We start from the raw sequence: 57,671 nt of genomic DNA on the forward strand, positions 1-57,671 counted from the left end.
TGTTTCTACCGATATGAAGACTTTGCAAGCCAAGGTAGATTCATTGAATGAATTACTGGCATTCACCAAGGATAGCGCTAACAGCAAGACCGATAATAGTAATCAACTTTATACTCAGCTCGCAGACGTCAAGAAGAAGCTAGATGAACTGACCAAAAATCTGGATGTGTTGAAATAATGACAGTGAATTCGATTCAGCAAATCAATCGTGTTATGTTGCTGGCCTGCGCACCTTTTCTAGGTATGCTGATTTGGCTGCTCTTCGTCTCCCTTCATATTTCCATCCCAGTGAAATCGCCAGTTGTTTCGACACCGATCAATCTTGCACAAGAAACGGCCAGTTTAAACAGCCTGTTAACACAGGCGAACAATGACGCCGTCCAAACGAAAACGATTATTCAGCAGTATTTCCAACTGTACGAGAAGAGCACGGCAGAAGTGACCGCTATGCTCCAAAGCGCAGCTTCCCAAATCGCTAAACCCGGACTTATCTATGACGCACGGATTACAGCTAAGCTTGGCAGTCCGATCCGCCAGGCCACATCTGGCAATATCGATATTCAGCTATTCGCTTTGAATGAAAAACATTATTCAGGTTATGCTCTTAAAGTGAACCTCAAAAGCGATAAAGCGATCAAGCTCGTATTGGGTAATGATAAGCTCGGCTCCAGTGAAACGACATTAGCCGCAGCTTCGCGCTACGGCGCCGTTGTTGGCATTAACGCTGGCGGCTTCGCGGATGATAACCGCGGAAAACGCTATCCGCTCGACACGACGGTGATGAACGGGAAATATGTGAACGGCTTCTTCCCCACCAACAATGACACAGCCTTCATCGGCTTGAACAAAGATCGCAAGCTGATCGGCGGCAAGTTCAGCTCGCAGTCGGAGCTCGATAAGCTGAACCCACTGATGGGTTCGACCTTCGTCCCTGTGCTGATGAAAAATGGCAGCAAGACATCCATTCCGTATCAATGGCAAAGCTCACCAGCAAGAGCAGCGCGAACCGTGATGGCCAACTATAAGCATGACCAGCTCTTATTCCTTGTCACAGATGGCTACGATGAGAGCGGCAATTCAGGCGCTACGCTTGCTGAGCTGCAGGATAAAATGCAGCAACTAGGCGTGGTGGATGCTTATAACTTAGATGGCGGCGGCTCGACCACGCTTGTCTGGGGTGGCAGCGTGATCAATCGCCCGTCGGATGGCAGGCTCCGACCGCTTGCTACGAACTTCTTGTTTTTCAAATGACCCAAATTATTCACACAATATTCGTTTCTTTTTTGGGGATGGTTGGGTATAATAAGCTTTAACTATGTGCAAAAATGTTCTTTAACCCTATAGGAGGTGCAGCAATGTTCGGTTTATCCACAACATTTTGGCTCGTTAATTCCGTTTTCCTATTATTTATCGTCGCTATGTTGACGGCTTCCTATAACGAGGACAAAACAAAAGGCCTTTAAGACAAGAAAAAAAGCATCGTCTTCTCCAGTTGGGGAAGCGATGCTTTTTCTTTTTTTAACTACTAGGCTCTCGCCTTAAGCAGGTTCATTTCAGTTACGCAAACGCCGCAGATATAACGTTCTTTGAATTCACTGACATTTTCCATGCTTCCGCAGAACACACATTTCGGACGATATCTCTCGAGAATGATATGGTCACCCTGTACAAGAATTTCTACAGGATCTCCCTCGTTCATTTGGTATCGCTTTCGTAACGATTTAGGTAATACGATTCGTCCCAATTGATCGACTTTACGTACGACTCCAGCTGGCTTCATCATAGGACTTCACCTCTCTTTTCCCAGACGTTTTCTACACTTCCGGCAATTTCACATCGACCAACATTTCCATATCGAGCTTACCGATACTATTCGCCGTCAATCATGAAATTCCTTCTGCTAAAGCCCCAAAAACTTTCTTTTCTTGCCAGAAATGTCGGTTGAGCGACAAAAAATATAGGTCATGAGTCTCCCTACTCAAGACCTACAAATCCTGTTTGGCGTAATCCCTCATATAAAATAATAGCCGCAGAGTTGGAAAGATTTAATGATCTTACCGCGTCGGACATTGGTAACCGGATTAAGGTGTCCGGATGCTGACGCAGCAGCTCCTCTGGCAGCCCTTTGGTCTCTTTACCAAACACGAAGAAATCGCCATCTTGGAAGGCAAAATCAGAATAACGTTTGCTAGCCTTCGTCGACGCAAAGAAGAATCTATGCCCCTCATACGCTGCCATAACTTCATCGAAAGAATCGTGGTAGTGAATCTTCACCGAATGCCAGTAATCTAAGCCAGCTCGCTTCAGGGTCTTATCATCGGTGTCAAAACCAAGGGGTCTCACCAAATGAAGATGAGCACCTGTTGCCGCACATGTGCGAGAAATATTGCCTGTGTTCGCAGGAATCTCGGGTTCTACTAATACAATATGAAAAGCCATCTTTATTCATTCACCTCATTCTCTATCCTATTATAACCTGTGTCCGATTGCAATTTAACACTGGGTTAACTTTATCTTAATATCGCGATGATAGTGGTACGTCATACTAGAGTTATCCTTCATTAAAAGGAGCCTTGCTAACAATGAAAAAAAAGATATTAATTGTTGATGACGAACCTTCCATCTCCATGCTCATTGAATTCAACCTGAAGCTTGCCGGTTTCGAGGTACATTGCGTATTCGACGGAGAAGCTGTCTTCGGTGCCATTCAATCATTCCGCCCCGACCTCATTGTCCTTGATCTTATGCTGCCCAAAATGGACGGCTTACAGGTATGCCGCAAGCTGAGAAGTCAGAATAACCTCGTACCCATTATTATGTTGACGGCCATGCAAGACCTTACGGATAAAATAGCTGGTCTGGACAATGGTGCGGATGATTACATGACGAAGCCTTTCTCACCGCTCGAGCTCGTCTCCCGCATTCAAGCGATTCATCGTCGCATCCAGACCCTGCCTTCTACGACGGAAGAAGCACCGATTGCCATCGGCCAAATCTCTGTCAAAGCCGAGCAACGCGAAGTGACGATGAATGGTGCACCGATCGAACTGACACCAAAAGAATTCGAACTGCTTCTTTTCCTCTGCAAGCATCGTGGGAAAGTGTTAAGCCGACAACAACTGCTTCACGGCGTGTGGGACTATCACTTCCTTGGGGATACGCGTATCGTTGACGTCCATATCTCTCATCTCCGTGATAAGATTGAGCAAAATGCCCGTCACCCTGAATATATCATGACCATCCGCAACGTCGGTTATAAATTGACGGAACCTGTTATTAAGGAGTCTTACGCTTAAGTTAGGACTCCAACAAGCAGAACATAAAAAAGCCTCATCCACATAGCAACTTGGATGAGGCTTCTTTCTATTGACCTTTCAATTCTGCAGCGGCTTGTTCTGCTTGCTTATGCTCCAATGATTCGGTCAAGCGCTCTTTGCTCATGAGAACCGCTGCTACAACAGCCAAAGCTGTTGGAATCAATGCCCACATGAATGTATATGAAATCGAGGATGATAAGCCTGCTGTAATTTTATCAAGTACAGGTGTAGGGATTTGAGCACGCATTTCAGGTGCCAGAAGTACCCTAGGGTCACTAAACGCTGGATTGTCAGCCATGTTGCCTTGCCCGCTTCCAGCAAAAATCTCCTTGAGCTTCGCTGTGAAATCATTCCGTTGAATGATTCCGAATAGTGTAATCCCTAAAGTCATACCTAAGGAACGAACGAAAGAGACTGTTGCATTCACAGAACCACGCTGCGACGGATCAAAGTGATGAATCGCCGCATTGGAAAGTACGGAGAAACTCGCACCGATCCCAACACCAACGACGATCATGCACATTGTCACATACAAGCGGCTTGTATCCGGTTCAAGCTGTGTCAACATGTACATACCTGCTGCTAGAATGACAACAAAGACCATCATAATGTTCCGGTATGGCATCTTATTCATTAAGAAACCGCCGCCTACCGCTGAGAATACAGAGCCTACCATCATCGGCAAGAGTACGAGCCCTGAATTGGTCGCTGTTCCGCCAAGTACACCTTGAATATAAATCGGAATATACACAGATGCCGTGATAAAGCCCATCCCGCTCAATAATCCAAGCGCATTACTCGTCGTAAACAAACGGTTCTTAAACATCGGGAATGAAATGATCGGTTCGATTACTTTTCTTTCAATGATGATAAAGCAAATCGTTAGCACAGTGAAAGCTGCAAACAATCCGATAATTAAGCTGGAATCCCATGCATATTTATTTCCACCAAGCTCAAGGGCAAACATCATGCTGACAACGGCACCAACCAGCGTAACGGCACCCCACCAGTCGATCTTCTGTTTCGTATGAATCGGTGATTCTTTGTAGTAGATCGCAATAAAAATAAGGGCCAAAATACCAAGAGGAATATTGACATAGAATACCCAATGCCAGTTAATATAATCGGTAATATAAGCGCCAAGCAACGGTCCGAAAATACTGGACAAACCGAATACCGCACCGAACAAACCGCCTAACTTCCCGCGTTGTTCGACAGGTACCGTATCAAACATGATCGTGAACGCAATTGGAATCAGCGCTCCGCCACCAATACCTTGGAGTGCTCGGTAGATACTAAGTTGTACAATGCTTTCTGCGGTACCACACAAGATGGAAGCTGCCAAGAAGACAATTAATCCAAAAATGAAAAACCGTTTGCGCCCGAACATATCGGACAACTTCCCAAAAATCGGCATACCTGCCATTTCAGCAACCATATAGGCCGATGTTACCCAAACAAACTTATCCAGACCACCAAGATCTCCTACAATGGTTCCCATCGCGGTGGCAACAATTGTATTATCCATTGACGCCATTAACATGGCCAAGAGTAGACCTGCTAGGACGAAGCCTACTTTATTATTTGAACTCGTCATTCGTACACATTCCTTTACGATTTGTTTTCGCCTTACACCCTGAATTTACAAACATATTACAACTTGCGTGTCTCTTTCACAATGGCACCCTTCTTCTTCTCTAAGTGTACCTTATATTCTACTAGATCGACTTCACAACCAGGACCGAGGACAACTTGGTTGCCTCGCACAACTTTCGCTCTCGTGTGCTCCACGTAGATATCATCCCCTTCAATAACCGATACCGTTACCTTGGCATGCGGTGAGGGTCTGAAGAACAAGCTAAACGGATGAAGCAAACTCGCTTTGCGAATTCTAATTTTCTCTCCGCCAATCTCTTTCGCCGTTGAATCTTGGAAAAGTCTAATGTTGATCTCTCCTGCGTTCAGTAGTCCCCCAACATCAAACATTCCCTTTAGATTAAACACATCGACTTCGCAATCCCCTCCTGCAGCGATATGCCCTTTAAGTGCAATCATGGTGCCTTGCATATGACCTTTCACTTCAATCGTCCCTGAACCAGTAAGTGATCCAATTTCTGCATCACCACTGATACTCACCGTCCCCGAATTTTTCATTGTATCGCTTCGAACATTTCCCGTCAATGAAAAAGTCCCCACAATGCCCGCTTCGCCTGCCTGCAAATTACCTTCCATCTCTAATGTTCCGATACATTTCAGAAGCCGGCATTTCGTATCGCCTTCAATGATGCCTTCTCCCACAATTTTCATTCGATCATACAGGCCCCCTGCCGCGGTAGAGCTGCCCGTAATCTTCAAATTACTAATTAGCGAACGTTTGTTTGTATCTATACCCATTGTACCTCAAACCCTCCTCTCTTTGCTACACTTTTTCACTGCGTTTCACCTTAGATTGCTTATCTTGCTCGAGCTTTGCCGTATATTCGATGAGTCCAATCTCACAACCAGGTCCAATTGTAATATCCGCTCCTCTTACGACATCAGCCGTTGTATATTCCAAGTAAATATGGTCGCCTTCGACGGTTTGAACCGTCAAATGATTACCAATCCCCAGAGGCAGAATCTTCAACCAACTTGCCAAGCCAATGCCTCGCTGCTTACGTATTTGGATTCGTTCTCCGCCGATCTCTGAAATTTTACTATGCCCATGCAAGGTAACAAGGATCGTATCGGCATTAAGCGTGCCCACCTGCAGCTTACCATTGGCATTAAACTTCTCCGCCTCACAGTTGCCTGTTATTATTGAAGCGCCATTAATTTCAAGGCTCTCGCCCGCATAATTGCCCTCAATCTTGACTTTGCCATGAATTCGGGTACGCTTGGCCTTCAGACTCCCCTGAATCGTTAGCGTTCCATGCAATTCTGCCATTTCAGATGTAACACTGCCATTCACTTCTGCACGCCCATTTAGCGTAAAATCGGAGCATATAACGTCCCCTTCCAGACGTCCAATGCCGTCGATTTTAACTGTACGGAAGCTCCCGCCATTAGATGATCCTATTCCGGAAATCATCAATTTACGCTTCAATTCTGCTGTGTGCATAGTGTCACCTCCTCACGTTGTTGTTATTTTCAGCTTCAGTTCTTCAATCTTCTTCGCCACCTGCACGCGGAGCACAACCTTCACGCCTTGCTCGAAGAATAATTCACTGCCTGTCGTAACCAGTAGACATAAAGTTAAGCCCATCTTACGTATATAAATCAGATCACAAGGCTTACCTTCGAACTTGGCATATTGCTCTTTCATCGTTAGAAGTAAGTATTTCCCTTCATCGAGGCTCATTTCACCGGATTGTAAGCAAGCCTCTAATAGGAACAGAAATAACGTATCTTCAAAGCTGTATACCGCAGTTGCTCCCAAAAATGGAGATGCATAATCTATTGTTTGCTGAGAAACAATGTTTCGTTTAATTAGCTCTACTTTGTCTATTTTCATGTCATTTGGCAGGCTTGAAAACACATCCGCTAATTCATCCAGCGATAAATCATCTTTCATATTTACAATTTTATCGATACGCGCCAACATCTGCCCCTTCGGAAAGAACGTTTCCTGCCCGGTAAACGCTGATTTTCGTATAAACCATTCCTCAGGAACTAAATTTTTGCGTTTCCAGCGGTAAAGTTGCCCATAAGATATGCCTGTTAGCTCGAGTAGCTCTTTCTTCGAGATCAAATCTTCATCCAATGTACATCCCTCCTTTGCCATTTCAATGTAACATAACAATGTTACGCAGTAAATCAGCCTTGAGACTGAACTAAGCTCAAACAAAAAAACCACCCAGTCGTCACAGGTGGTTTTTCTTTCATCTATATTACTTAAAATACAAAGTCATCGTCCGTCAAAGCCTCAACGTGAATCGTGCGCACATAACCATTGCCTTTTTTGGAGAAAAAGTCATGCTGCTTCGTCTTCGTACTCAGTCCGTTCAATACAATCGGGTTGATATCCTCTTCCGGGAACATTGGTTCAACGCCTAGGTTCATAAACGCCTTGTTCGCGTTGTAGCGAAGGAATGCTTTCACTTCGTCTGCCAGTCCCAGCGGTCCGTACAGACTATCCGTGTAGCCTTCTTCATTCGCATGTAGCTCTTTCAATAACGCACACAACGTCGCGTACGCCTCTTCCTGCTCGGCAGGGCTTAGCTCCGCGTAGACTTCTTGTGCCAGCACACCTATGTACAACCCATGGATGCTCTCATCGCGTAGAATCAAGTCAATGATCTCGCCGCTGCTCGTCATTTTACCTTGGCCAGCCAAGTACAACGGATAATAGAAACCGCTATAGAACAAATAGCTTTCTAGCAGAACTGATGAAGCCATCGCTAGATACAGCTCTTTGGTCGTATTAATATTCTCATAGTAATGTGAAATCTTATTCGCTTTAAACTGCAAGTGTGGATTCCGCTCCACCCATTGAAACAGCTCGTTAATCTCTTCTGTCGTAGACAGCGTTGTAAAAATCGAACTGTAAGACTTCGCATGGATCTGCTCCATCATCCCCATGAAGCTAAGCACTGCTTTGCGCTGCAGCCCATCCACATGCTCAAGGATCTTCGGCATCCCGACGCCGCCCTGCATGGTATCCAGCAACGTCAGACCGCCAAGCACTTTCATATATAGCTCACGCTCAACGTTGCTGAGTGTAATCCAAGACATTTTATCATCAGACAATGGAATTTCTTCATCTGTCCAAAATTGCATAATATTTTGATTCCAGAACGTAATTGTAAAATCATCATCAGGCCGGTTCCAATTCACCGCTTTTTTGACGATTGGTTTATTGATCGTTGGTGCACTTGTCATGAATGGTAGTCCCCTTCCTACTTATACTGAGCAGCTTACACATTCCTCAACGGATAGCTGGTTGGTTCTTGTGTAGTAGAGCGATTTAAGTCCTTTGTGTGCCGCATACAGGTATAATCTAGCAAGTTGTCTTGTTGAAACATCACTGTTTACGTGTAAAATAGTCGAGATCCCTTGATCCACATGCGTTTGAATCTCCGAGATAAGGTCAAGAATCTTGAATTGATCCATTTGATAAGCGGATTTATAGTAGAAGAAATTGTCACGTGCCATGAATGGCATCGGATAATACGTTGTCGAATTCGCATACGTACGTGTCTCAATCGGTTCAACAATTGGCATAACGCTGGATGTTGAATTTTGGATATACGAGATGCTTTGCGTCGGCGCTACTGCCAAACGGTACGCATGGTAAAGACCGTGTTTCTGAACATCAGCTTGCAACGCTCTCCAATCGTCTGGTGACGGAATCGGCATGCCTTCGAATAATGCTTTCACTTTATCCGAGAGTGGACGGTAATCTATTTCTGTGTAACGGGTAAAATAGTTCCCATTTGCATATTCCGATAGCTCAAAGCCTTCGAAGGTTTGCCCGGATTCTTTGGCAATCTCCATACTTTTTTCGATGGAATAGAAATTCATCGCTGCGAAGAAGGTGCGAACGAAATCCTTTGCTTCAGCACTCTCGTAAGCAATTTTGTTTTTGGACAAATAGCCGTGCAAATTCATAACGCCAAGACCGACAGAATGCAGCTCACGATTCGCTTTGGCAACACCCGGCGCATTGTGGATCGTCGTCATATCACTCACCGAAGTTAGGGCAATCATGCCTTCGTGCACGGTTTCGCGCAGCTTTTTACGATCCATCACATTGGCAATATTCATCGAAGCTAGATTACAGCTGATATCGCGAAGAATGGTGTCTTCTTGACCGTAATCATTGATTTCGGACGTTTCCTGCAGTTGGAAAATCTCTGTACAAAGATTGGACATTTTTATCGTCCCAATCCCCTTCAGGGCATGATCCTTATTCGCATTCGTACGATTCATCATATATGGGTAACCGGATTCCAGTTGAGTAGTCGCAATTTTGGTCAGCATATCACGTGCATTCATGATGACTTTCTTCTTTACTTTCGGGTTCGCTAAGAGTTCATCATACATCTCATCCATGTCCAGATCATCCATATGCTTGCCATAGGCTTGCAGAACCGTGTAAGGAGCGAAAATATGTAGAGGCTTGTTCTCCTCAGCCAACTTATAAAACTTATTAGGTACAATAAGTCCAATCGAAAGAGTTTTCAAACGGGATTTCTCATCCGCATTAATTTTCTTACTATCTAGGAACTCCATAACGTCCCAGCCGAAAATGTTGTAATACGCCGCGCCTGAGCCCTTGCGTTGACCCATTTGATCCGCATAGGAGAACGCATCCTCCATTAGCTTAAGAACAGGAATAATTCCTTTCGCCGCGCCTTCAACACCTTTAATCGTTTCACCGCGCCCACGAAGCTTCGATAGGTTCACGGCAACACCGCCGCCAATTTTGGACAACTGCATACAAGTTGCTAATACATAGTTGATGGAGTTCAAGGAATCATCCATTTCTAACAAGAAGCACGATACTAATTCGCCACGACGGCTCTTGCCTGCGTTCAAGAACGTAGGTGTCGCTGGCTGCAAGCGCTGCTCCATCATGGATAGGGCCAGCACGCGTGCTGTCTCTGCGTTTCCGCGACCCAAGTACAGGGCTACGATCGCTACGCGATCAGGGAAATGCTCGAGGTATAACGTCTTATCGTCACTGCGTAAAGCGTAATCTGTATAAAATTTCGAAGCTGCCATATACGATGCGAACTCGAATTGATTGTCATGTGCCACTTGATACACGCTGTTAACTTCATCTTCGGTGTATTTGTCATAAACGTTCTCGTAGAAGTTATTGTCGATCATATAACGAACCTTCGAAGAGGTATCGGGGAATGTGAGGCTTCGGCTGTGGACTTCTTCTATGAACACCTTAACAGCTTCTTTATCCTTCTCTAATTGAAAAAAACCATCCGTACCACGTTGCATTAATTCATTATTAAGTTCAATGTGCCGCAATTGCTTGTACCCCCTGAACAAATCGTTCTACATCATTTTTCGTGCCGGATAATTCAAATTTGGTTAATACGGGAACATCATAAAGTGCTGAGATCGTATCTGCGCTTTTGGCGAAGCCGTCTCCCCAGTTGCGATTACCGCTTGCTGCAACGCCTTGAAGACGAGAGGAATTACTTTCTAGGAAAGAAGCTACCTTGGGAGGAATTTGTCCAAAACCAGTTGTATACGTCACGAGTACGAATGGCTCGTCCATTGTCATCGCTTCCTCAATTTGTACCGCGGGCATCTGGAGCTTCGCAATAAAACGGCGAACATTTCCAGTCTTCGAATCGTAAGCAATCAACATATAGCTTCCGTCTCCTATCATTCTCAATTCTCTCTATCTTGTGTCTTCGCTTGCGGGTAACCTATATGTAGTAAAGATACCAATTCTATCGTCTGTCATTCGCGAGTTCATCTACCCATTAATCGACAGAATCTGCATTTGTTTCACGACTCCGTAAACGGTCAAAAAAGCTTGAAACCTGCGGTTTCACTTGATTTCCGGCTCGATTTGGGCCTTCTACTAGCAATCTCGCAATGCGCTTTTTATCACGACATCTAGTTGATAGATTCAAATTTATATCAATATATTGTGTTTGTCAACGAGCAAAACGACCTATTTACAATTCCAAAACACGTAATCCTAGACGGGGCGTGGCTCGATGGGTTTAGAAAAAATATTTTCATTTTTTACTTGATTTTTTCGGATATGTCGAAATGACTAGGACATTCCTCCTCTACTAGATCTAGTCCAAACTCATCTTCTAATTACCGCTTTTAAACCTGCTCAGTGACCCTCTACAGGCTTTTAAACCCCTCGGTCGAAACTACATGCCTCAGCACAAAAAAAGCTATTCACGCGCACACGAGGGTGCCATGAATAGCTTAATTCATTTTCCTAGCTGTTGCGTTGTTGGAAATCTGTCATGAAATCAGCGAGTGCTTTACATGATGCGTAAGGAACTGCGTTATACGTGGAAGCACGTAAACCACCGACACTGCGATGACCTTTCAATCCAACGAACCCTTGCTGCTCGGTTTCTTTAATGAACTTCTTCTCCAGCTCTTCATCTTGCAAGCGGAATGTAATATTCATCGCAGAACGGCTTCCTAGATCTACCGGTCCACGGTAGAAGCCATTGCTGCTATCAATTGCGCTATAAATAAGGCCTGATTTTTCTACATTATTCTTCTGAATAACCGTCAATCCGCCTTGCTCTTCAATCCATTTCAACACCAGATTCACCATATAAATGGAGTATGCTGGCGGTGTGTTATACAAGGAATTGTTTTTGCTATGCGTTTCATAACGCATCATCGTTGGGATTGTTTTTGGCAGATCAACGAGTAGATCGTCTTTAATAATCGCAACGGTCACACCAGATGGTCCAAGGTTCTTCTGTGCTCCCGCATAGATCATGCTGAATTTCGAAACGTCGACTGGGCGGCTCAAGATATCACTGGACATATCACCGATCAGAGGAATGTTGCCTGTTTCCGGAAAGCTTTGGAATTGCGCACCTTCAATCGTCTCATTGGACGTGATGTGCAGGTAAGCTGAATTCGGATCTAAGTTAATGTCACTCAATGCAGGAATTTTCATAAATTTCTGTTCTTTCGAACTAGCCGCAAGCGAAACTTCTCCGAATAGTGCTGCTTCTTGCACAGCCTTCTCGGCCCAAGCGCCTGTCAGCACATAGCTGCCAACCTTGCCTGCCTTCAAGAAATTCATAGGGATCATGGAGAACTGAGAGCTCGCTCCACCTGTCAAAAAGAGAATTTGGTACCCATCTGGAATACCAAAAATACGCTTCAATAACGCTTGTGTTTCATTGTGCACTTGCTCATATTCCGAACTACGGTGAGAAATTTCCATAATGGACATGCCAATGCCTTTAAAATCAACAAACTCTTCTTGTGCTCTCTGAAGTACTTCGAGAGGTAAAGCCGCAGGCCCTGCGTTAAAGTTATAGGCCCTGTTTCCCATGAGTGACCACACCTTTGCGTTTTGTATTATGGCTATGATAGCAATATTCTGTGCAAGCATCAAGTAAAACCTCAAACAAGCTATACGAGACTTGTCAGAATTCCTCGATAAATCGCTACCATATCTTCCAGCTTCATTCGCACAAGTCCACTAGAAGACGGACACACATAATCAATTACACCTTCTACCATCGGCTGCGGTTGACTGCCCCAGGAGATGCCTCTTCGGCCGCTATACTGCTCATAGACACCCTTCCCCACGAAGCAAACAACCTTGGGTCGGTAGGTCTCAATTTTCGCTTTCAGAATGCGTCTGCCCTCACGATACTCGTCTGCCGTAATTTCTGCTGCTGTCAAAGAAGGGCGTGCCACGATATTCGTGAAGCCATAACCGATTTCAAGCAGATCACCATCCTCTTGCGGCTTGTAAAGCCTTGGCGTTAATCCCGCCTGCAACAAAATGCGATAGAATCGATTACTCGGATTCGCATAATGATGCCCGGTTTCCCCTGATCGAATACTCGGATTATAGCCAACGAAGAGAATTTGCAAACCCTCCGCCATATGATCTGAAATTGCCGCTAGTTCCAACCGTGCACCTCCTGCGAGTTATATAAACTTTAAATTTTCATACGTTTTACCTAGTACTGTTGCTGTGTCTCCATTTAACCACGAGTCAATTAGCGTACTATATACAGAACGGAAATCAACTTCATATTTCAAATCTCCATTATCTAAGTTACTCAAGCTTGGATAGGCGCCGTATAGACCGCCCTTCACCTTGCCGCCAATGACAAACATCGGTGCCGCTGTTCCGTGGTCGGTTCCACCGCTGCCGTTCTCTTTAACACGACGTCCAAACTCGGAGAACACCATGACAGCGACGCGATCCTGCAGCCCCTGTGCCTGCAAATCCTGATAGAACGCAGTTAACCCTTCATCGACCTGCGTCAACATTTGTGCATGCTGTAGCTTCTCATCCGCATGATCGTCGAATCCACCTACTTCTACATTAAAGAGCCGCGTCCCTGACTTTCCAGCCAGCAGCTTTGTTACAAGCTGTAAGTCCCTCGAAAAATTCGTATTGGGATACTCAATTTTCTTCGTATACGTGGCAGCAAGCGATTGGATCGCCTCAACACTCTTATAGGCTTCCGATCCACGAGCAGAAATGACCCGCAATTGGTTGGGCGGATTCGATGCTCCATACATATCCAAGAACGCTTTGGTTATTCTATTCTTGTCCATCAACGCTGTCTTAGGATCGAATACATGATAGGACTCCAGGGATTGAATCACTGGAAAGCTTGATTGATCAGAGGCGAAGGCTTTGCTGCCTGATCCGCCAATTTGAATCACTTTGAGAGGATTGGGATTCTTCTGTAACGAAGCTTCCGCATACCGTGCCAACCAACCGCTGCGACTCATTTTCGCAGGCTCTGCGGTTTGCCAAATTTCCATAGAGCGAAAGTGTGAATGATTAGGCTCCGGATATCCAACTCCTTGTATAATAGCCATTTTTCCTAATTTATACAACGCTGCTAATCCTGTAAGACTAGGATGTAGGCCCACGTGAGAATCGAGCGCTAGTACTTCCTTCTGTTCATAAGCAAGCGTAGGCCGTGAATCATAATAGAGGCCCTGTCCGTAGGGAATCAATGTATTGATCCCGTCATTGCCGCCGCTTAACTGCACAACAACCAACACTGGGTCTTCTACGCTAGGTTCGGAGCTCCCGGTCCATAGTGATTTACCTGTTTCCGTGAAAAGTGCACCGCCAAGCCCGAGGGTTGCGAATAACGCCGTTCCTTTGATCAGAAAATCTCTTCTCGTTAATTTCACACGTTTCCCCCCTATTTCATCTGAGCTTCAGGACTAATCAAAACAAGCTGTAGGAGACCTCGTAAGCCGGTTAGTTTTTGTTTTGTTTGGGTTGTATGTACAATGGTGTCATCTGCGTAAGCACGCAAGCTCGCCTGTGTTTGTTCGGATAAGTCCGAGATGCCCATGAGCTCTGCATAGAGCTTTGCCCACTCCATAGGTGACTCCACTTGATTCGGTTTGAACGCTGACGTGTTCAGCTGTTGTCCGTTCATTTGCTTCGCGATTCCCTCAGCGAACTGGTACCTTGCTAACAAACAGTTCGTTGTGAGCCAAGAGGCGCCACCTCTCCAGCCTGCAACATCGGGAGGGACGAATAGTTCCTGCCCCATCTTTCGCATCGCTTGGGCATGCCCCTTGGCGACGGAGAGCTCGCAGCATTTCAGGATACCCGCTACATAATCTGCTGGTGTTTTAATTAGCGACATCCGATTGGTTTCCGCGTAGAACTCATCGGAAAGGAATAGTGCCTGAAGCACTTCCCCCACCGTATTCTTCTGTGTAAGTAATCCAGCTATGGTCTGAATCCAACGATCGGACGGTGTGTCTGATGCAAAATAGTTCAACAACTTCGTCGCTAGAAACGTTGGCAATGCTTGTTGATGAAATAAGATATCAATCACATCGTCTGCATCTAATTTGCCGCTTTCCCCGAGCAATGTCTTGGCATCGTTATCGTGCTGTTTGGCATTGTAGTTGACCTTATGATCATTTTTATTGTACGTCCAGCCTGTAAAAGCCCGCGCAGATTCCTTCACATCCATTTCGGTGTAGTGTCCGATGCCAAGTGTGAATAGCTCCATCACCTCACGGGCGTAATTCTCATTCGGCTTCCCCTTCTTATTCTGATTCACATCCAGCCAAATCATCATGGCAGGGTCTTTGCCGATTTCGATGAGCAGCTCTTTGAAATTCCCCAATGCATATTGACGGAACAGTTCATTTTGCTTCACCATGAGCGACGCATCTTTCACTTTATAGTTCGCCGTCGCGAAATGTCCATGCCAAAACAACGTCATCTTCTCGATGAGCGGCGTAGGTGAGTTCACCATCCGATAAAGCCAGTACATCTGTTGATCTACTAGCAAGAGCGGATCCAAAGCTTTCTTCCCGTCCGCATGAAACTGGTCAAAGGAGGCTAGCTTCGGAGCCTTGTCGATCAATGCTTCACCCGTTACTAAGCGCCGAACTGTTTCTTCCCGTCCAAGCGCCAAGCAAGTTGCAACTTCTTCCTTCGCCACACCAAATCCCGCACGCAGTAAAAGATGAACAACTTCCTTGCTGGTCCACTGGACTCCCATGATCTCCCCACCGTTCATTTTTTCCATACTGTACCATATAAATATGTCAAAAGTATGTAGAAATACAAATAACCAAGTCTAGTGACTTGGTTACCTGAATTTGTATTCACATGGGTGCGAAACGTTATAATTTCGCTGCTCCCACGAGCTGCTCAGCTAGCTGTAGGAAGGATCCTACAACACGTCGCACTCGCTTATCGACATCTGGATGAATGTCTTCGAAGAGGGCGTCTTCGCGGAAGCTCTTGCGTTGATCGCCACCAATCGAAATCCACTCCGGACTGTTAATCCCATGTAGATTGCGGACGGTCGTCTGCATCTGTGTCAGCGAGCTGACAGCTACCGCTCCGCCTGAGGAGCTGACGGATAGCACAGCTTTGTTATGGAAATGATCCTGTCCAACATGATCCAGCGCATTTTTGAGCACACCGGACATTCCACTATGATACTCAGGCGTTGCCAAGACAATGGCATCGGCGGACAACATTGCCTGTTTAAACGCTCCAAGTGCTTGATGATCCTTTCCATCATCTTCAGGTGTATAGAAAGGTAACGGCGTCTTGTATAAATCTATTAGTGTTACTTCATGTTGATCTTGTGTTGCCAAATGCTGAATATATGTGGCAAGTCTTGTACTCGTAGCAGCTCCATGATTGCTTCCTGCAACAATCGCAATTTTCATCGTTAATTCATCCTTCCTTTAAAAAGAAAACTGCTCCTCCATAGCGTCCTATGAAGGGGCAGTTCCTATTATCATATCGTATAAGTGCTAAAGATTAGCAATCGAAGTAAAGGTTGTACTCGTGTGGGTGAATACGGATTGCAACTTGTTTTGCTTCGCCACGTTTCAAGTCGATGTAGTTATCGATGAAATCTTGTGTGAATACGCCGCCTTCAAGCAAGAAGTCGGAATCAGCTGCAAGAGCATCCAAAGCTTCGTCTAATGTACCAGGAACGCTGCGGATCTCAGCTTTCTCAGCATCTGACATTTCATAGATGTTAGTATCGAAAGGACCGTATCCAAGAGCACGCGGATCGATTTTCTTTTTGATACCGTCAAGACCAGCCATCAACATTGCTGCGAAAGCAAGGTATGGGTTAGCTGTGCTGTCTGGTGTACGGAACTCAATACGACAACCCTTAGGTGTCACAGCTGCGATTGGAATACGAACTGCTGCGGAACGGTTACCTTTGGAGAATACAAGGTTTACCGGAGCTTCGTAACCAGGAACTAGACGTTTGAAGGAGTTTGTACTTGGGTTCGTGATCGCGATCAACGCTGGTGCGTGATACAGGATACCACCGATGTAGTTGATAGCCATTTCGGAAAGGTTAGCATATGAGCCTTTTTCATAGAACAAAGGGTTACCTTCGTTGAAAATGGACATATGAACGTGCATTCCGCTACCGTTGTCACCAAATAGTGGTTTCGGCATGAATGTAGCTACTTTACCGTATTCTCTCGCTGTGTTAGCAACGATGTACTTGTATTTAAGCAGGTTGTCTGCTGTTTTAGTCAATGTGTCAAAACGGAAGTTGATTTCAGCTTGACCAGCTGTTGCCACTTCATGGTGATGACGCTCAATGCGAAGACCTGCGTCAGCAAGCTTATTACACATTTCAGAACGGATATCTTGTTGGGAATCGATTGGAGCTACTGGAACGTAACCGCCTTTAACTGGAACTTTATATGCAAGGTTACCGCCTTCTTCTTTACGGCCTGTGTTCCAACCAGCTTCTTCGGAATCAACTTCGAAGTAGGATTTGTTCATACCGTTCTCGAAACGAACATCATCAAAGATGAAGAATTCGGATTCAGGAGCGAAGTATGCAGTTGTACCTACGCCAGTTGTTTGCAAATATTCTTCAGCCTTTTGAGCGATGCTACGTGGATCACGGTCATAACGATCGCCTTCAGGTGTATGGATGTTGCTCATAATTACTAGTGTTGGGTGTGCTGTGAAAGGATCCACATAAGCAGTTTCCGTATCTGGCATCATTACCATGTCAGATTGTTCAATACCACGGAATCCTGGGATGGATGAACCGTCAAAAGCTACGCCATTTACGAATGTTTCTTCATCTACTTCTGTAGAAGGCAAAGAGATATGCTGCGCTTTACCGGAAAGACCAACGAAACGAAAATCTACCCACTCAATATTTTTTTCCTTGATAAGGTTCAACACGTTTTGAACTGACATTTAAAAAACCCTCCCATTTCCGTACATTCAACGTACTTTGCATGATTAATGTTCAACTTTTGCTTGTTTTCTTTCACATATTATATAGCGATTCCTCTAACACAGTCAATACTTATGTCAGGTATTTTTTAAAGGAGTGTAAGCTATTCTTACACTTACACACAATTTTCACCATGTATACAAAAATAGGAAAAAGGTTTCTCCATTTCTGAAGAACCCCCCCTATGAAAACCGTATATTACGCCAAAATGGCTTCTTTCTTCGTATCAAACTTCTTACCAAGTAATGGAGCAAGCTTCTCAAGATCAGATAGCAAGTGGGCAAATTGATCTGGGAACAACGATTGTACGCCGTCTCCTGTCATTGAATTGTCCGGATCTGTATGCATTTCGATGATTAATCCGTCCGCTCCTGCTGCAACAGATGCTTTCGTCATTGGAACTACCAACTCTCTGCGTCCTGTTCCATGACTTGGATCTGAGATAACCGGCAAGTGACTCAACGATTTAAGTACTGGGATTGCTGATAAATCTAACGTATTTCGTGTGTAGGTTTCGAATGTACGGATTCCGCGCTCACAAAGCATAACGTTCGGATTACCGCCAGCAAGAATGTACTCAGCAGCATTCAAGAATTCATCATACGTCGAGCTGAATCCACGTTTAAGTAAAACTGGCGTTTGAATCGTTCCTAATTTGCGAAGTAGATCAAAGTTTTGCATATTACGCGTACCTACTTGCAGAATGTCCGCGTATTCCGCACAAACATCAACGTACTCCGGTGTCATGACTTCTGTAATCGTAAGTAGACCATGTTTCTTACCCGCTTCAGCCATCATGATCAGACCTTCCACACCAACACCTTGGAAGCTGTATGGACCTGTTCTTGGTTTAAAAGCACCGCCGCGGAGTACCTGCCCGCCAGCTGCTTTCACTAAGCGAGCAATCTCATCGATCTGCTCTGGCGTTTCAACTGCGCAAGGGCCACCCATGACGACAAGTTGTTCACCGCCGATTTCAACGCCTTTAATAGAAATAACCGTATCAGCAGGATGGAAATCACGACTAGCCAGCTTGTAAGACTTCGAGATTTTCACAACTTGCTCAACGCCAGACATTTGGCGAAGCTGTTCCGCTAATTTCGGATCCGCTTGACCAATGATCCCAATTACTGTACGATCCTCACCTTTGGAAACATGCGCTTGAACCCCTTGCTTCTCGATAAATTGCACAATTTCCTGAATACGCTCATCCGAAGTTTTGTTTGATGTAATTGCGATCATGTGATCCACGCTCCTATTTCATTTATTATGGGATAATTGATTATCAGTTCACTGACACACTTCAACGCTTGTTCGCTTCTACGCTTTTATGCTTTTAACCACTAAAGTAAATATACAACGCTTGACGAGAATTCGTCAAGCGCTAATTTATTACCTATTCTTTTGATTCACCAGGAGCTAACTGATCTTTACGTATTCTACGTTTTTCTTTACGGCGATTCGTGTGGTACTTGAGCAGAAGCACGACTGGGAAATAAGCAATAATACCAAGGAAAAGACCAACGACCATCCCACCGACAATTAAATCCAAACCGCTACGAATAATATTAGAGAGGAGATGCGGTAGATGGTGGATCAGATAGATCTTAAAATGCTTCGGCACTAAATATTCCCCAACCTGCTTATTAAGAATGGAAAAAGGTATATAGATGACTTTACCGAACACAAAGCCAATTAAAGCCGCAGGCAAGTTCGCTCTCAGTAGGTAAACCAATGGAAAGATAAGAACAAACGCAAACCCTGCAGTCGGTAATGTAAACATCTCAACGAATAGACCAATCGAAAAGCCTCTTGCTACCATGGAAGGACCGCCCTTGGCACGTAAAAGAAGTAAATATTTGAATTTGAACCAACGTTTAGTACTTTTCCAATCGTAGCGAGCTTTCATCATTTTCACCTTCTGAGTACTTTGCATGCTAGTTTCAATCCCGTCGAGTGGAATAAGCAGGAATTACACGTTACTTGCTGCTTTGGATTTAACAGTGGGAATTAGTTTCTTCATATTAATAGTACGTTTTATTTCCCAACTGGTTTCATCTTTCGCATCGTAATTTTCTAAATAGGTAATGACCTCTTTGGTGATCGGTGTGGGCGTGGAAGCCCCAGATGTTACGCCTACTTTACGTACATTCGCCAACCATTCTCTGTTTAATTCAGAAACGTCTGAGATACGGTAAGCCATTACACCAGCGATCTCTTGTGAAACCTGAGCCAGGCGGTTCGAATTGTTGCTTTTCGGATCCCCAACGACAATGACCAGATCCACTTCTTTTGCCTGCTCCGCGACGGCTTCTTGACGAACCTGCGTTGCCAAGCAAATTTCATTATGAATTTCAGCTTTTGGGAAAAGCGTTAATAACCGATTCATAATATGTTTAATATCCCACTGACTCATCGTGGTTTGATTCGTAATGATGATTCGATTCGACTTCAGGTTAAGGAGCTCAGCCTCTTCCAGCTTCTCAATCAAATGTACATGATCTGGTGCTACGCCAATAGCTCCTTCTGGCTCTGGATGTCCTTTTTTCCCGATATAAATAATGTCATAACCGTCTGCTACTTTTTCACGAATTAAATCATGCGTCTTCGTTACATCTGGACATGTTGCGTCTACAACAGTAAGTCCTTTGTCACGCGCCAAACGTCTTACCTCAGGAGAAACCCCGTGTGCAGTGAAAATAACAGTCCCTGTCTCCACTTGCTGCAAAATCTCAAGGCGATTCTCGCCATCCAGCGTGATGACTCCTTCCTCTTTGAAGAAATCGGTCACATGCGCATTATGAACAATCATGCCTAAGATATATATAGGTCTGGGAAGATTTAAATTTTTAGCAGTTTGCATAGCGAGTGCCATAGCATCAACAACCCCATAACAGTAACCTCTGGGGGATATTCGAACAACTTCCATCTGTTCCACCTACCTAAACCATTGTATTTCTTCTAATTATATCTGATTATATGGCATGAGGGAAGTTTGCTGGCAGCCAGATTAAAAAGGTACTTCCTTCGTCCTTCCGAGTGGTGACTTCAACAGACCCGTCATGTTCATCAATGATCCATTTGGCAATAGATAAACCAAGCCCCGTACCCGTCGTAACCCCTCTGGACAAATCCGCGCGATAGAACCGATCGAAAATATGAGGAATATCTTCTTTATCCATCCCTATGCCAGTATCTGAGATCCGTACGCCAATAAAGCTGTTTCTACGTATCGCCTCAATGGTTACTGAACCCATAGGTGTATATTTAAAAGCATTTTCAATAAAGATGAACAACAATTGCTGCAGGTAATCTCGGTTTCCTTGAACCATGGCATCTTCGAGAGCATCAAGATTCCCCACTTGCCATTCAGCCGTATGCTCGAGCAGCTGTGCTCTCCTTACGACTTCGTGAACTAGCGGCTTGAACTCAATCGAATGTTTCTCCATAAGAACACCCGCATCAGCCCTCGCAAGGGCGAGTAAATCATTGACTAATCTGCTCATTCGTTGCGCTTCCCCGGCAATATCGTGCATAGCTTCCAAGGACATTTGAACCTGATCTGGCGTAGCTAATTCTTTGGTACCCGATGTTTGCTTCCACATTTTCTCCAACAAATCCACATTGCCACGAATCGTTGTTAGTGGAGTTCTAAGCTCATGTGAAGCATCCGATACAAATCGTCGTTGTGCGCGGTAGGCCTCATCTAATTCCACATACGTAATTTGAATACGGGCAAGCATGCCATTGATTGTATTCGTCAGTCGGCCTATTTCATCTAGAGGTCCATCGTAGTGAATCCGCTTCTCAAGATCGTCTCCGCTTTCGATTTGATTCGCAGCATCTATTACTCGCTCAATTGGTTTTAATGCCTTACGTGCCAAGAACCAACCTAAGGAGGCAGCGACGATAATCGTTAAAATAGCCCAAATGATAAGCGTATAACGCAGCATGACAGCCGTTCTCTCGTAACTGCCGATCGGCACAGCTGATTGCAGAATGCCAATGAGATGTGCTTTATTATCTGTTAGGCCTAGATGGTAGATCAGAAAATCCTGATTAAGAATTTTCGTCTTCTCAAAATAACCAATCTCATCTTCAAGTTTATCTACTTGGCGTTGCAGTTTATCGATTGTCGATTGGCCAATAGGGAGCGTCTGATCATAATATTGTAAATTCTGTGATCGGTTAAAGCTCTTTAGCGCGATATTATATAATTGTAAAAAAGTATTGGTGGAATAGAAATCTCTGCTTTCTAATTCAAGATCAACAACTAGCCCTTTCTGAGAAAGAGCAATGCTTTTCTGAATACGAGTGGAGCTGTTAACGGCCTCCCTTTTCACATCTTGACGAATTTGATCATAAAGGAAATAGTTCAAGAAGAAATAGAGAACAATGCCAAAAAGCAGCATCGTGATAGCCAATATGCCTGAATACCATAGCGTAAGCCGCAGGCGAAGCGACATCTTAATTTTCCCCTCTCAATACATAGCCTGCTCCTCGGACCGTTTGAATCAAACGTTTATGGCCAAATTCTTCTGTTTTCTGGCGTAACAAAGCTATGTAAACCTCTAAGACATTGGACTCACCGCTGTAATCGTAACCCCAAATCTTCTCCATGATAATATCCCTCGACAGCACTCGCTTCGGATTCTGCATAAAGAGATGCAATAAATCGAACTCTTTCGTCGTTAATTCAATCAGCTTCTCGCCACGGAAAACCTCCCGTGTATCTAAATCCAGTACAGCATCTTCAAAGCTGAGCCGATTGTTCATCTGTTCAGGTCGTTCCGTTCTTCGACGTAGTAATACTCGCACTCTCGCAAGCAGCTCTTCCAAAGCAAAGGGCTTGACCAAATAATCATCAGCACCCAAATCCAAACCTTTGACACGATCACTAATATCGTCCTTAGCAGTCAGCATGAGAATCGGCACTTCGCTGCCGCTTTCGCGAATCCGCCGAACAACTTCCCAGCCATCGATGTGCGGCATCATGACGTCCAAAATAATAAGCTGCGGTTCTGTCACCAACATTTGCTTAAGACCTTCTAAACCGTTAGCTGCTGTCGTAACTGAATAGCCTTCAAATGCCAGTCCACGTCTCAGCATAGATGTGATTTTCTCATCATCATCAATAACCATAATATTCTCTCTCATTGGTCCGCCCCCATTCTATCTTCTATTGTAGCAAAATTACCGCCTAGCAAAAAGAAGCAGAGCCTGCAAGCTTGAGGCCGCGGACTCTACTTCCCTTCAATTATGTGCTAGGAGCTTACTGAGCTGGCGTCTCAGCAAGTGTATTTTTGTCTCCTACCGTAACTGGGACTTCTGTACGCTTGCCATCACGAATAATGCCCAGCGTTACTTTGTCGCCTACTTTCGTTCCTTGAACCTTCGTAATCAACTCTTGTGAGTTCTTGATTTTGGTGCCATTCAAATCAACGATCACATCGTATTGACGCAAGCCTGCTGTGAATGCTGGGCTCTTACGTTGAACACTGCCAACCAAAGCGCCATCTGTGTTAGGAAGCTTCAATTCACTCACCCAATCTTGACCGATATCTTGCAGACCAACACCAAGGTAAGGAACAGGCTCTTTCGGAATCGTAACATTATTCTTCAAGTTATCTAGTACAGAAGAAATTGTGCTAGTCGGAATCGCAAAACCAATCCCTTGCGCTTGTGAACTTACCGCTGTGTTGATCCCAATAACTTCACCGTTAAGGTTCAAGAGAGGACCACCTGAGTTACCAGGGTTAATGGAAGCATCTGTTTGTAGCAAATGTTTATACTCACGTGTCCCTTTCTCATCAGGGATACTAATTGGACGTTCTTTCGCACTAAGTACACCAACGGTTACTGTGTGATCGAATCCGTAAGGGTTACCAATCGCAACAACCCAATCACCTACGTTTACGTCATCCGCTTTACCAAGAGGAAGGATCGGGAAATCTTTCTCGCCCTCAATTTTGAGTACAGCCAAATCTAAATCATAGCTATTACCCAGCAATTTCGCTTTAAAAGGCTTATCATAGCCTTCTACGGTGATTTGAATTTCATCCGCACCGTCAACCACATGCTCATTTGTCAGGATATATCCTGTCTTTTCGAAAATAAAGCCCGTTCCCATACCAGCAGGTTGCAACTGTCCGCTTCCCGTGTCATTTTGACCACTCTTAGGTGTCGTTTGACCACCACCATTATCGCCAAAGAACTGACGGAAGAATGGATCATCGAACAGTGAGTTTCCACCGTTGCTGCGACTAGTTGTTTTCGGCTTAACAAGTGATTCAACCTTTACAATGGCAGGACCTGCATTTTGAGCGATCGCGGCAATATTACCCGGGCGAACAACATCAAGAGCAGCATTCTTCACTTCACCGCCATTACTATTCGAGCTGCTTGCTACGGTTGTCGCTGAACTTGAACCAGAAGCTAACGGTTGATTACCTGAAAACAAGTTCGTTTTGTCCGCTGTAAACATCAACGCACCGACAACGAGCGCTCCTGCCATGAATGCTGCAAAGACACTTTTTACGGAAGAACGCTTCTTCGCATTAGGATCCCATGCCGCTGGACCTTGAGGTGTATTCTCCGAACCAAAGCTGAAAGGACGCAGCGTCTTAGGCGGTGTTACTTCTACATTCGAAGTACCTTCCGAACTTGTAGAAGACGTTGTTAAGGATTGACCTTCACTTTCTTCATTAAAAGCAGATTTGTAAGGCCCATAGGAGTAATAGTAGGAAGGTCTTTCTTTGTTAGGCTCTTGCCCATCATTCGCTCGAGACTGCTCTTGAGCAGTATTCTCGTTATTATCATTATTCTGCGGCTTGAAAAAGTCGCTGTAGTCTTTTTTATTCTCATCCATGGGTCTTACCTCCATAATTAAAGTTATAAGTGCATGTTCATCTGAAGGATCTTGTTGTTCTCTATGTGTCTATCATGCACTCACAACCTTAAACGAATATTAAAAATCAATAAAATGGAGGTAAAAATAGGACATAAATTAATGAATCCATGCTTTTTCAACTGATTTTAATACGTTTGCAGCTTCTTTTACCCATTTATCCTCAATCCCCGCATCGGAATCCAGCGGTGTTTGGAACTGATCAATCAAAGCTCCGGCTGTCTCCACGTCAGCTTCAGGATCTAATCCTTCATTATAGACATGTTTCAGAACAAAAGGAGTACCGACCTCAACGACGGCATCCGTCGCCTCCACATCGCCTTCAATTCTGCCCGTGACGACTTGAACGGGAATTCGCAACCAAACTTTATTCGCCTCATCCAGCGAACGATCGAAGTAGCCATGGTCATAATCCCAACCGCCACCTAAGTTAAAATCAAATTGTTCTAGCTGGGCGCGCACCTTATCAAATGTTTCCTGTACCTGCTCCAGTGAGGAAGTTAGTGGTTTCATAGCGACTCTACACTCCTTAAGCGCTCATATTATTTTACTTACGCATAGAATGTGCCAAATTGACGTTTTTATGTGCGATAGTCCCTCAATTTGTTCGTGCTGTTAAACCCATCCTTTTCGATGCGCGAATATCGCTAATTGTGTCCGATCGTCAAGCTCACACTTCATCAACAAGTTACTAACGTGTGTTTTAACTGTTTTGATACTAATAAAAAGCTCTTCGGAAATATCCTTATTACTCTTTCCTTCGGCAATTAAGAGGAGTACTTCACGTTCCCGCGCGGTTAGCCCCTCTTGTTCCGGTAATTCACTCCTCTGTCTAATACCTCTAGTCAAGGCTTGCGACACTTCAGCATTCATGACTGGCATGCCGCGGTAGGCACTCTGAATCGCATGAATCAACTGATCGGAAGAAACCGTCTTCAACATATAGCTGATAGCCCCGGATTCAACAGCTTCCAGCACCTTGGCTTCCTCCAGAAAGGAGGTCAGCATAATTACTTTTATCTGTGGAAACTCATCACAAATGAGCTTCGTCGCACCAATCCCATCCAACACGGGCATCGTTAAATCCATTAAAATAACATCAGGCAGTGATGTAAGGCTGTCTTCCTTCAACTGATCAAAAGCAGATTGACCATTTGACGCTTCCCCCACTACTTCTAAACCAGGCTCCAATGAAATGTAAGTACGAAGACCCACTCGTACCATATCATGATCGTCAACAATCATAACTTTAATGTTCGGATTCATTCTTGTTTTCCCCCTGAATGCCCTGAAAATCGCGGAATACGAACGCGTACGCGAGTTCCTGAGCCTAATTTGCTATCAATCTCCACTTCTCCGCCCAGCTTTTGTGCTCGTTCTCTCATGGTTGACAGGCCGTGGGAAGCAGAAGGAATATCTCTTCGTTCAAAACCTTGTCCATCGTCCTGCAATTGCAGCACATATTGATGCTCTCTTTCGTAGATTGCCAATCGAACCTGTTTGGCCGAGGCATGTTTAATGACATTCGCAAGTCCTTCTTGGATAATGAGGAAAAACTGATGTTCAATCGCCTCCGAAATAATTTCAGGCAGTGAAACATCAAGCTGACCTTGAAGTTCATGGGTCCGGCAATATTCCGGGAACCATTTCTCCAAGGCTTCTTGTAAGCTCATATCTTTTAATTCGATCGGTCTTAGTTGTGAAATGAGGCCACGCATCTGCTTCTGAGCATGATGGGACATCTCAATGAGCTGGTTCATTAGCGCAGGTGCAGCCGCTGGGTTTCTTTCTAATATTTTGGGAAGTGAGGAAGCCGACATATGAATCGCGAATAGCTCTTGGCTCACTGTATCATGGAGATCTCTCGCAAGCCTGCGTCTTTCTTCCATCACAGCGCTCTCTGTCAGCTCCTGATCCCGAATCGCTTCGGCTTCCCCTAACTTTTGCATCAGCTGCACGCGTTCTTCAATCGAAGTTGCCATGCTGTTAAAAGCGTCATACAAGTATAAAAAAGGCTCTACTGGCTCCATATCAATTCGAACAGAGAAATTCCCTTTAGACAATTCCAGCATCGCGACGTGAAGCTCGTCTACCTTGCGCTGCCATCTTCTAGTTGCAATGAAACCTACGGACAAGCTCACTACAAGAATCGCGAAAGCGAACCACAAACGGAACTCCCAAGAACTCAGTTCCTTCTCGTAATATTCAAGTACGATATAAATACCTGAAACCGTTATTACGCTCGAGATTAGAAAGTAATTCAGCAGCTGCCACTTCATATTGAACATTCGCAATTTGTACATGCTCCATCCTTAACCTATCTTTTTAATGGTAATATCGCCAATAAACATACTTGTTGTTACGACAATTTTATGTTCCGCTTCTTCATAATGTGAGGTTTGCGTTCTGATGTTGCGCAGGAAACCACTTTCACGCCGATCAAGAACCTTCATATCTCCAATAAAGGAGCTTGCCATGACACGAACCTCAACATCCATATCGTTCGGGATGAAAATCTTCACATCGCCAATAAAAGCAGTAACATGAATCGTTGTTTCACCACGTGGAATTGAAGCACGCGTAAGATCGATAACCGAATCACCAATAAAGTGAGAGATCTGAATAGGCTTTAATTCCCAAGCCTCTTGGCCGAGGTGAACATCGCCAATAAAACCATGACGGTGTAAAACATTACCTGAATCGAAATTACGAACGAAGCCATCATACTTTTGTTGTTGCTGTTGAGGGTCCGTCCATTCACCGTGTTCCTCGTCCTTTGGATACGTGCCATGGATATCCTTCAATACTTCCTTTTCTTCAGCAGTAAGGCCCTGTTTCATGCTACCCGTTGAAGTATGATCCATGTGTTCTTTCGAATTGCTGGAAAGATCACCTGACGCGTTCCAATTTCCCGACTCCCATTGTTTCTTATAGTGGGAATGTCGTGCTCGATTCGCTTCTCGACGAGCTTGTCTTTCTTCATCTTTCGCTTTCTTAATGGAGGGCCACTCCGGCGATTCTTTCTTGCCCGGTTTAAAAATCACATTTAAACCAAAAAGTATTAAAGCAACCGGCGCAAGAAATTTAAACATTTCTCCAATAGATAGGTCGGTTACATTTAGATTTTTCAAGAGAAATATGGTTCCTACGCCGCACATCATCAAGCTGCCTATGGATCCACCCCAATGATACTTTCTCTGTGAGACAAAGCCAATGAGCCCATAAAAAATCAGAATCGCAGGCCAATACGTAGACACTAAATAACCGATATCAATTTGAATAATTCCTAATTGATTTAGTAAAAAGAGTGTTCCCGCGGAAACGAGTACTAGCCCCCAAATCATTCTTTGAAACATATGCGGATTCATACGTTCTTCCTCCATTTGTGTAAAGCGTTGTTAAGATAACTCTAGTTTATAAGATACAAGGTGGAATGAAAAGAGACGTTAGATTGAAGGCGATCTCCGCCTCAAGACCGATATTTCAAAAGTCCTTATAAAGAAACCTAACATGGATGTCGTATAAGACGAACATTTCACTATAGATGTTATGTATTCTTACGTATTCCGTTGACATGCTTATCATCAGAAACGTATAATTGGGCTGAGAACGCAAGTATTATAAGGAGAGATTACAGGAATGGATCAAATCCAACAACTTACTTCTGGCCTGGACACAATTTGGGTCGTATTGACTGCTGCCATGATTTTATTAATGGAAGGCGGCTTCGCCTTACTAGAAGCAGGGTTTGTCAGACAAAAGAATGCCGTAAGTATTATCATGAAAGTATTTGTCGATATCTCATTCGGTGCGCTTATTTTTTACTTCTTTGGATTTGCACTTATGTACGGTAAAGACATCGGAGGCATTCTAGGTACAACTGGCTTCTTTATGGGCGGAGATTTATCACACATCGCGTTGACAATCTCACATGATACCTATTGGTTATTCCAATGCGCTTTTGTTATCGCCGTCATTTCAATTGTATCCGGAGCTGTAGCAGAACGCATCAATTTTCGCGCTTATATTCTTTACACGATAGCCATGACCGGATTAATCTATCCCATTGCTGGCCATTGGGTTTGGGGTGTTGGCGGTTGGCTCGGCAAGCTGGGCATGGTTGATTTCGCTGGATCAGCTGTCATCCACGGACTTGGCGGTTTCTCCGCACTCGCCGCAGCCATAATTATTGGTCCGCGAATTGGTAAATTCTCTGCCGATGGTAAAGCTAACATTGTCCCCCCTTCTAATTTGCCACTAGCCTCTGTAGGCGCATTTATCTTGTGGTTCGGTTGGTTTGGTTTTAACTCTGGGAGTACGTTAAGCGCTACCAATACATCGATCGGGCACATCGCGGTTACCACGATGCTATCCGCCGCAGCCGGTTGTGCGGCCTGCATTCTGTTTACTATGATGCGTTATCGCAAAGCGGACCCGCCCATGGTGATTAATGGTGCACTCGCCGGGCTCGTCGGAATAACTGCAGGTTGCGCATTCGTCAGTGATGCAGCAGCGATCTGTATTGGTGCGATCTGCGGGATTGCCATGGTCTACGCAACGGAAATGCTGGAAGCTAGACAGATTGATGACCCCGTTGGCGCTTTCCCCGTACATGGGATCAGCGGAAGTATAGGCACTCTCGCTGTTGGCTTATGTGCGAAGCCGGACGCGATCCGCGAAGGAACAGCTGGATTATTCTACGGCGGAGGCTTCCACCTCCTAGGTGTTCAAGCACTTGGTCTTGTCACTGTCTGTGCATGGGGTTTCTTCATCACTTGGGTTTTCTTAAAGCTCATTAAGCTTATCGTTCCTTTACGCGTGAGTCGCGACGAAGAGTTGATTGGCCTAGATGTTGGCTCGCATGGGGTTCCAGCATATAGCCAAGAAGAAGGATTCTTGGACCTACAACACTTGAAGAATAACCAATAATAATAAAGAAGAGGACACCGCACACGCAGTGTCCTCTTCTTTATTTTACGATGAGAATATGTCTTCAAATTCCTCTGGGAACGTTATATCGTCGCCAGGCTTAGAATCATTCATTATTTGTCTAGCTTGCTCGATTTCGGCACGGAGCTTTCTTACCTGCTCCATAGGTTTCTTCACATAATGAATATATTCAACAGCAAGATGATGATCAGGCTTCTTACCAGATAACATGCGTCGAAAAGATGACATCGTTTGATAAGCCCGTTCTTCTTTCATTCTCTTCACTTCATATCGCTCAACAACCTGCTCAATTTCCCGAGCTTGCTGCTCTTTCCGCGTAATAAAAGCCTCCAAGAAGGGAAGTACCTCCGCAGCTTTCCTTGTTGTTCTTAAGGGCATACCATCCGATCGTATTGCTTGCAGCATGTTCCATCACCTATCTCTCCGTGTCAAGATTTATAACAGTAATCTTATTTTACACTAAAAAGAGTGGTTTGAGAACTATTAATTTAACACTAAATCAATTCCGACGACACCAATAGGCGTTCCCATGTCATCTATAACGGATTTCGACAACGTAATGCATGGTTTTTTCGTAATAGCTGACACGTACTCATCCGAAATGAAGAGCTCACCTGCCATTGCACGCTTCCACCATTCTCTCCCCTTTGCATTCACTAGCCCTGCTTCTGGCTGAGAGTAGATGAAAGTTCCATCTCCGCGATTCGACCATATCGCTTCTATCCCTGCTGTTTTCTTCAAAATCCCATGTAAATGCGAGGCATGCTTATCTTCGACCAACGATTTGATGTCAGGTACGCGAACAAGAGCATTCAATAGTTGCTTCATTTCTTCAATGTTGACATGAATAGTTCCCTGCTTGTTCTTCATGCCAACAGCTTGTATGGCCGTGATCAGCTCAGCGGAAGAACGATCTAAATTCTGATTAATATGCTGCAATCTCGAAACCTCGTGCCGCTGCTTCTTCATTTGATCCAGCGTATGCTCAACGCTCGACATTGTCTCATTCATCAAATCCACGACTTCCCCTAGGGAAGTCCTTGTCCCAGTAACCAGAGAGGATTGGTGTTTCGTTGAACTCGTGGTACTTGCCACTAGGCTATTCACATGTAGGATCAAAGAAAAGATCGTATCGATCTTGCCTTTCATCACTTTCATCTCATCAATCCCATGTGTCACTGAAGCTTTCTCTTCTGCCACAGCAGCGACAACTTGTGCTACGCCACTTTCAATATCAGCAAGAAGCTCAGAAGACTTCTGGACCGCTTCATGACTTTGCGCCGCTAGCTTCTTAATCTCTTGCGCTACCACGGAGAAACCTCTTCCATGTTCACCGGCTCTAGCCGCTTCAATTGATGCATTCAAGGCAAGTAATGACGTTTGGGCAACGACCTCAGTAATAAACGTATTGATCTCTTCAATTTTCGACGTATGCTCGGTCAAATCTTGAATTTTCTTCTGCATCGTATCATTATTCACGTGTAAATCGTTCATTACTTCATCCGTTGCATTCAGGGAGCGACAGACGTCCACTACGGTATCTTTGGTTTGTTCACTTTCACGATGCATATGTAACGACGAATCTAGGATCTGATCGGCAGCTGCAGCCACTTGCTGTATCGCAGCAAAAGCTTCTTGGAGCTGTCCTGCGGCATGCTGGCTTCGCCCCTTCAATTCCTCTTCTCCTTGGATGGAAGCATCCGCAATTTGAAGGAGATGTCCGATAGAGCGATTGACTTCTTCTACTGCCGCTGCAAGTCGATCCGCAACAACCTGAGATTCTTGTATAAACGTACGGAACTGCTCTTCGTGATGGAGCCCCCCTAGTTCTTGCTCTTTACCAGATGCTCTTGAACTCAGTAATGCACCTACACCCATTAAGATAAAAACAGCGACACTAACTACGGCAACCCATTTCGAAGCAGAAAATAAAGCGAATACATTTACAAGCATACCAATAAGTACAAAACCGTAGAACCAAGCTCTCTGCTTTGAATCCGTCCACATGTGCAACCGGAACTCCTCCCAAAAGGAACAAAATGTTAGTTTTTGTTACATTATATCGAATATAGAAGGGCTTGAAAAGAAATAAAAACGGAGCCCCTCTCGGGTCTCCGTCTTTTCAACAACGCTATTTGTTATTTATTTTGGTTTTGTGTGTTGTTTTGTTGCTGCTTATTAGGTACCGCTACTTCAGTAGCAAATTCAGCGTCTTGCGCTGCTTTCTTGTTGTTCTTGTTCTTTGCCATGTCAATCACCTCCTGTATGAGTATCTTTTCCCAAACAGGATTTTTTATGAATTTCTTTTTAACAAAATCGAGTCTTACAGCGCTTTGGCTGGAGCAAGTATTTCATCCTTAAGCTGCTTCCAAATAACCTCTGTGACTTTGCCATTCCCTTTTTTCACCACGAAGACTTTGACCGTCTTTTTACCCCATTCTTTGTATACCTGGTCCTTCGTATTGAAATACAGATCAATTTTCTTCCCTTTAATCGCACTTCCTGTATCTGCAACAACCCCGTAACCGTAACCCGGAATAAACAGTACGGTACCTAACGGGAACACTTTAGTATCTGCTGCGATCGTCGATAATGCCTTATCATCACGCATGACTCTAATCCCAGAATACGTAATTCCATAAGTAGGATGGTCGGGAGTCTTTCCTGTTGATTCTTTACCCGCAGAATACCCGGTCGCTGTCACTTCAACTACCGTATATTTGGATAAATCAGAATCCAAGTTGGGAATAAAGCGGTAACTCGCTTGTTGTTGATGTTCCTGTGCAACAGGGCGTGCAACCGGCATGACCGCACCTGCTTGATTGTCCCGCTGATCTCGTATATGGGTATCGGTATTTGCCGTCCTATAGTTCCCTTGATAGCTAGCCTCTTCTCCGAAAAGCACGACCATAACGGTAAGCACCATCCATGCCAAAATCCACTTGGATTGCTTCGAAGTATCGGTTATTTTCATCGTTTTAAGCCTCCCCCTACTAATGTAGGCTTTCCATTTCCTTTCATCACTAAACCTCCAGATATAGACTCACTGTTTAACATGTCCTTCTTTTACCCACTTATTCACATCTTTAAACCACTTATTCACATCGCAAAGGATTTTTGATAACGCAAAAAAGCAGAGAAGTGACTAGCACTTCTCTGCTTCTAATGGAACAAATAGGAGTTACAGTTTGTTTTTGATTTCTTCTTGAATCATACTGATAACTTGATCAATCGGCTGTGTACCTAGATCGCCTTGACCCCGTTTACGGATAGACAAGCTGTCATTCTTCACTTCGTTTTCACCAACAACGAGCATGAAAGGAATTTTCTCCAGCTGGGCTTCCCTGATTTTGTAGCCTAACTTCTCATTCCGATTATCCGCTTCAACACGAATACCAGCTTCTCTTAGGCGATCTGTCACTTGGTTGGAGAATTCTTCGAATGCAGGCGATACAGGAATAACTTTCGCTTGGGTTGGCATTAACCATGTTGGCAACGCGCCAGCGAAATTCTCCAGCAAGAAGGCTGTCATACGCTCCATTGTGGAAATGATTCCTCTATGGATCACGACTGGACGGTGTTTCTGACCATCTTCACCTGTGTACTCAAGCTGGAAGCGTTCAGGCAATAGGAAGTCGATTTGCGCAGTTGAAAGCGTTTCTTCCTTCTTCAACGCTGTCTTGATTTGAACATCTAATTTAGGACCATAGAATGCTGCTTCACCTTCTGCTTCAAAGAAAGGCAAACCAAGCTCTTCCACAACCTCACGCAGCATGCGTTGGGAAGTTTCCCACATTTCATCATCCTGGAAGTATTTCTCTGTATCCTTCGGATCACGATAGGAAAGACGGAAACGGTAGTCCGTGATTCCAAAGTCCGCATACACTTGACGGATCAATGTAACAACGCGGGAGAACTCTTCTTTAATTTGATCCAAACGGCAGAAGATGTGGGCGTCATTCAATGTCATTGCACGAACGCGGTGCAAACCAGTCAAAGCGCCTGACATTTCATACCGGTGCATCGTGCCTAGCTCAGCAATCCGAACAGGAAGATCACGGTAACTACGCATGTCACTCTTATATACCATCATATGGTGCGGACAGTTCATTGGACGAAGGACAAGCTCTTCATTGTCCATGACCATTTTCGGGAACATATCTTCACTGTAGTGATCCCAGTGCCCGGAAGTTTTGTACAATTCAACATTCGCAAGTACAGGCGTGTACACATGTTGGTAGCCTAGACGCTCTTCCAAATCAACGATATAGCGCTCCATTGTGCGTCTTAGCTTAGCACCATTTGGCAGCCAAAGCGGTAGTCCTTGACCAACTTCACGTGAGAATGCGAACATTTTGAGCTCACGGCCTAGTTTACGGTGGTCACGCTTCTTCGCCTCTTCAAGCAAGTGCAAATGCTCATCCAGTTGCGCTTTCTTAGGGAACGCAGTCCCGTAGATGCGTTGCAGCATTTTATTTTTTGCATCTCCACGCCAGTAAGCACCAGCAACACTCAACAATTTGAACGCTTTAATGCGTCCTGTTGACGGCAAATGCGGTCCGCGGCAGAGGTCAAAGAATTCCCCTTGGTCATAGATCGTAAGAACGGAATCTTCCGGTAGATCACGAATCAATTCTAGCTTGAACGGATCTTCCATTTCTGTAAAAATACGAATCGCTTCCTCACGGGAAACAACGCGGCGCGTAATCGCCAAATTTTCGTTTGAGATACGCTCCATTTCCTTCTCGATTTTGATCAAATCTTCAGGATTCAATGGTGTTTCCAAATCGATATCATAATAGAAGCCGTCCTCAATTACAGGACCGATTCCTAGCTTAACTGCTTTATTGCCATAAATACGCTTGATCGCTTGCGCCATCAAATGCGCTGTGCTATGACGGTACATTTCTAGTCCTGCTTCGCTATCCAATGTTAAGATTTCAACATCAGCATCATGATTCAAAGCGAAGGATAAATCTACGGATTTCCCGTTTACTTTACCACCCACTGCATTTTTCTTCAGACCGGATGAAATGGACTCGGCCACTTGCTCAATCGTCGTCCCCACTGCATACTCTCTCACTGCGCCATCTGGTAATTTTACTTGAACAACCATCTTCCCTGCCTCCTAATTGTGTAAGTGAATAGTGAATTGAACGCAAAAAAGCACACTTCATCCCGTAAAGGGACGAGTGCGCTCAGCTCGTGGTTCCACCCTAGTTCGATTCGCTCTAACCTGAAATTGAGAGACTTTTAGCTCCGCTAAAAGATTCCTATATTAGGTAAGTCGAATCCTCATCAGCATTCGTTAACGGGAATGATTCCGGTACTGTATAGTATCGCACCTGCAAGTCAGGGCGAATTCCACAATACGGCTACAAAGGGGTAAACAATCCGATTCGCTGAAGGAGATTGCAGCCTGGTCTCCTCTCTCTGAGCAGTTCATACAGAAAGTTCTTGTCTTTGATACTAACGCCTTCGTTCACTATTATAAATGGCGAGAGGGGCAAGGTCAAGGGGATAGTTGATCCTGCTTTTTGGCATCTCCGAGATAAAGGTCACACGTGCGGCAATAACTGCACACCGATGTGCGGTCTTCGAAGATTTGCCCTATCGTCTTGATAATCGTTAATTCGGGATCACGTGTATGAATGTAAATGTTAGCCGGTGAGACGGTGATCAGTGTGCTTACGATCATATCCTCGAAATTGATGTCCTTCTCCAACATCTCCATTCGAAAGCTGGCATCGAATTCATTCGCATCAATGGGTTCCATCCGATCATTCAGAATGACGAATTCGTGGCCGCCTTTGTGAATGAGATGCGCTGCGGGTATCTTAGCCTCTTGAATGTAGACGAAATATTGTAGAAGCGAAATAAATTCCTGATACTGGCGGTCCATCATAAACTCATCAATCGCATATTCCGCAATTTCCCTTAGTTCTTCCCTATACTCCTGAATACGGAATTTGAGGAAGCCATCTAAGCTAATCTGCGGATTCTCCTCGAGCAATGCGTTTATCTGATCCTTCAGCAGTTGAATACGACGAAGTCGACTGGGGGAGCTATTCATCAGCGGCAACCCTTCCAGCTCACTCTCTTGGATCAAGGATTGCTTACAGTAACCTTCGATGGCCTCGATGTCTGACTGCTTTTCATATTTAAAATCCTTGGTGATCAAGTTACGTAAAATGCTGGATTCCTTGTCCGCTACAATGTGGCTCGCCAACACTTCAGCTAGGCAAGCTCGTACTTCAGTCTCATGAATATGTGGATCGTGGATCACACTTCCTGCTTCCGCTTCCACATAAATAAAAGCACGTGTTTCACACCAAGTGTAGGTAGCCGTTAACCCATTTTGGGCGATATGTAAATGCTGCAGCGCTTGCTTCACCTGTGCGCTCAGCGAACGTACATAGGATTCCTCGACATTGATTAGGGCAATTGCAAACAGTTCCATGTGCTCACTCCTTCCATCTATGCATCCTCCTCTTAAGAGTATATGGTCGATGCGAGGGAGATATACAACGAACAATTTGCCATTTGAGGAAGGGGATACATGCAAAAAAGGAGCAGCACATGGCTGCCCCTCTCAAAAGTAAGGGTGGCGTTTTACAGTTGTTCTAACAGAATTTTCACCAGTAAGAAAGGGAGAGCACCGATGGAGATGAAAGCAAAAAGGAATCCTTGTACAAAGCTTTTAAGCAATTTCACAAAAATCACTCCGATCTTCAATCTCGAATTTGTGGTGTTCCCCCCATTGTACTCTTATTGACCAGCGGTTACCTGAAGCTTAGATTAATTTCCGCTTAAAAAACGCTTATCCCCACAAATCCCTCAAGGGGATTTGATAGCAGATAAGCGTTATCGTTCAACTTTTAGTTCTGCATCACAAAATCACGATCAATCTTCACATTCTCGTCGTCAAACACACGCAGAATCTGATACTTCGTGTTCCGCTGCGCAGGGATTTTGCCTGCTTGACGGATAATGTCTAGCGTCGAGCTAACATTTACCTTGTGCGTCGTCCCCGCCGCGGATACAACGTTCTCTTCAATCATGGTGCTGCCGAAGTCGTTACAGCCATAGCTCAGCGTCTGCTTACCAACCTCAGGTCCCATTGTGACCCATGAGGATTGGAAGTTCGGTACGTTATCCAGCATGATGCGGCTGATCGCCAACGTTTTCAAGTACTCTTCAGGCGTAACTTTCTCCGCCTTCATATTCGTGTTGTCTGGTTGGAACGTCCACGGTATGAATGCCAGGAAGCCCGGTGTGTTCAGCTTCTGCAGCAGCACATCGTCTTGCGCATCGCGGATACGCAGCATATGCAGCGCACGCTCTTCCATGGATTCGCCGAAGCCGATAACCATCGTACCCGTCGTGTGCATGCCGAGCTTATGAGCCGTTTGCATGACATCCATCCAATCGCGCCATGAGCCCTTCAATTTGGAAATCTTGCGACGCGTGCGGTCATCTAGGATTTCTGCTCCGCCGCCTGGCAACGAATCAAGGCCCGCTTCATGCAATTGACGAACGATTTCTTCAAGCGATAGACCGCCGGAAACGTCTTTCATTTTCATAATTTCAGCGGGTGAAAAGGAGTGCATCGTGATATCGAAGCGCTTCTTAATTTCTTTTAAAATATTCGTATAATAGCTGAATGGCAGATTCGGATTCGTCCCGCCTTGCATAAGAATCTCAGTTCCATCAACATCCAAAGTCTCTTGAATCTTCTGGAAGATCGTTTCATCCGGCAGTACATACCCTTCCGCGGAGCCTGGTGGACGGTAGAAAGCACAGAATCGGCAATACACATCACAGATGTTTGTGTAGTTGATATTCCGCCCAATCACGAAAGTCGTGATCGGATCTGGGTGCCATTTTTTCATAATCTGATTAGCGGTGTCGCCAATTTTCTCTATTTGATCGGATTCGAAAAGCGTAATACATTCTTCTACATCAATTCGTCCGCCTGTTTGTGCTTTATTTAAAATGCGATCGATCGGTTTCATTGCAACTCACTCCTTTGCTTTCTGAAGGCTCGTATCCATTAATCGTACCATACTCATGCCAAAAAAGCAGCACAGGGCTGCTTTTTCCAGACGTTATTCCTTTGTAAATATGAATAATTTCTGAATACCGTAACGATTAACCGCGCAAAGCTTGTTCCAAATCTTCAATAATATCTTCGATATCTTCCAGCCCTACCGAATATCTCACGAGACCGTCCGTAATGCCGCGCAATAAGCGAACTTCCTTCGGCATAGCAGCATGCGACATCATGGCCGGATAAGACAAGATACTCTCTACAGCACCCAAGCTCACAGCTACGAGTGGGATTTTAACTTTACTTAGCAACTTCTTCGCTTTCTCACCAGAGCCAACATCAAATGAGACGACAGCTCCATAACCAAGTGATTGCTTCTCGTGAATTTCTCTACCTGGGTGATTAGGCAGACCTGGGTAGTAAACCACGTCGATATCCGGCTGCTCGGTCAGCCATTGTGCTAATCTGCGAGCGCCTTTCTCGGACATTTCCATACGTGCTTGCAATGTCTTCATACCGCGAATGAGCAGCCATGAATCTTGAATGCCGAGCACGTTCCCCATGCCATTTTGAATTTGCTTCATTCGACGACCGAGGCTGTCATTCGCTACAACAGCTAGTCCCGCTAACACATCACTGTGACCGCCAAGGAATTTCGTTGCACTATGCAGTACGATGTCAATGCCTAGCTCAATGGGACGTTGATGATAAGGTGTCATGAACGTATTATCCAACATCGTAAGCAGGTCATGCTCTTTCGCAAAAGCAGCAATCTCACCAATATCCGTAATACGAAGTGTTGGATTTGAAGGCGTCTCGATGAAAACGGCTCTCGTATTGGAACGTAGAGCTGCTCTCACTTCTGCAATGTTCGTCATATCTACAAACGTAGATTCCACGCCCATACGGTTCATAATCGTAGTCAGCAAACGATAAGTACCGCCGTACACGTCTTCCGTACAAATGACATGATCTCCTTGCGACAACAACATCAAAGCAGAGGAGATTGCCGCCATCCCAGAGGCGAAAGCAAACCCCCGCGTACCGCCTTCTAGCAATGCGATGTAATCCTCTAACGCTTGACGCGTTGGGTTACCAGACCGTGTATAGTCGTATTCTTGGCTCGCTTCCAAATCAGCCTGATGAAAGGTTGAAGCCTGATACAGAGGCACGCTGGATGCCCCTGTCGCCTCATCAATTTCAGCGCCAAAATGGATCAGTCTTGTAGCAAATTTGCCATGTGCTTTACGTTTCTCTTTGTCTGAAGAAGAATGGCTCATGATTGTGGTGCTCCTTCCAACTCGGCTTGCGCTGAATCAAGGGCATTCGACAAATCCGCGATTAAATCATCAATATGTTCGATCCCAACAGAGAAGCGAAGCAGACGGTCATCAACACCTATTTGTTGTCTAATTTCAAGCGGAATGTCCGCATGAGTTTGTACAGCTGGATAAGTCATCAAGGATTCAACCCCGCCTAAGCTTTCTGCGAATGCAATGAGCTTAATATGACGAAGAATCGGTTCAATTAATCGTGCATCCCTCACCTTGAAGGAGAATATCCCTGTGTTGCCGCTGGATTGTTTATTTTGAATCGCAAAGCCAGGGTGTGATTCAAGCGCTGGATAGTATACGTCTGAAATCAACTCGTGCTCAAGCAAGAAATTCGCAATCGCTGTAGCATTCTGCTCATGACGCTCCATACGCAACGCGAGGGTTTTCATTCCTCTCATCAGAAGCCAGCTGTCTTGCGGTCCAAGCACAGCACCGATGGAGTTATGGAGAATAGCCATTTGCTCCGAAAGCTCTTTCCCTTTTGTAACAATCAGACCCGCTAGTACGTCATTATGCCCGCCCAAATATTTCGTTGCACTATGGATAACGATATCGGCCCCAAGCTCAATAGGACGTTGTAGATACGGCGTAAGCAGCGTGTTATCGACGATGGAGACGATGCCCTTTTTACGGGCCCATGTACATACAAGCTCAAGATCAGTGATCATCATCAATGGGTTTGTTGGTGTTTCAATAACAAGCCCCTTCGTATTGGACTGATAAGCACCTTCTAAAGCATCCAAATCATTCGTATCTACATAAGTAGCCGTTACACCGAAACGGGACATGATTCTTTCCAATAGGCGATACGTACCTCCATATAAATCCAAGGAAACAATCAAATGATCACCTTGGCTGAAATAGGCGAAAATCGTTTGCAATGCCGCCATGCCTGAGGAACATGCAAAGCCTGCATCTCCGGACTCGAGCTGAGCAATAGCGTCTTCTAGTACTTTACGCGTTGGACTTTTCGTACGCGCATAATCAAATCCAGTGCTCTGTCCCAGCTTAGGGTGGCGAAACGCAGTAGATTGATAAATAGGAAAGCTAACAGCACCTGTAACAGGTTCTTCAATTGAGCCAATTTGAGCAAGACGACTTTCGATTTTCAACAAGGGAATTTCCTCCTCAGGGGTATGTGTTCGATTTTACAATTGCGAGCTTGCCAAGCTTTCATTTATGTTTACCGTCAACTCAAAAGGTGTTTCTTGATATACATAATAGTTCAGCCAGTTCGAGAACAGCAAATTCGCATGGGCTCTCCAAGTATTGTAAGGTAGTCTACTCGGATCGTTATTCGGGTAATAATTGTTCGGGATATCAATCGGCAGCCCTTTGGCCACATCGCGGTCATACTCCCATTTCAAGGAACAAGCATCATATTCCGAATGTCCTGTTACGAAAATATGCTTACCATCGCGTGTTGCGACGATATACACACCAGACTCCTCGGACTCTGATAAAATTTCTAAATCCGGACATCGCTCAATATCTTCACGATTAATATCTGTGTGTCGTGATTGCGGAACATTGAATACTTCATCAAAGCCGCGCAACAACTTCGTGTTCGGAACACTTACCGTATGTGGGAATACACCAAATGTCTTCTTCTCTAGCCCATATTTGCGTACGCCGAAATGATGGTATAAGCCTGCTTGAGCAGCCCAACAAATATGCAGGGTGGAAGTCACATTCCGCTTGCTCCATTCAAGAATTTGCGTCAGCTCTTCCCAGTAATTCACATCTTCGAATTCCATTTGTTCTACGGGCGCACCCGTAATAATCATACCATCCAGCTTATCGTCTTTGATATCATCAAAAGTTTTGTAAAACATATCTAAATGTTCGAGGGACGTATTTTTGGAAGTGTGCGTTTTCGGATGTAATAACACGAACTCCACTTGCAGTGGCGTGTTCCCGATCAAGCGCAACAGCTGCGTCTCCGTCGTTTCTTTGGTCGGCATTAAGTTAAGCAGGGCAATGCGAAGTGGACGTATATCCTGATGATACGCGACGGATTCATCCATGGTGAAGATGTTCTCTTGGTTTAAAATTTCTTTGGCAGGCAGGTTGTCAGGAATCTTGATCGGCATCCTGTTCACTCCTCTTCTTTAATTTAGGTTTAGTTGAAAAATCTATGAGAAATGCAAAAATGACCTTCCCTGGAATCAGAGAAAGGCCATGAAAAATCAAAGTCAATGTCCTTCTCTTATCTCCCAGATTCGCTGAAAACAGCGTTTCCGCAAGAATTAGCACCGTGCTCCCCTTTTTACAAAGGTTTGTCGGTTGCCGGGTGTCATAGGGCTAGTCCCTCCACCTACTCTTGATAAGAAAACGTAACGTATGCGATTAGCATTATCATACTATAAAATAAACGAAAGTCAAGATGGTTAGACCTGTACATGTCAGTGATCCTAAAAAAATAGTAGTTGTAGCCAAGCAATCATTAAAATGATACAATTTGTATTGTGGCAAGCTGTTTAAGTTTAGGTACTTAAGGTTATTACTAAGGATTAGCTTTTACAGATGATGTTTCTAAACGAATAAGAATTTTTGAAGAAATGAGGGCTATAATGTCAACCCAAACATCGGATAATTTCTCTGCATTCGCCTCCTTACATCGTTATTTTGCCTTTATTGAAACCGACAAACCTACACTTGAGCAAGCCCAAATCGCTGTCTCACAACTTCACCTCGTTTATGGGGCTGAGAGTGAAGATGATCTGATGAAGCGCGGCGGACCTGAGATCATTCAAATGTACACAGACGTCAAAAATAAGATTTTAAATGCCGCCAAGTAAGTTTTGGCGGTTTATTTTTTTGGCACAGACTTAGCCTATTCTCCATAAGCTAACTTAACGACAATTCCCCTTATTTCATCAAACTTTTTGGCTTGAAACAGGATATATGAACGGGTATACTAGACAAGTATTCGACACGGACGGAAAAGGAGGGCATACGCTTGGACGGAGAACCGAGGAGTAGTACCTGCAAGGCGAACGATCAATTTCAAAGTGTAGGAATGAAGTCGGTTAATCCATCATCCAGGGCATTGCTCTTCTAGATGTACTAACCGGCTGATTCCATTCAAAGGGGTGGGCAGATGAAAACACGGTTGGTTCAAAATGGTATTTTTACGTTAGTTGATGATGTTACTGCTGCGCTGACACCTCCAAGCCAAGGCTTTTACTGGATTGATGCGGGGATCGAGGACTTGGAATTACTTCAGCCTCTTTTCCATTTGCATGATTTGGCCGTAGAAGATTGCCTTAGTGAGGAAGAACAGCGTCCAAAGATTGAATTTTATGATTCTCATTATTTCATTGTTATTAATAGCATTCGTTTCGATGATGAAGAAATTTTCTTACGCGCACTTAATCTATTTCTAAGCAAACATGTGATCATTACTGTAACACGACAAAAAATTAATGAACTTCGCGCACTTAAGCCCTTCCTTTGGGAGGAAGAAGTGAACAGTGCCGATCGTTTCTTATATCATTTGGTTGATCTCGTCGTCGATAACTATGTGGCGGTCGGTGATCGAATCGAAGCGAAGATTGAAAAGCTGGAAGAAGATATTCTGATGGCGACGAAGAAGTCGCATTTGAATGAGATTATTGGTCTTCGTTCTGAAATTTTATGGTTGAAAAAGGTGCTCGTGCCGCAACGTGACGTCATTGGGACGCTCGGTAAAAAAGAGCTCAGATTGATCGATCATCAGCTCCAAAAGTACTTCGGCGACATTTATGAGAATGCCGTCAAAATCGTCGATACATTCGATACGCTGCGCGATCTTATGGGGAACTTACGAGAAGCTTATCAATCCAGCCTCGCGAACCGCGCCAATGATATCATGCGTGTGTTTACCGCGTTGACAACGATCTTCATGCCCTTGACCTTCATTACCGGTGTTTTCGGGATGAATTTCGATAATATTCTCGGACTGCATCTAACCCCTCATGGGGATGAAATTGTGCTAGCCTTTATGGGCGTCCTCGGCATTGCCATGTATGTGCTGTTCCGCAAGAAAGAATGGCTGTGATCAACTCAGATCGATGTAGAAATAAAGGGTGACTTCTAGCAGAAACGTAGAAATACTGCCGAGAAGTCACCCTTTTTGGCATTCAACTATGATAGCTTGATTCTAACAAATTTACGTTTCCCTACTTGCAGAATATCGCCATCCACCGGCGTAATTTGCGCATGAATATCAGTCAGCTTCTGTTCGTTGATTTTCACAGCTCCTTGTTCCACGCTTCGCCTAGCTTCCCCATTCGATGATTGCAACGATAAACTGACTAACAACTTGATAATGGACAAGCTTCCTGCTTCCAGATGGCTGCTGTCTAGGTTTACTTCCTCAATGTCATCTGGCAAAGTCCGCTTTTGAAAAACAGTAATAAAATGCTGCTCCGCCTCCTCAGCCGCTTCCACACTGTGGTACATCTCAACATACAATTTCGCCAGCCTAAGCTTGGCATCTCTCGGATGGATCGTACCCGCTTCGAGCCCTTGGCGCAGCTCTTCGATTTCCTCATTCGACAAGGCTGTCGTTAACTCGAAATATTTGAGCATGAGCGTATCTGGTATGGACATGGTTTTACCGAAAATGTCATTCGGCTGCTCATCGATACCGATGTAGTTACGCAGGCTTTTGCTCATCTTCTGAACGCCATCCAGTCCCTCGAGCAACGGCATCAGGATCGCCACCTGACCCTCTTTGATCTCATATGCCCCTTGTAGGGTACGCCCCATCAAGATATTAAAAGTCTGATCGGTTCCACCGAGCTCAATATCACTTTCTAAAGAAACCGAGTCGTAGCCTTGCATAAGTGGGTAGAAAAATTCCTGCACATGTATCGGCTGATTCGCCGCATACCGCTTGGCAAAGTCATCTCTCTCTAACATACGAGCAACCGTCACTTTACCAGCAAGTCTTAGCACATCGTCAAAGCGCAGTTCACCTAACCAAGTGGAGTTATAGTAGAAGGATGTTCTGTTTAAATCCAACACCTTGGCTAGCTGGGCCTGGTACGTTTGCGCGTTATGCTTTACGTCTTCCTCCGAAAGCTGTTTACGTGTCTCGGATTTCCCTGTCGGATCGCCGATACGTCCCGTGAAATCACCGATAATAAGCTGTACCTCATGCCCCAAATCTTGGAATTGACGAAGCTTGTGCAGAACGACCGTATGTCCGATGTGGATATCCGGTGCAGATGGATCTAATCCTAGCTTTACTTTCAACGGTGTCTCTGTCACTACCGCCTTCATAATCTTCATCTTCAGCGCTTCTTCCGGCACGATTTCCGCTGCGCCGCGTTTGAGGATTCGCAATTGATACTCAACTTGTTGCTGCTGCTCCACACTAAGCTTATCCCAAGACAACATACGATCCCTCCATTCGATTGGTTTATAAAAGAAAACAAAAAAGACAACCTCAACGTCCACAAAGGGACGAGAGATTGTCTCGCGGTACCACCCTAATTAAAGAGATTGGTTGCACGCCTACTGGCATGCCACTTCTCTTTCACTTAGAAAATTAACGACAAATAGTTTGCCGGGTGTAAGCTACTAATGCTCGGAAGAGCACGTTCCCTCCACCAACTCAGAACTGTAATTCGGACAATATGCTTGCATCGGTTTGCACCTTCCACCGACTCTCTGCAGCAGCGGCATTTCTCCTACTTCGGGCTTCGCCCATGTTCGTCATCGCTTTGACGGATATTAGATTATTGACCATTTAATCATATCCCGCATCCCTTTGTCAATGCACATTAACTAGCTGCTTGGATCGCATTTCTTTCCTTCTCTCTGCGAAAACGTAACCGAAGCAGACGCAGCCACTCATAAGCACGGTCGAGCTCTTTCCCCTTCAGTTCTTCCGTCCCGATGAGACTCTTGAGAACAGGCTTTAAATAGCGATCACCTTCAGATTCATATGCATTCCACGCTTTAATTTGCTCCTCCTCTGATATCGAAGATAGTTCAGCTTCCACGAGAGGATCCATATCGTAGCCTTCACGGTCCAAATCTTCCACCCACAACAGCAATTCTCTCCGCGGCATCGTCAGATTCGCCTGAAGATCGGCCAAGCTCCCGCCTCCAGATACGATTTCTAACAGCTTGCGTTTGCTGACTTCACGATCAAGTTCGATTCGCAGCTTCTGCTCCTTCTGAGCAAGGAGCCAACCCTCGAACTTCATCGTATCCACATAGTTGGCAACCCAATCCAATGGAAAGCCGTTCGTGCGTGTGCACTCGCCTATCCGTCCAAGCAATTGATCGGCGTACTGTGCTGTTTTCTGCTCGCCAAACCCGGGAATCTGCTGAAGCTCTTCCTTGGATTGCGGCAGGAACACTGAAATCATCCGTAGGACACGGTTCGTTGCGAGAATGTATGGCGCCTTCTTCTCACGAGCAGCCTGCTCACGACGCCATGCACGCAGTGACTCGAACACCTCTTCATTCGGATTCTCCTCACAGTAATACGTTAGCATTTGTGTCATTTTCGCTTTACCTGATAGTCCTTGCGTAAGATCTAATTCCGTGTGTACCAACGGCCGGAAGCCGCTTCTGATTTTCTCACGTAAGCCTTGACGGAATGCAAATAGCATCTCATCCCAGCTTATGCCTTGGAACCATTCATCCTGCGTAAGCTTACCCGTCAAGTCAGGTTCACTCCAATACACACTCCAAATCCCTTGTTCTTCGACAATCGAAACCTGCGCGGAAATCACTTGCTGATCCCCTGAATTCTTCTCTAACGTGTTAAGAAATACAATGTTCATCCCTTTCCATGCCTCCAGACGTTAATATGAAATAGTGTGAGAAAAACGAAAAAGCACCTCTTCCGCCCGTAGGCAGAAAAGGTGCTTCCCATTTCCAATATCCAAATCATACCATGTTTGTCAGTTAGGCGCAAGAACCGTTTTGCCCCCAGACTCTTATCGGTTATAATAGACCCATACTAGAAAGAGAATGGAGGGCCCTCATGTCTGATTATGACTTTTTATACGATCATCAAGAAGAAACAACAACGCGTTTTGTCTGTTTCGTTGGCAATGCTTTACACCGTTTTGACCTCGCTATCATGACCACAACCCGTTATTATGGCAAGAAGCTGGTTATCGATTTGCAATCGGGCCGCAGTGCTGTCATTGGACCGGACGATTTGAACGAAGAAGGCTACCTCGAGCATGTGTTTAAGATTAACGAAGAACAAGCTCAAGAGCTTACCGAATTTTTATCTCAAATTATCGGTTCCATACATTTTACGGATATTTAAGGGATTGTCGGGGGACACTGGAAAAAGCAAAACCTGAAAAGGAGGCTTATCCATGCGTAAGAAGTCACATAATACTCATATTGTAGAGGGGTTAGGCTTCCTCTCAGAAGATCGCCGTGTTTATACCGACCTGGAGACGGTGGAGTCCCAGCGAAACGACATGATTCCAGAAGAATTTCCTGAAGGCCCCTACGGCACTAGCATGCTGTCTGAGTCACTTGGAAAGAGCACCCCTTGGCGGGAGGATCAACGCCCTACCAACCGTTTTGCTTATGAGAATCGTGAGCTGCACGAAGGTATTTCAAGGGACTATCCTGGAGCAGATGATGCTTTGGGAGAGTCTACCGAGGGCTTGTCCTAGGAAAATGAGAAACGCCACGAACACCCATTAGAGGGATGTTCGTGGCGTTTTTTATGTTCAAAGGTTATTTGCCAAGCAATTCCAAGTGTCTGCCAATATGATGACGAAGACCTTCAGCAAAGGTATCTTCTTGATCAGCCAATGTTTGGAAGAACTCGTCTGCAAATGTGCGGCTTCCGTCTTCATTTTTCGCTTGAAGAAGCAAACCATACGTGATGTGCAGCAATTGACGTGCATTATTTTCTTCCATGTAATCAGGCAATTGAGCATCTGATACATCACTAAGTGGAACAATTGCGTTGATATCTGTTGTCACGTGGTAGTAAGCTGTCGCTTCCACAAAGTGGTCAAGCGCAAATTGGTGCATACGACGATACAGCGTAGGGTTCACTTTCGCTACAACACGTACCGCTTCGAGCCAATTTGTACCCGCTGTTTTTATGTGGAACAGGCCATTCGTGTATTGCCCGATCAATGGGAACACACTGAATTTATCACTGCCGGAATGGATGCTTAGCTTATATTCAAAATGAACAGCAATCGCAGCATGACTAGCTAGCTCACGCTCAAATTGCGCGATATCTCCGATGTAGTCGATCCCTTTTTGGAACTCACCGCAGAAGCGTGGCGCCATGCTGAAAATCGTAACACCACGGTCACGAAGCTCATTCGCTACCAAATAGTGTGCCTCAGGGGAAGTTGGCGTCGCTGTTTCATCAATGGAAATTTCGAAATCAACCGCACGATCAAGTGTAACGATATACTTACGATAGATCGCTTCCATGAAATTAATAGCTGCATCATAGATCAGCACATCTTTCTTCAAAGCTTCAGCTGTATAGGCAAGAGTAGCTCCTGGTACATTTGGTGCTGTTTGCAGGTAGCGCTCTTCATAGCGGCTGCGCAGGCTAGCAGGCAGTAGCTCATATTTTGCTGCGATTTCTGCTTCGCTCATGGATTCAATCGTGTTGTCGATATTCTCGGAGCAATCTAGCGTCAACATCGTAAAACCAAGACGCAACGCGTACTCGATGTCCTCTTCTTTTTTCAAGTGGTCGCCATCAGCGCCGTATCCGTCTGTATAGCCCTCTTGCAGAACGGCATAAGCCGCTGCATCCAATACATCCTCATAGGTGCGACCAGTCAAAGCAAGCTCACGAATACTTTGTTGCGCCAATACAGGACGAATATCTTTGCCGCGGATCGTTTGGATATGACCAGGACTTGCGATACCAAGTCGATCGCCTAAACCCATTGTTGCTACTTGCGTTCCGAACGCTTGTGGCGCTGTGTATGGCAAAAATTGATTGATAATCAAGCGATTTTCATGTGTAAGTGGGGCTACTTTCTCGCCATCTACGATTTCACCTTGCAGTTGGTCGAACAATTCGCCAGATCCTACGACGATTAAACGTTTTCCCTCTGTTGTGCGTACCATAAGCAATGTTGTATCTCCCACTTGGGTAAGTGAAGATGTATAAACTTTAATAACCTCGGATGAGAAGTCGTTTACTTTTCCTGCGCGTACTGCTTCTATAAGTGCGTTCATGTTCAATTTCCTCCTATTTGTGCAAGCGTTTGCTATTTCATCTATACATCCATTTTATCGCAAGTAAGGAGCGTTTTCTCTTCATCTATTCCTATTTTCCGCAAAAACTGTTCATATTTTTCACTGAAATTTATGATATACTTCAGTTACCTCATTTCCAAACAAGGAGCAGCGCCTATGTCACGTACCGTCACCTTCGGCAATGAAGATGAAGGCCCTTTCTACATCCAGCATATTCATCGCTCTGGATCTTTTGAGAGGACCCAGCACATGCATGATATGTATGAACTCTACTATTTATACGAAGGAGAACGCATGTATTTCATTCGTGATCGTTCCTATCTCATTCTTCCAGGAGATTTGGTACTCATCAATCGACGTGAACTTCATGCCACCTCCGACTCAGATAAACTCGGTCATGCGAGAGTCGTCATTAATTTTAGCGACAGCATTTTGGAAAATACGAAAGAAACGGCACCTTTCTTACTGGATGCCTTCACGCATGATACGCCTGTATTACGGCTCGATCTACCCACTCGGCGTCTTGTTGAAGACATGCTAGGTAAATTAATCCATGAAGCTAAGGAGCCTGCGATGGGGCAATCTTTTGCCATGACACACTTTTTAATCGAGTTGTTATTATTCACGGCACGTTTTGTTCGCATACATCCGGTCACTTCACCCGAACACGTCTCTCCTCTCCACCGTAAAATATCCACTATCGTGCGATTCATCAACACCCATTTCGCTGAACCGATGCGACTCGAGGAGCTTGCCGAACGATTCGAAATCAGCTCCGCCTATTTAAGCCGGATGTTTAAGGAAATCACCGGATTTTCGCTGGTTGAATATGTGAATCTCGTTCGTGTACAAGAAGCACAAAGACTGCTAGCTACAACGAGGTTGAAAGTCATCGTGATCGCTGAGCAAGTCGGCTTCGGTTCCCTCGTGCAATTCGGACGTGTGTTCCGTCAAATGACGAAAATGACACCGCTGCGTTATCGGCAGTCGGCTGTTTTGCAATAGGTAGGTAGAACGAAACCGTGCTGCTTGGCTCGTTTCGAGACAATCTAAAAAGCCCGCACAATGCGGGCTTCACTTCCAAACTAATCCAACCGTATAATACGGATCATTATACTTTTATAATCACCGCGCAGACTTACAGCAACACCAAGGTTCATAAGTGTTGAGCCCTGGCGGACGAAGGGTTCTCCTTCATCTATATTCACCTCATAGGAGGCATGAGACACTAGGCCCTGTAGAAGCAAATGCCGAACTTCAGAGCCAAAATGCTGCGATTGCAAGAACGTAAAAACAACGTTCTCGCTACGATCCTTGCTGTTATACTGATAAGCCGCTACATTTGAATCTCGCAATGATGACAGCCGATACATATCACCATTGAGAATAACCGGCCTGATCTCCTTATATAGCTCCACATAACTCTTCGCTTTCTCCAATTCTTCTGTCGACCATTTGCTGATGTTCGCCCCAATGCCCAAACCGCCCATCATCGCGCTATGGAATCGATAGGATAGAGGAAGGCTTCTGCCGTTAAAACCGTGTGGTGATTCCGTCACCCAACACATCATGACAGAAGGACTGTAGGCATAGGAGAACCCCTCCTGAATCGCTAACCGGTCACGCGCATCGGTGTTATCACTAATCCATGCTTGATCCGCATAGCGCAAAATGCCAAGATCGATTCTCGCGCCGCCGCCCGCGCACGTCTCAAACTCCACATGGGGGAATCGCTCCCTCAGCTCGGCCCAAATGGCGTACAAATGATCGACATGTTTGATCCACATGGAGGCACCAACATCCTGCCCCGAGGCAACCGTACCGGGCTCTGTCACGGTTCGATTCATATCCCATTTGATAAATCGGATATCATACTTCGTAAGCAAAGTCGTCATGAAGCCTAGGATGAATTGCTTCACTTCGGGAAGTCCCACATTCAACAACAATTGATTGCGCAGCTGTGTACCTTCCCGCGTCGGAAATTGATACACCCATTCCGGATGCGCTCGGTACAAGTCGCTGTCCGGGTTGACCGATTCTGGCTCTACCCATAGCCCGAATTCCATCCCAAGTCCTTTTACGTGATCGATCAGCTCCTCCAGGCCATTTGGGAACTTCTCCGCATTGACATACCAGTCTCCTAAGCCCGCTCGGTCGCTATGGCGCTCGCCAAACCAGCCGTCGTCAACAACGAAACGTTCCACGCCTAGACGAGCTGCCTGCTGGGCCAGCTCCTTTTGCCCTTCTACAGTTACGGCGAATTCCGTCGCCTCCCAAGAATTGTACAGCACTTTGCGCAGCTCATTTGTCGGCAGCACGTAATCCCTTTGGTACTTGTGCAGGTTGCGGCTCATCTGACCAAATCCACCAGAGGTAAATCCGCCGACGAATACAGGTGAAGCATACACTTCACCAGGTGCGAGCACAAAGGCGCTGTCAAAATCATTCACGCCGCCTACAATTCGCACATGCCCGAATGTTGATTTCTCCGCAACGATTTTCCAGTTGCCGCTCCAACCAAGTGCCCCAAACCACACACTTCCCGAGGTTTCGTCGGCTTTTCCATTGTCGATAGCGAACCATGGATTAGCATGAGGCCCCGTAAAGCCTCTGCGTGATTCCAGCACCTTTTTCCCTTCGGACAAGACTGTCGATCTTAATTGATATTCCCCTGCCCAGCGACCTGTCACATGCGTCATTCTGTAATCAGGTAGAGCCTGCACCGTCCAGACTGCCGCCATGACCTGCTCAATGCGAACGGACTCTGTCTGCGAATTACGCACGTGCACAAAGCGCTCAATAAGATCGTATTCTGGGATCGCTTTATAATGAACTTCGATATCTAATGGATAGTAACGATCCACCATCCGCAGTACGATTTCATTTTCGCCCACAACTCGATATCCTTCATATCTCAGCTTCAAGTCACGTACACCGTCTGCAAATGAAACTTTCAGTGCTGGTTCAGCATAATTACAGCCACCCCAGCCCCCATACTCCTCCGTTTCCCGATCGATTTCTGCATCGAATGAGCTGTGCAGCCTGCTTTTCAATAAGTACCCACAATCCGCTGCTTCAACGTGTGCGCCCCAATATAAGTGCTGAATGATGCCTTTCTCATTAATCCCGAACACATAGGAAGATTTATCAGTGCGAATTTCGAAGATGTTCGCTTGTTCCAAAACCGTTACAGACACCTATACCGTCCCCCTTATGTCTTCATGAATCTATCCCTTGATCGCGCCAGCGGCAATCCCTTTGATGATGAATCTCTGCATGAACAAGAAAAAGATGATGATCGGAATCATGCCCATAACCGCATAAGCGAAAGCAAGATTCAAGTCACTGCTGTATTGACCGAAAAAGAAGTACTGCTGCAGGGGAATCGTGCGGTAGTTTTTGTCCTGCAGGTAGAGCAGTGGAAGTAAGAAGTCATTCCAAATGTACAACGCATTCAGGACGAGTACCGTAGCCGTTACCGGCTTGAGCAAAGGCATCACAACTCGGATAAAAATACCCGGTGTCGAACAGCCATCAATCCTAGCAGCTTCTTCAATTTCACGTGAAATACCTTTCACGAAACCTGTATAAAACAATACACCCATCTGCACGCCGAAACCGCCATAGATCAGCGCTAGTCCCCAATGTGAATTCACGAGATGGAATGCTTTGCCGATCTGGTACAACGGCAGCATGATCACTTGAAAAGGGACCATCATACCCGATAGAAATAGGATAAAAATAAAGTTGTAAAATGGCTTACTTCTGCGCGCAATGGCATATCCAGCCAATGCAGAAGCGAAGATAATCAAAGCAACCGAGATGCCGGTTACAATCAAGCTGTTTATAAATGCTGCGGGATACTTGGACGTACTCCAAGCGTGCGTGTAATTAACAAAATTCAAGCTCGTCGGCAGCGAATAGAAGGAATCGAAGGTTTGCTTCGCTGTTTTGAGTGACATCAGTAAGGCAACATACATCGGAAACACAAACAGAATAGCCAGAATAGCAACCGCAACAAACGTGCTGTATCGTGTGATTTTCATTACATCTCCACTTCCCGTCTTCTGAAAATGGATAATTGCACAATCGTCACGATGACCAGGATGACGAAGAAAATCATCGATAACGCCATGCCGTAGCCTGCTTTAAAGGAGTTAAAGGCTGTTTTATAAATGAAGGTTGTAATAACCTCCGTAGCGAACCCTGGTCCTCCCTGCGTGGTTACCCAAACGAGATCAAACACTTTGAGCGAGCCCGTCAACACGAGCAGCAGATTAATTGTAATCGACGGCGCAAGCAGTGGTAATGTCACATGCCAAAACGCTCGGCCTGCTCCTGCTCCATCCATTTTGGCACTCTCTACAAGCTCGCTCGGAATGCCCTGTAACCCAGCGATATAGATAATCATGGGTGCACCTACGCCCTGCCACAGGGCAACAAGAATCAATCCGAATAGAGCATGATCGGGATTGCCAAGCGGACTTGTCACATCCAGACCGAATATGGTCAGCAGCTTGGGAAAGCCAGTGCTGAAATTATATTTCCAAATAAATCCAGATAATACAATAGAGAGAATACTCGGCAGGAAGAAAATCGTCCGAAACACGTTCTTAAACTTCAAATAAGAATCCAGAAGCAACGCCAGTAGAAGAGATAGCCCATTCACAAGCACCATTAGAATAAATGCATATTTAAACGTATTTCCAAGCGCGGCCCATACGTCCGAGTCTTGAAAAGCATGCACGTAGTTTTCCCACCCAATATACGTCAGCTTGCGTGATACACCATCCCAATTTGTGAAAGAATATCGCGTTCCTATCACAAATGGAATGAGGACAGCTAACGTAAATAACAGAATACCCGGAACAAGGAACAGAACATACCAGAACTCACCACGGATCATTCGCTTCATATTTCCCATAGGTTAAATTCCCTTTCTGATGAATAACGGCATAGGCAGTAGCCTATGCCGTTATAACGCTTTCGTTATTTATGGTTTTTGGCAACCCAGTCATCGAGATCCTTAATGATTTGATCAGGTGTTGCTTTCTTGAAAAACACCTTTTGAACATATTGTGTAAATTGTGAGTTCCAATCAATGGTCGTGGTAATAAAGGATTGAGAATCATAGGTTAACCCTTTATCGAAATATGGCTTAAGATCATTGACCGCGGGCGCGATGTCTGTTGAGGCGCCTTTGACAAAGCTGAGCGAGTTAATATTTTTCACCCAAGCATCTCCGCCCTCTTTGCTGGCCATGAAGGCAAGGAATTTCAACGCTGCCTCTTTATTCGCTGATTTGCTGTTCACGGCAAGAGAAGCATCAGGGTTGAATTCAAGCTTATTCAAGCTCTCGTCGTTGCTGAACGGATACGGGAAGTAGCCCATGCCTGTTTTGTACAATTCCGGATTCTTCTTCTGAATATCCGCTAAAGGCCAAGTTCCCATGTACATCATTCCGACATCGCCTTTGGAGAAGAGGTCTACGACGCCATTGTAATCGACGCCAAGCTGATCCTTGTTACCGAGGTCAAACAAGTCTTGTGCATGGGCGATAACCGTTTTGGACGCAGGGTTGTCAGCAAATTTCGCTGTGCCCTTTTCTATTTTGGTGAAAAAGTCCGCCTGTTTCTCTACCAGTGTTGTATTACTTGGCAGGTCTCGGCTCAACCACATGCCTAACGTCCAATTATCTTTCCAGCCAAGGGCGAAAGGAGTTTTGCCCGCTTCCTTTATTTTTTTGGCCGCAGCAATCATCGCATCGTACGTCCTAGGAACCTGGAGGCCGAGATCGCTGAATATTTTTTTGTTATAGAAAACGGCAATCGGGGTAGCGTTAACTGGCATAATATAGTTTTTACCGTCGGTTGCTTGCGCTTTCAATACGCTAGGATCGAAGTTGGACATGAAATCCTTACCCGTCAAATCCTCAAGGTAACCGCCATCATGGAGCAGCTTCGTATTACTGCCCGCATTTAATGTAAATACATCCACGATGTCGCCGCTGGCCATTTTCGTTTTTAATAGCGTGTAGTAATCATCATATTTAACAGGCTGTACTTCGACCTTGATGTTAGGGTTTTGCTTTTCGAACTGCTCGACGATTTTGGCTACACCGTCCGTAACATCACTTTTGAAATGCATAAACGAAATCGTTACAGGCTTCTCTACTTTTGCCGTTGCGGTCGCAGTAGCAGCTGGCTTAGTCTCGCTGCTTGCAGCTGGCGCTGCCGTGCTTGCTGTATTGCTGTTGCTGCCGCACGCTGACAATAATAGAGACACCATCATTGCCGAAACACTTACACTTGCAAACTTGTTCATATCTGTTACCCCTCTTCCTCGTTTTCGGTTAGAACAGTGCACGCTCGTTCTGAATCCTATCTTACGCTCTGAAAGAAGGAATCGTAATAAAATAAATTGTCGTTCTGATGTTTAAAATTTTGGTAGTTTAGTCTTAGCCGCATACTTTTCTCGGTATTCCGAAGGCGTTTGTCCCGTGAACTTTTTGAACACTTGGCTGAAGTATCGTTGATTTTCATAACCCACAAGCTCGGATATTTCGCTAATTTTATACTCGGACATGTGCAGCAGCTCGCATGATTTTTCCATCCGTTTACGCGTCACATACTCAATAAAGTTCTCAGAAGTCACGGATTTAAACTGCTTGCTTAAGTAACTTGGGTCGAGATGAAAGCGTGTGGCAATGTCGATCAGACTGATGTCTTCAAAATAGTGCGCATCCAAATAGGCAGCAATCTCGTGCATGGAATGAACAGATGGGGTCGTCCCCTTGCTCGCATGATACTCCTCAGTAGCCTCGGAGAACTGTTCGATGAAGAGGCTGAACTGACTGTGATCCACGATGCCTGCAAGTGAACGTGCATCAAATAGCTGCGGATAAACAATCACCATGTCTGACATCTCAGCGGCGGCCATTTCTGTTAACTTCTTCAGCGCCCGCTGCCCCTCACGGATGGTCAGTCCACTCATTTTATCCGCTTTATGCAGCAAATTCCGCAGCAGCTCGCGACTCTCTCCCCCATTCCCTGCCGCAAATGCTTGCTGCAAGGTCTTCAGTTCAAACACCGTTAACAACTCCCACGCAGCAGGAGCCGCTCCTGGGAGTTGTTCCGGGGCGTTTAACGAAAAATGGGTCGCATGCAGCGCGTTATTTCTCAAGTGATCATTGGCCATGTCATAAGCCTCTGGCAGCTGTTCAAATTTAGTGTACACACGGCTTAAACCAGCTACCACGTCAAGCTGCAGCATCTGTTTTATCACATTATGGAAAGACGTTAGTAAGTGTCGGATATGCGTCTCATTATAGGGGAACTCTGGTGCGTATAGACAAAGACTCATCCTATCGTCCGACTTATAGATAAGCGGTGCAACATCCTGTCCGTCAAAGGAGAGCACCTCAGCCAAAATATTTTCGATACTATACATTAACAAATCTGCATTCCCATGGAATTTCTTGATGGAGATGTCATGAAAGTTCCGGAACATACAGACAGCTAGCCGAAAGCTGCCTCTAGCGCTAGAGATTGCAAGTTCTTCCGCTTGCGTTTGGATATCTATGACATTCGTGATACGGCGGCTCGTCACATGTTGGAAGAACACTTCTCTCCGGAGCTGCCACATGTCTTGGGTGAATTTCTTTTGCTGCTGCAGTGTCAAATGGTTGTGGCTTGCCTCCATTGCCTTCACTAACGCACTTTTCAAATCTAACAGGGAAATCGGCTTCAGCACGTACTCACAAGCCTGATAAGTCACTGCCGCTTTCATATATTCAAATTGCGAGTAGCCGCTAATGACAATCACCTTGATCTCCGCATAATTGGTATACAAGGCTTCTAAAAACTGTTGACCGTTCATGACCGGCATGTTCATGTCCGTCACAATAATATGAGGCTTGCTAATACGTATAAGCTCCAACGCTTCTTCGCCATGTCGCGCTTCGGCAATAACCTCCACGTCCAAAGCTAGCTCACTAATCATTTTGCAAACGGACTTCCTTCCCAATGACTCGTCATCCACGACCATTACTTTGTACAAAGCTGTCACCCCCATTATAATTGTACGGAATTCGTATGCGAATCGCCGTTCCGATGCCTAACTCACTCTCCACCTCAAGGCCAAATGGCGATCCATAAACGAGTTTTAATCGTTCATGCACATTTTTGAGCCCGATGGATACTCCGTAGAAAACGTCGGACGATTTGTTCTCGAACGATGATCGCAGCGCACCCAACTTATCGCTTTCGATGCCTGGTCCGTTATCCTGCACCGTCAGCACAATGGCATCCGATTCACGCAGCACGCTCACGTAGATCCGCAGCGACTGCCCCTCATCCCGCTTGCTGAACGCATGCACAATAACATTCTCAATAATCGGCTGCATGACGAATCGTATAATCGCGCAGTCCATCAGATCAGTGGCGACGTCGAACTCAATCTCCAGCGTCTCCTCAAAGCGGAGCTGCTGGATGTACAAGTAGTTATTCACGTGCGCAAGCTCCTGACCAATCGTCGAGGCGACATTGCCTTCATAGAAGCTGTACCGAAACATGTCGCCTAACGCACGGCACATCTCGTGAATTTCATAATCCCCGATCAGTACAGCTTTGCCACCGATCGTCTGCAGCGTATTGTAAAGAAAATGCGGATTAATCTGCATTTGCAGCGCTAGAATTTGTGCTTCTTTATTGCGAAGCTGCATTTCGTATTTGGATTCAATCAACTCGCGAATTTTATCTGTCATGAAGTTAAAATTGCCCGTCAGCTCCGAGATATCATCACGATAATTGGCATTCTGCGGCAGACTGACATGGAAATTGCCTTTACGAACCGTTTTCATCGCTTTTCCGAGCAGCTTGATGGGTCGGGTGATGTAATGCTGTGCAAGAATCGAGAGCAGTGAAATGCTCAGCATCACGAAAATAAACGCCCCAATCGTCGTAAGCAAAATGTTCCTGCGGTTCTGTTCCAATTCAGGGTTCGGATACACAATGGAAAGCGAAATATTGCCATAATTGAGTCGGGAGGTAGCGACAAATAAATCCTTCTTCTTCAAAAATTGAATGTTCTTAGGATCATTTTGCGAGTTGATCTCCGGCTTTTCATATTTCGGTATGATATCCGCATATTTACCATTTGTCTGATAAAAGGGCTCGCCGCTGGCGTTCTGCAAGACGATGACGTTCGGCGAATGATTGGTCGCTTCAATCATTTTCGATAATTCCTTGCTCTGGATGTAAAAAACAAGTGTACCGAACTTCGTTCTATAGAACGGATCATAAATAGGAATCGAATAAACAAAGAAGTCCTGTTGTAATGTGACATCCTTATAGGTAAACATAAGCGCCTGCTGAAATGGCAAATCGAGCATCTCCTTGTAATGAGGAATGCTCTGATCCATTTTGACGGACTCGTAGCTAGCCGCTCTAGACCATGAATCTTCCAGCTTATTTTCTTTGC

Annotated in this window: 52 protein-coding genes, 1 riboswitch and 1 other annotated feature (2 of these 54 cut by a window edge); of the genes, 9 read left to right on the plus strand and 43 right to left on the minus strand. The window is 45.1% G+C overall.

Going from position 1 to position 57,671, the window contains the following annotated elements; translation table 11 throughout:
• Positions 1-178, plus strand: the 3' end of a protein-coding gene (locus L6I86_RS18620) for a hypothetical protein (protein ID WP_236289488.1). It extends 254 nt beyond the left edge of the window; only the last 178 of its 432 coding nucleotides appear in the window; its start codon lies off the left edge, out of view; it ends in the stop codon at positions 176-178.
• A complete protein-coding gene (locus L6I86_RS18625; RefSeq protein WP_338113422.1) occupies positions 178-1,251 on the plus strand; it encodes a phosphodiester glycosidase family protein in 1,074 nt (357 codons plus the stop codon). The genes L6I86_RS18620 and L6I86_RS18625 overlap by 1 nt, the downstream gene beginning before the upstream one ends.
• 274 nt (positions 1,252-1,525) lie before the next feature.
• Here the strand turns inward: L6I86_RS18625 and L6I86_RS18630 are convergent, their stop codons facing one another.
• Positions 1,526-1,780, minus strand: a complete 255-nt coding sequence (locus L6I86_RS18630; protein WP_236289490.1) for an AbrB/MazE/SpoVT family DNA-binding domain-containing protein — start codon at positions 1,778-1,780, stop codon at positions 1,526-1,528.
• A 194-nt stretch (positions 1,781-1,974) separates the two neighbouring features.
• Positions 1,975-2,439, minus strand: a complete 465-nt coding sequence (gene trmL, locus L6I86_RS18635) for a tRNA (uridine(34)/cytosine(34)/5-carboxymethylaminomethyluridine(34)-2'-O)-methyltransferase TrmL (protein WP_236289492.1) — start codon at positions 2,437-2,439, stop codon at positions 1,975-1,977.
• 143 nt (positions 2,440-2,582) lie between these two features.
• On the opposite strand from trmL, the gene L6I86_RS18640 reads away from it, so the two are divergent.
• Entirely contained in the window at positions 2,583-3,296 is a 714-nt protein-coding gene (locus L6I86_RS18640; RefSeq protein WP_056624673.1) for a response regulator transcription factor, read from the plus strand.
• 67 nt (positions 3,297-3,363) lie between these two features.
• Here the strand turns inward: L6I86_RS18640 and L6I86_RS18645 are convergent, their stop codons facing one another.
• The 23 genes from L6I86_RS18645 to liaF all read right to left on the minus strand — a co-directional run bounded on the left by L6I86_RS18645 (position 3,364) and on the right by liaF (position 28,009).
• A complete protein-coding gene (locus L6I86_RS18645) occupies positions 3,364-4,914 on the minus strand; it encodes an MDR family MFS transporter (RefSeq protein WP_236289494.1) in 1,551 nt (516 codons plus the stop codon).
• Between the two features lie 56 nt (positions 4,915-4,970).
• Positions 4,971-5,711, minus strand: a complete 741-nt coding sequence (locus L6I86_RS18650; protein ID WP_236289496.1) for a hypothetical protein — start codon at positions 5,709-5,711, stop codon at positions 4,971-4,973.
• 25 nt (positions 5,712-5,736) lie between these two features.
• On the minus strand, positions 5,737-6,417 hold the full coding sequence (locus tag L6I86_RS18655) for a polymer-forming cytoskeletal protein (protein ID WP_236289498.1): 681 nt from the start codon (positions 6,415-6,417) through the stop codon (positions 5,737-5,739).
• A gap of 12 nt (positions 6,418-6,429) precedes the next feature.
• The gene (locus tag L6I86_RS18660) at positions 6,430-7,059 is read right to left on the minus strand and encodes a YhbD family protein (RefSeq protein WP_236289500.1); all 630 of its coding nucleotides are present in this window, start codon (positions 7,057-7,059) and stop codon (positions 6,430-6,432) included.
• Between the two features lie 131 nt (positions 7,060-7,190).
• Positions 7,191-8,177 (minus strand): class 1b ribonucleoside-diphosphate reductase subunit beta, encoded by a 987-nt coding sequence (gene nrdF / locus L6I86_RS18665; RefSeq protein WP_236289502.1) that lies wholly within the window; start codon positions 8,175-8,177, stop codon positions 7,191-7,193.
• Between the two features lie 21 nt (positions 8,178-8,198).
• Positions 8,199-10,283: a class 1b ribonucleoside-diphosphate reductase subunit alpha gene (gene nrdE, locus L6I86_RS18670; protein WP_236289504.1), complete on the minus strand. Its 2,085-nt coding sequence runs from the start codon at positions 10,281-10,283 to the stop codon at positions 8,199-8,201.
• Positions 10,270-10,629 carry a class Ib ribonucleoside-diphosphate reductase assembly flavoprotein NrdI gene (nrdI, locus tag L6I86_RS18675; RefSeq protein ID WP_056609533.1) on the minus strand — a complete coding sequence of 120 codons (360 nt, stop codon included), beginning with the start codon at positions 10,627-10,629 and terminating at the stop codon, positions 10,270-10,272. The genes nrdE and nrdI overlap by 14 nt, the downstream gene beginning before the upstream one ends.
• A 594-nt stretch (positions 10,630-11,223) precedes the next feature.
• Positions 11,224-12,312: a 3-phosphoserine/phosphohydroxythreonine transaminase gene (gene serC, locus L6I86_RS18680; RefSeq protein ID WP_056609531.1), complete on the minus strand. Its 1,089-nt coding sequence runs from the start codon at positions 12,310-12,312 to the stop codon at positions 11,224-11,226.
• An 80-nt stretch (positions 12,313-12,392) separates the two neighbouring features.
• Positions 12,393-12,875, minus strand: a complete 483-nt coding sequence (locus L6I86_RS18685; RefSeq protein ID WP_236289699.1) for a mismatch-specific DNA-glycosylase — start codon at positions 12,873-12,875, stop codon at positions 12,393-12,395.
• A 45-nt stretch (positions 12,876-12,920) separates the two neighbouring features.
• Positions 12,921-14,153, minus strand: a complete 1,233-nt coding sequence (locus L6I86_RS18690) for a DUF1501 domain-containing protein (protein ID WP_236289506.1) — start codon at positions 14,151-14,153, stop codon at positions 12,921-12,923.
• 11 nt (positions 14,154-14,164) lie between these two features.
• Positions 14,165-15,493 (minus strand): DUF1800 domain-containing protein, encoded by a 1,329-nt coding sequence (locus L6I86_RS18695; RefSeq protein ID WP_236289507.1) that lies wholly within the window; start codon positions 15,491-15,493, stop codon positions 14,165-14,167.
• Positions 15,494-15,617: 124 nt separating this feature from the next.
• Positions 15,618-16,175, minus strand: coding sequence for an NADPH-dependent FMN reductase (locus L6I86_RS18700; RefSeq protein WP_236289509.1), 558 nt, complete (start codon positions 16,173-16,175; stop codon positions 15,618-15,620).
• A gap of 94 nt (positions 16,176-16,269) precedes the next feature.
• Entirely contained in the window at positions 16,270-17,694 is a 1,425-nt protein-coding gene (gene glnA, locus L6I86_RS18705; RefSeq protein WP_236289511.1) for a type I glutamate--ammonia ligase, read from the minus strand.
• A gap of 238 nt (positions 17,695-17,932) precedes the next feature.
• Entirely contained in the window at positions 17,933-18,976 is a 1,044-nt protein-coding gene (gene aroF, locus L6I86_RS18710; protein WP_056609517.1) for a 3-deoxy-7-phosphoheptulonate synthase, read from the minus strand.
• Positions 18,977-19,130: 154 nt separating this feature from the next.
• Positions 19,131-19,670, minus strand: coding sequence for a DUF2062 domain-containing protein (locus tag L6I86_RS18715; RefSeq protein ID WP_056609515.1), 540 nt, complete (start codon positions 19,668-19,670; stop codon positions 19,131-19,133).
• A gap of 36 nt (positions 19,671-19,706) precedes the next feature.
• Positions 19,707-20,663, minus strand: a complete 957-nt coding sequence (locus L6I86_RS18720; protein ID WP_236289513.1) for a 4-hydroxy-3-methylbut-2-enyl diphosphate reductase — start codon at positions 20,661-20,663, stop codon at positions 19,707-19,709.
• Positions 20,664-20,709: 46 nt separating this feature from the next.
• On the minus strand, positions 20,710-22,200 hold the full coding sequence (locus tag L6I86_RS18725; RefSeq protein WP_236289515.1) for a sensor histidine kinase: 1,491 nt from the start codon (positions 22,198-22,200) through the stop codon (positions 20,710-20,712).
• Between the two features lies 1 nt (position 22,201).
• Complete coding sequence (locus L6I86_RS18730; protein WP_236289517.1) at positions 22,202-22,891, minus strand: response regulator transcription factor; 690 nt, start codon at positions 22,889-22,891, stop codon at positions 22,202-22,204.
• Between the two features lie 115 nt (positions 22,892-23,006).
• Complete coding sequence (locus L6I86_RS18735; RefSeq protein WP_236289519.1) at positions 23,007-24,602, minus strand: S1C family serine protease; 1,596 nt, start codon at positions 24,600-24,602, stop codon at positions 23,007-23,009.
• Positions 24,603-24,740: 138 nt separating this feature from the next.
• Entirely contained in the window at positions 24,741-25,154 is a 414-nt protein-coding gene (locus L6I86_RS18740) for a YugN family protein (protein WP_056609506.1), read from the minus strand.
• Between the two features lie 102 nt (positions 25,155-25,256).
• The gene (locus tag L6I86_RS18745) at positions 25,257-25,907 is read right to left on the minus strand and encodes a response regulator transcription factor (RefSeq protein ID WP_236289521.1); all 651 of its coding nucleotides are present in this window, start codon (positions 25,905-25,907) and stop codon (positions 25,257-25,259) included.
• Complete coding sequence (locus L6I86_RS18750) at positions 25,904-26,944, minus strand: HAMP domain-containing sensor histidine kinase (protein ID WP_236289523.1); 1,041 nt, start codon at positions 26,942-26,944, stop codon at positions 25,904-25,906. Before L6I86_RS18750 ends, L6I86_RS18745 begins: the two co-directional genes overlap by 4 nt.
• Positions 26,945-26,953: 9 nt before the next feature.
• Positions 26,954-28,009 (minus strand): cell wall-active antibiotics response protein LiaF, encoded by a 1,056-nt coding sequence (gene liaF, locus L6I86_RS18755; protein WP_236289525.1) that lies wholly within the window; start codon positions 28,007-28,009, stop codon positions 26,954-26,956.
• Positions 28,010-28,280: 271 nt separating this feature from the next.
• Between liaF and L6I86_RS18760 the strand changes: the two genes are divergently transcribed.
• Positions 28,281-29,570, plus strand: coding sequence for an ammonium transporter (locus L6I86_RS18760; RefSeq protein WP_236289527.1), 1,290 nt, complete (start codon positions 28,281-28,283; stop codon positions 29,568-29,570).
• Between the two features lie 45 nt (positions 29,571-29,615).
• On the opposite strand, the gene L6I86_RS18765 is transcribed toward L6I86_RS18760, so the two are convergent.
• The 9 genes from L6I86_RS18765 to metA all read right to left on the minus strand — a co-directional run bounded on the left by L6I86_RS18765 (position 29,616) and on the right by metA (position 41,068).
• Positions 29,616-29,996, minus strand: a complete 381-nt coding sequence (locus tag L6I86_RS18765) for a hypothetical protein (protein ID WP_236289529.1) — start codon at positions 29,994-29,996, stop codon at positions 29,616-29,618.
• 78 nt (positions 29,997-30,074) lie between these two features.
• The gene (locus L6I86_RS18770; protein WP_236289531.1) at positions 30,075-31,598 is read right to left on the minus strand and encodes a methyl-accepting chemotaxis protein; all 1,524 of its coding nucleotides are present in this window, start codon (positions 31,596-31,598) and stop codon (positions 30,075-30,077) included.
• 316 nt (positions 31,599-31,914) lie between these two features.
• Positions 31,915-32,565, minus strand: coding sequence for a 3D domain-containing protein (locus tag L6I86_RS18775; protein ID WP_236289533.1), 651 nt, complete (start codon positions 32,563-32,565; stop codon positions 31,915-31,917).
• A 207-nt stretch (positions 32,566-32,772) separates the two neighbouring features.
• The gene (thrS, locus tag L6I86_RS18780) at positions 32,773-34,707 is read right to left on the minus strand and encodes a threonine--tRNA ligase (RefSeq protein WP_236289535.1); all 1,935 of its coding nucleotides are present in this window, start codon (positions 34,705-34,707) and stop codon (positions 32,773-32,775) included.
• Between the two features lie 396 nt (positions 34,708-35,103).
• Complete coding sequence (locus L6I86_RS18785) at positions 35,104-36,051, minus strand: putative sporulation protein YtxC (RefSeq protein WP_236289537.1); 948 nt, start codon at positions 36,049-36,051, stop codon at positions 35,104-35,106.
• Between the two features lie 418 nt (positions 36,052-36,469).
• Positions 36,470-37,606: a cyclic dehypoxanthinyl futalosine synthase gene (gene mqnC, locus L6I86_RS18790; RefSeq protein ID WP_236289539.1), complete on the minus strand. Its 1,137-nt coding sequence runs from the start codon at positions 37,604-37,606 to the stop codon at positions 36,470-36,472.
• A gap of 136 nt (positions 37,607-37,742) precedes the next feature.
• A complete protein-coding gene (locus L6I86_RS18795; RefSeq protein ID WP_236289540.1) occupies positions 37,743-38,921 on the minus strand; it encodes a trans-sulfuration enzyme family protein in 1,179 nt (392 codons plus the stop codon).
• A complete protein-coding gene (locus L6I86_RS18800) occupies positions 38,918-40,087 on the minus strand; it encodes an aminotransferase class I/II-fold pyridoxal phosphate-dependent enzyme (RefSeq protein WP_276574882.1) in 1,170 nt (389 codons plus the stop codon). The genes L6I86_RS18795 and L6I86_RS18800 overlap by 4 nt, the downstream gene beginning before the upstream one ends.
• A 36-nt stretch (positions 40,088-40,123) precedes the next feature.
• The gene (metA, locus tag L6I86_RS18805; RefSeq protein WP_236289544.1) at positions 40,124-41,068 is read right to left on the minus strand and encodes a homoserine O-acetyltransferase MetA; all 945 of its coding nucleotides are present in this window, start codon (positions 41,066-41,068) and stop codon (positions 40,124-40,126) included.
• Between the two features lie 113 nt (positions 41,069-41,181).
• Positions 41,182-41,308: riboswitch (SAM riboswitch) on the minus strand.
• A gap of 240 nt (positions 41,309-41,548) precedes the next feature.
• On the opposite strand from metA, the gene L6I86_RS18810 reads away from it, so the two are divergent.
• The gene (locus L6I86_RS18810; RefSeq protein WP_056609479.1) at positions 41,549-41,776 is read left to right on the plus strand and encodes a hypothetical protein; all 228 of its coding nucleotides are present in this window, start codon (positions 41,549-41,551) and stop codon (positions 41,774-41,776) included.
• 302 nt (positions 41,777-42,078) lie between these two features.
• Positions 42,079-43,017: a magnesium/cobalt transporter CorA gene (gene corA / locus L6I86_RS18815; protein WP_171630035.1), complete on the plus strand. Its 939-nt coding sequence runs from the start codon at positions 42,079-42,081 to the stop codon at positions 43,015-43,017.
• Between the two features lie 86 nt (positions 43,018-43,103).
• Here corA and tyrS read toward each other — a convergent pair whose 3' ends face one another.
• Both tyrS and L6I86_RS18825 read right to left on the minus strand, forming a co-directional pair.
• Positions 43,104-44,360, minus strand: a complete 1,257-nt coding sequence (gene tyrS, locus L6I86_RS18820) for a tyrosine--tRNA ligase (protein WP_236289701.1) — start codon at positions 44,358-44,360, stop codon at positions 43,104-43,106.
• 62 nt (positions 44,361-44,422) lie between these two features.
• Positions 44,423-44,684, minus strand: a binding site (T-box leader).
• A gap of 65 nt (positions 44,685-44,749) precedes the next feature.
• Entirely contained in the window at positions 44,750-45,763 is a 1,014-nt protein-coding gene (locus tag L6I86_RS18825) for an HRDC domain-containing protein (protein WP_236289546.1), read from the minus strand.
• A gap of 203 nt (positions 45,764-45,966) precedes the next feature.
• On the opposite strand from L6I86_RS18825, the gene L6I86_RS18830 reads away from it, so the two are divergent.
• Complete coding sequence (locus L6I86_RS18830; protein ID WP_056609472.1) at positions 45,967-46,260, plus strand: DUF3055 domain-containing protein; 294 nt, start codon at positions 45,967-45,969, stop codon at positions 46,258-46,260.
• A gap of 52 nt (positions 46,261-46,312) precedes the next feature.
• Positions 46,313-46,621 (plus strand): hypothetical protein, encoded by a 309-nt coding sequence (locus tag L6I86_RS18835; RefSeq protein ID WP_236289548.1) that lies wholly within the window; start codon positions 46,313-46,315, stop codon positions 46,619-46,621.
• 64 nt (positions 46,622-46,685) lie between these two features.
• Here L6I86_RS18835 and L6I86_RS18840 read toward each other — a convergent pair whose 3' ends face one another.
• Complete coding sequence (locus L6I86_RS18840; RefSeq protein ID WP_236289550.1) at positions 46,686-48,170, minus strand: tagaturonate epimerase family protein; 1,485 nt, start codon at positions 48,168-48,170, stop codon at positions 46,686-46,688.
• Positions 48,171-48,347: 177 nt separating this feature from the next.
• Between L6I86_RS18840 and L6I86_RS18845 the strand changes: the two genes are divergently transcribed.
• Entirely contained in the window at positions 48,348-49,196 is an 849-nt protein-coding gene (locus tag L6I86_RS18845; protein ID WP_236289552.1) for an AraC family transcriptional regulator, read from the plus strand.
• Positions 49,197-49,276: 80 nt separating this feature from the next.
• Here L6I86_RS18845 and L6I86_RS18850 read toward each other — a convergent pair whose 3' ends face one another.
• The 6 genes from L6I86_RS18850 to L6I86_RS18875 all read right to left on the minus strand — a co-directional run.
• The gene (locus L6I86_RS18850; RefSeq protein ID WP_236289554.1) at positions 49,277-51,388 is read right to left on the minus strand and encodes an alpha-galactosidase; all 2,112 of its coding nucleotides are present in this window, start codon (positions 51,386-51,388) and stop codon (positions 49,277-49,279) included.
• Between the two features lie 30 nt (positions 51,389-51,418).
• The gene (locus L6I86_RS18855; RefSeq protein WP_236289556.1) at positions 51,419-52,237 is read right to left on the minus strand and encodes a carbohydrate ABC transporter permease; all 819 of its coding nucleotides are present in this window, start codon (positions 52,235-52,237) and stop codon (positions 51,419-51,421) included.
• Positions 52,237-53,115, minus strand: a complete 879-nt coding sequence (locus tag L6I86_RS18860) for a carbohydrate ABC transporter permease (RefSeq protein ID WP_236289558.1) — start codon at positions 53,113-53,115, stop codon at positions 52,237-52,239. Before L6I86_RS18860 ends, L6I86_RS18855 begins: the two co-directional genes overlap by 1 nt.
• Before the next feature lie 65 nt (positions 53,116-53,180).
• Positions 53,181-54,515: an ABC transporter substrate-binding protein gene (locus tag L6I86_RS18865; RefSeq protein ID WP_236289560.1), complete on the minus strand. Its 1,335-nt coding sequence runs from the start codon at positions 54,513-54,515 to the stop codon at positions 53,181-53,183.
• A gap of 111 nt (positions 54,516-54,626) precedes the next feature.
• Positions 54,627-56,249, minus strand: coding sequence for a response regulator transcription factor (locus L6I86_RS18870; RefSeq protein WP_236289562.1), 1,623 nt, complete (start codon positions 56,247-56,249; stop codon positions 54,627-54,629).
• Positions 56,224-57,671: the 3' portion of a sensor histidine kinase gene (locus tag L6I86_RS18875; protein ID WP_236289564.1), read on the minus strand. The gene runs 370 nt beyond the window's last position; 1,448 of the gene's 1,818 nt are visible here — the last part of the coding sequence; its start codon lies beyond the right edge, outside the window — the gene reads right to left on this strand; it ends in the stop codon at positions 56,224-56,226. The genes L6I86_RS18870 and L6I86_RS18875 overlap by 26 nt, the downstream gene beginning before the upstream one ends.

This window comes from Paenibacillus allorhizoplanae (genome assembly GCF_927798215.1).
Lineage (GTDB): Bacteria > Bacillota > Bacilli > Paenibacillales > NBRC-103111 > Paenibacillus_E > Paenibacillus_E allorhizoplanae.

Coding starts and splice junctions, on each gene's coding strand:
- nrdF (WP_236289502.1), bottom strand. CDS start 8,177: ATGACAAGTGCACCAACGATCAATAAACCAATCGTCAAAAAAGCGGTG.
- L6I86_RS18810 (WP_056609479.1), top strand. CDS start 41,549: ATGTCAACCCAAACATCGGATAATTTCTCTGCATTCGCCTCCTTACAT.
- L6I86_RS18725 (WP_236289515.1), bottom strand. CDS start 22,200: ATGTCGCTTCGCCTGCGGCTTACGCTATGGTATTCAGGCATATTGGCT.
- mqnC (WP_236289539.1), bottom strand. CDS start 37,606: ATGAAACCGATCGATCGCATTTTAAATAAAGCACAAACAGGCGGACGA.
- L6I86_RS18855 (WP_236289556.1), bottom strand. CDS start 52,237: ATGAAAATCACACGATACAGCACGTTTGTTGCGGTTGCTATTCTGGCT.
- L6I86_RS18695 (WP_236289507.1), bottom strand. CDS start 15,493: ATGGGAGTCCAGTGGACCAGCAAGGAAGTTGTTCATCTTTTACTGCGT.
- L6I86_RS18760 (WP_236289527.1), top strand. CDS start 28,281: ATGGATCAAATCCAACAACTTACTTCTGGCCTGGACACAATTTGGGTC.
- L6I86_RS18625 (WP_338113422.1), top strand. CDS start 178: ATGACAGTGAATTCGATTCAGCAAATCAATCGTGTTATGTTGCTGGCC.
- L6I86_RS18825 (WP_236289546.1), bottom strand. CDS start 45,763: ATGAACATTGTATTTCTTAACACGTTAGAGAAGAATTCAGGGGATCAG.
- L6I86_RS18645 (WP_236289494.1), bottom strand. CDS start 4,914: ATGACGAGTTCAAATAATAAAGTAGGCTTCGTCCTAGCAGGTCTACTC.
- L6I86_RS18770 (WP_236289531.1), bottom strand. CDS start 31,598: ATGTGGACGGATTCAAAGCAGAGAGCTTGGTTCTACGGTTTTGTACTT.
- L6I86_RS18765 (WP_236289529.1), bottom strand. CDS start 29,996: ATGCTGCAAGCAATACGATCGGATGGTATGCCCTTAAGAACAACAAGG.
- L6I86_RS18730 (WP_236289517.1), bottom strand. CDS start 22,891: ATGAGAGAGAATATTATGGTTATTGATGATGATGAGAAAATCACATCT.
- L6I86_RS18750 (WP_236289523.1), bottom strand. CDS start 26,944: ATGTACAAATTGCGAATGTTCAATATGAAGTGGCAGCTGCTGAATTAC.
- thrS (WP_236289535.1), bottom strand. CDS start 34,707: ATGGTTGTTCAAGTAAAATTACCAGATGGCGCAGTGAGAGAGTATGCA.
- L6I86_RS18630 (WP_236289490.1), bottom strand. CDS start 1,780: ATGAAGCCAGCTGGAGTCGTACGTAAAGTCGATCAATTGGGACGAATC.
- L6I86_RS18650 (WP_236289496.1), bottom strand. CDS start 5,711: ATGGGTATAGATACAAACAAACGTTCGCTAATTAGTAATTTGAAGATT.
- L6I86_RS18845 (WP_236289552.1), top strand. CDS start 48,348: ATGTCACGTACCGTCACCTTCGGCAATGAAGATGAAGGCCCTTTCTAC.
- L6I86_RS18715 (WP_056609515.1), bottom strand. CDS start 19,670: ATGCAAAGTACTCAGAAGGTGAAAATGATGAAAGCTCGCTACGATTGG.
- nrdI (WP_056609533.1), bottom strand. CDS start 10,629: ATGTTGATTGCTTACGATTCGAAGACTGGAAATGTTCGCCGTTTTATT.
- L6I86_RS18830 (WP_056609472.1), top strand. CDS start 45,967: ATGTCTGATTATGACTTTTTATACGATCATCAAGAAGAAACAACAACG.
- L6I86_RS18860 (WP_236289558.1), bottom strand. CDS start 53,115: ATGGGAAATATGAAGCGAATGATCCGTGGTGAGTTCTGGTATGTTCTG.
- trmL (WP_236289492.1), bottom strand. CDS start 2,439: ATGGCTTTTCATATTGTATTAGTAGAACCCGAGATTCCTGCGAACACA.
- L6I86_RS18785 (WP_236289537.1), bottom strand. CDS start 36,051: ATGGAACTGTTTGCAATTGCCCTAATCAATGTCGAGGAATCCTATGTA.
- L6I86_RS18835 (WP_236289548.1), top strand. CDS start 46,313: ATGCGTAAGAAGTCACATAATACTCATATTGTAGAGGGGTTAGGCTTC.
- L6I86_RS18795 (WP_236289540.1), bottom strand. CDS start 38,921: ATGAGCCATTCTTCTTCAGACAAAGAGAAACGTAAAGCACATGGCAAA.
- metA (WP_236289544.1), bottom strand. CDS start 41,068: ATGCCGATCAAGATTCCTGACAACCTGCCTGCCAAAGAAATTTTAAAC.
- L6I86_RS18840 (WP_236289550.1), bottom strand. CDS start 48,170: ATGAACGCACTTATAGAAGCAGTACGCGCAGGAAAAGTAAACGACTTC.
- L6I86_RS18685 (WP_236289699.1), bottom strand. CDS start 12,875: ATGGCGGAGGGTTTGCAAATTCTCTTCGTTGGCTATAATCCGAGTATT.
- aroF (WP_056609517.1), bottom strand. CDS start 18,976: ATGATCGCAATTACATCAAACAAAACTTCGGATGAGCGTATTCAGGAA.
- L6I86_RS18735 (WP_236289519.1), bottom strand. CDS start 24,602: ATGGATGAGAATAAAAAAGACTACAGCGACTTTTTCAAGCCGCAGAAT.
- L6I86_RS18745 (WP_236289521.1), bottom strand. CDS start 25,907: ATGAATCCGAACATTAAAGTTATGATTGTTGACGATCATGATATGGTA.
- L6I86_RS18700 (WP_236289509.1), bottom strand. CDS start 16,175: ATGAAAATTGCGATTGTTGCAGGAAGCAATCATGGAGCTGCTACGAGT.
- L6I86_RS18775 (WP_236289533.1), bottom strand. CDS start 32,565: ATGAAAATAACCGATACTTCGAAGCAATCCAAGTGGATTTTGGCATGG.
- L6I86_RS18640 (WP_056624673.1), top strand. CDS start 2,583: ATGAAAAAAAAGATATTAATTGTTGATGACGAACCTTCCATCTCCATG.
- L6I86_RS18740 (WP_056609506.1), bottom strand. CDS start 25,154: ATGAAACCACTAACTTCCTCACTGGAGCAGGTACAGGAAACATTTGAT.
- corA (WP_171630035.1), top strand. CDS start 42,079: ATGAAAACACGGTTGGTTCAAAATGGTATTTTTACGTTAGTTGATGAT.
- L6I86_RS18655 (WP_236289498.1), bottom strand. CDS start 6,417: ATGCACACAGCAGAATTGAAGCGTAAATTGATGATTTCCGGAATAGGA.
- serC (WP_056609531.1), bottom strand. CDS start 12,312: ATGGGAAACAGGGCCTATAACTTTAACGCAGGGCCTGCGGCTTTACCT.
- L6I86_RS18720 (WP_236289513.1), bottom strand. CDS start 20,663: ATGGAAGTTGTTCGAATATCCCCCAGAGGTTACTGTTATGGGGTTGTT.
- glnA (WP_236289511.1), bottom strand. CDS start 17,694: ATGTCAGTTCAAAACGTGTTGAACCTTATCAAGGAAAAAAATATTGAG.
- L6I86_RS18865 (WP_236289560.1), bottom strand. CDS start 54,515: ATGAACAAGTTTGCAAGTGTAAGTGTTTCGGCAATGATGGTGTCTCTA.
- liaF (WP_236289525.1), bottom strand. CDS start 28,009: ATGAATCCGCATATGTTTCAAAGAATGATTTGGGGGCTAGTACTCGTT.